The organism is Vibrio scophthalmi LMG 19158 (genome assembly GCF_000222585.1).
Lineage (GTDB): Bacteria > Pseudomonadota > Gammaproteobacteria > Enterobacterales > Vibrionaceae > Vibrio > Vibrio scophthalmi.
Genome location: NZ_AFWE01000023.1, coordinates 1 through 52077 on the forward strand (window position 1 = coordinate 1; position 52077 = coordinate 52077).

The following is a 52077-nucleotide window of genomic DNA, read 5'->3' on the forward strand; positions in this document are numbered from 1 at the left end:
GCACTCTAATTCCAATATTGAGTGTCTACTTTATTGGGGTCATTCCAAGCGAGAAGCGAGAAGGAATTTTAAGGGTTGGTTTTATGAGTCAACCCTTTTAGGTTCAGCTAGTCAGCATACCTCTCGGTTCTCGCCGAGAGGTGCGTCGCTTACAGCCAACCCGCATATTTACCGACTAAATACAACGCGACACCCGCCATTACGCCAGCAACGATATCATCAATCATAATACCCAAACCGCCGTGCACGCGCTTATCGAGCCAGCCGATTGGCCACGGTTTTACCATGTCAAAAAAGCGGAAGAGAATAAATCCGCTCAATAACCACTTCCAATCGGTTGGTGATAGTTGGAATAACGGCACAATCGCCATGGTGATCCAAAAACCAGCAAACTCATCCCACACTATCGAACCATGATCGTGGACGCCCATGTCATCAGAGGTCACTTGGCAAATTTTCACCCCAACCACACACGCCAACAGCACCGCAATGATATAAGCTGGTAACGGTAATTGAACCAACAACAAATAAAGTGGTATCGATGCCAATGTCCCCATAGTGCCCGGCACAATAGGAGATAAACCACTACCAAACCCAGTCGCTAAAAAATGCCATGGGTTTTTTAAAGAAATCAATGAAAGAGGATTGGCCATAATTACATCTTAATTATTATTGAAATGATCATACCCACTCAATTGCCATTCGAGTGGCTTGCCTTGTAAAGTCAATGACAGCCCTGCCTGTGCGACAATTTGGCCGATACAAGTGACTTTGGTATTGCTCTCTAACAGCATACTCTCTAATGCGTCGCGATGCTGCGGTGAAATAGTAAAACAAAGTTCGTATTCTTCGCCACTGGTGAGTGCGTATTGCAATGCTTGTTCACGATCACGTGTGAATGCCAATAACTCGGCAGAAATCGGCAGCTCATCAACCTGCAATTGCGCCCCAACACCCGAACGTTTAAGAATATGCGGCAGATCAGAAATCACCCCATCTGAGATATCAATCGCGGCACTCGCAACGCCTTGTAGCCTCTGCCCAAGCAAAACCCGCGGCGTAGATAAATAGTGGCGCTTTTCCAGCTCGGCAGCATAGGGAGCGTTGAGCGCGGCATTACCTAACAGAACATCGAGACCTGCTTTAGCATCTCCAAGGTTGCCTGAAACGTACACCCAATCACCCACTTTGGCGCCATCACGTCTGAGCGCTTTATCGGCCGCGACGAAACCTTGCACTGTCAGCGTTAAGCTCAGTGGGCCTTTAGTAGTATCACCACCAATCAACTGAATACCGTATTCATTCGCGAGTGCAAAAAAACTGTCACAGAATGGCTTTAGCCACGCTTCATCGACCTCTGGCATAGTTAAAGCAAAAGAGACCCAAGCAGGACTTGCCCCCATTGCTGCGAGATCACTAATGTTCGACGCTAGGGCTTTATGCGCCACCCATGCAGGATTAGCAGAGGCGAGGAAATGAGTTCCCGCCACTAAGGTATCAGTGCTGATTGCAATCGCTTGATTGACAGGAGCTTGCACTAAAGCGCAATCATCTCCTGCCGCCAAAAGAACGTCTTCACGCTGAGCTTGGCGACCAACAAAATATTTGTCGATCAGATTAAATTCACCGGGCATAGAGAGGTGTCGTTTCTAACAGGCTATTTTTGAGGAATTCAGTATATAAAAAAAGGCCAGCAATTTGCTGACCTTTTTACTAATCTGGCGATTATTTCTTACGTACGTGCGGCGCTGCTTTATCAAGCACACCGTTAACGAATTTGTGGCTATCTTCTGCTGCGAATACTTTTGCAAGTTCAATCGCTTCGTTGATAACAACTTTGTAAGGAACGTCTTCGCGACGAGTCATCTCGTACATAGCAAGACGAAGTAGCGCTAACTCCATCAAATCCAAATCTTGCATTGGACGAGATGTGTATGGGCGAATCTTACAATCTAGCTCTGTGTGACTTAGCACAACACCTGCTAACAGGTCACGGAAGTAGGCAACGTCTGTGTCTGGTGCAGTTAGCGCTGGTTCTGCGGCATGATGTTCTTCTTCATCATACTTACCACCAGATAAAAACTGCTCTTCAATTGTGGCAACATTTTCTTTAGTAATTTGCCAAGAGTAGATCGCTTGTAGAGCGAATCGACGTGCATTACGACGTGCGGCTGGTTTCACACTGGCCCCCATTAGGAATCGATTTCAGAAAGAACGTTAATCATCTCAAGTGCGCTCAGTGCAGCCTCTGCACCTTTATTACCAGCCTTGGTTCCTGCGCGCTCAATTGCTTGATCAATAGTATCAACAGTTAGAACACCGAATGCGACTGGAAGTGAAAACTCCAGAGACACTTGTGCCAAACCTTTGTTGCATTCACTACAAACATAGTCAAAGTGTGGCGTTCCGCCACGAATAACGGTACCTAAAGATACGATGGCATCGTACTTACCCGTTTTCGCTACACGTTGAGCAACTAGCGGTAATTCCACTGCACCAGGGCAACGAACTACAGTAATGTTGTCTTCGCTAACTTGTCCATGACGCTTTAAAGTATCGATGGCACCAGACAATAGACTTTCGTTAATAAAACTGTTGAAACGAGAAATAACGATAGCAATTTTTGCGTTTGGCGCTGGGAAGCCACCCTCGATCACTTTCATAAGCTTTCCTTTAACTATGTTCATCAAGTGAGAATCGCCGGATTCTAGCACAAAACTGTGAGCAATATCTAATAGGTTTTTACATTCCTAAAACGAAAAAGCGAGACATACAATACATCTCGCTTAATCCGTTGGTTTACTGTTGTGAGTTACTCACAAATATACTCAACAACATTCAATCCAAAACCGCCAAGAGCATGGTAGCGCTTATTGCTTGAAGAAAGTAAACGCATGTCATGTATACCAAGGTCAGCAAGGATTTGTGAACCCACCCCCACACGGCGTGAAGTGCCTTGTTTCTTGGCTAACGTCGGTGCGCTACCGTTGTCTTGCGCTTGAAACATTTTGACACGATGAATCAATAAATCACTTGGCTCTTCGTTACCCAAAATCACCAACACCCCACCTTCTTCGCCAATACGCTTCATCGCTTTATCAAGCGTCCAGCTGCGTTCCGCATTGCGGTCACTGCGCAGCAAGTCGGTAAAAGTATCTTGCAGGTGAACACGAACCAGTGGTGAAGTATCCGCCGCACCTTGTTTGCACATTGCATAGTGTACTTGGTTGTCAATCGTGTCACGGTAAGTGACCAGATTGAACTCGCCGAACTCGGTCGGGAGCTTACATTCTGCCACGCGTTCGATGGTCGTTTCGGTGTTGTTACGGTACTCAATCAAATCGGCAATCGTGCCTAGTTTGATGTCGTGTTTTTCCGCAAAGATTTCCAAATCAGGGCGACGCGCCATGGTGCCATCGTCATTTAAGATCTCAACGATAACCGAAGCCGGTTCTAGCCCTGCTAAACGCGCCAAATCACAACCCGCTTCCGTGTGACCTGCACGTGTTAATACACCACCTTCTTGCGCAGCTAGAGGGAAGATATGGCCAGGTTGTACCAAGTCTGCCGCTTTAGCATCTGTCGCGACTGCCGCTTGCACTGTGCGTGAGCGATCCGCTGCTGAAATCCCTGTGGTTACGCCTTCCGCCGCTTCAATTGAAACGGTGAAGTTAGTGGTGTATTGCGCGTTGTTGTCTTGCACCATTGGTGGTAAGCCAAGACGCTCACAACGGGATTTGGTCATGGTTAAACAAATCAAACCACGGCCGTAAGTTGCCATAAAGTTGATCGCCTCCGGAGTCACATGTTCCGCGGCCATGATCAAATCGCCTTCGTTTTCACGGTCTTCGTCATCCATTAAAATGACCATTTTGCCTAAACGAATGTCTTCAATAATTTCTTGTGGCGTACTAATTGGCATCTTTAGTTCCTATTTTGACTGCGCGTTATATTACCGCTTTGTGTTCGTTAACAAGAGTGCTTCTCGCTCACGATTTAAGCAAATCCATTTTGCTGAAGAAATTCCATCGTGATACGTGATTCTGGTTGTGCTGCTTGCTGACTGGTCAGTAATCGTTCCATATAACGAGCCAACACGTCAACTTCAAGGTTAACCTTACGACCAACATGAAAATCAGCGATAGTCGTTTCTTCTCCAGTATGCGGAACGATCGTCAACTTAAAAGCATTCTTACGCAATGCATTAACGGTCAGGCTAATGCCATCAACGGTGATTGAGCCTTTTTCTGCGACGTACTTGTTGAGCTCTTCCGGCATGGCGACCCAAAACTCAATCGAACGACCAACTTGGTTACGCTCAACAATTTCACCGACACCATCCACATGACCAGAGACAATATGACCGCCAAAACGCGTGGTCGGTAACATCGCTTTTTCTAGGTTTACTTTGTCGCCGGCTTGGTAATGGGTAAAACCGGTTTTATTCAATGTTTCGAGCGACAAGTCAGCGGTGTAACTGTGGTCATTAAACGCCACAACGGTTAAGCAAACGCCATTCGTGGCAATGCTATCACCTAGTTTAACATCCGACATATCAAGCTTGTTACTGCTCACGGTAACACTGATATCTTCGCCTTTTGGCGTAATGGCAGTCAGAGTACCAACTGCTTCTACAATACCTGTAAACATAATTACTGTTCTTTATAGATTGGCTTAGCAAGGATGCGAATATCGCGTCCTACTTGCTTCAGCTCGGTAATATCAAGTTCGATCACTTGCGACATTTCTTGGAAACCCAATGCGCCGAATAAACCGCGACCATCGCTGCCCATGAGTTTAGGAGCCTGGTAAAGTACGACTTCGTCCACCAGTTGCTGCTGCATCAGTGAACGAGCAAGCGTCGCCCCCGCTTCAACCCAGATATGATTAATATTGTGCTGTTTAGCTAACATTTCAAATGTTGCGCGTAAATCTATTTGCTGCTCGTCATTCAGCAAGCACTCAACATCGCCACCCGGAGCCACAATTAATCGATCTCCTGCGGTTTGAAATAACTTCAAATCCGCTGACAATTGATTTTGACGGTCAAGAATTACACGTACTGGTTGGCGCAACTCTTCTGCTGGGTAATGGGCTTGAATCGATAGGGGAAGATCATCCCAACGAACATTGAGCGAAGCGTTATCTTCAATCACGGTTTGGCTGGTTGAGAGAATTGCGCCAGATTGAGCTCGAAAGGCTTGTACATCTTGCCTCGCTTGCGCCGATGTAATCCATTGGCTCTGACCATTAGCCAATGCGGTTTGGCCATCGAGGCTGGCGGCCATTTTTAATTGAACAAACGGCATACCTGTTTGCATGCGTTTAATAAAGGCCGGGTTAAGCGCTTGAGCATCAGCTTCAAGTAAACCGACTTGCACCTCAATTCCCGCTTCGCGCAGCATGTTAATGCCACGGCCTGACACTTGCGGATTCGGATCTTGCATCGCGCAGATCACTTTAGCAACTTTGGCTTTAATCAAGCCTTCAGCGCACGGAGGCGTTCGTCCATAATGAGAACAAGGCTCTAATGTGACATAAGCGGTTGCACCTTCAGCCAATTTACCAGCCATGCGCAAAGCATGTACCTCGGCATGGGGTTCGCCAGCACGATAGTGAAAGCCTTCACCAACGATTTGATCATCACGAGTGATCACACAACCGACATTCGGATTGGGCGCAGTCGTATAGATGCCACCTTGCGCCAATTTAATCGCTCGTGACATCATCAGGTAATCTTGCGGAGTAAATGTCGCCATTAGCCGATCCGTTTAATCTTCTAGCTTGGCAATTTCTTCGCCAAATTCACGAATATCTTCAAAACTACGGTAAACCGAAGCAAAACGAATATACGCTACTTTATCGAGTTCTTTGAGTTGTTCCATCACTAAGTTCCCAACCATATCGCTAGGGACTTCTCGCTCGCCAGTCGCGCGCAATTTGGATTTAATCATGCTGATAGCCAGCTCAACCGCGTCAGCACTCACCGGACGTTTTTCTAACGCACGCTGCAAACCACCGATCATTTTATCTTCATTAAACGGCTCACGGTTACCATTCGACTTGATCACTCGTGGCATAACTAACTCAGCGGTTTCAAACGTGGTAAAGCGTTCGCTACAAGCTAAGCATTGTCGACGACGACGTACTTGATGGCCATCAGCCACTAACCGAGAATCGATGACTTTTGTATCAGTCTCAGTGCAAAAAGGACAATGCATATCACCTCCATATCAATGCTCGTAGTGTAACGGAATTGATAACTTGAAGAAAAGAAAAAGGGGCGACAACGCCCCTTTTCACTATCTATATCGCATCGTACTCAAAATAATGACAGCGAGAGCTGCAATTTAGTGAGTACTCATTTATGACGCTAGCTTAGCTACGTACCAAGTAGTTGGCTTTACCCACCCACTTATAGCTGGTCAACTCTTCTAAGCCCATTGGACCACGCGCATGCAACTTCTGAGTCGATACCGCAACTTCAGCACCCAAGCCAAATTGCGCACCATCAGTAAAGCGTGTTGATGCGTTGACATAGACGGCGGCAGAACCAACAGAGTTGATGAAGCGCTCTGCGTTTTCCAGACTATTGGTCATAATTGCGTCTGAGTGACTCGCATTATGGACGCGCATGTGATCAACCGCTTCAGCAACATCAGCAACCACTTTTACGCCAAGCGTGTAGCTTAGCCATTCAGTATCAAAGTCTCCGTCAACCGCATCACGCATCTCTTGCGCATTGCCAAGCAGTGCTTTCGCTTTTGGTTCAACGACCAAGGTCACCTTGCCATTTAAACGCTCAGCCAACATTGGTAGAAACTCTCCCGCTACGTTCTCATGAACCAACAAGGTATCAAGCGAATTACATGCAGAAGGACGTTGTACTTTTGAGTTTTCAACCACATTAAGTGATTTTGCCAAGTCAGCACTGTCATCAACAAAGATATGGCTGATGCCAAAGCCACCGATGATCACTGGAATGGTGCTGTTCTCTTTACACATCTTATGTAAACCCGCGCCACCACGAGGAATAATCATATCCACGTAGTCATCCAACTTAAGCAGTTGTGACACCAACTCACGATCGGGTTTTTCAATGTACTGTACTGACGCTGCTGGTAGGCCAACTTTGTCCAATGCAGATTGAATCACCTTCACTAACTCCATATTAGAGAAGAAGGTTTCTTTGCCGCCGCGTAAAATACTGGCGTTACCGGTTTTCAAGCACAATGCTGCAATATCTATCGTGACATTAGGGCGCGCTTCGTAAATCACACCGACCACACCGAGTGGTACACGACGACGTGCCAATGACATGCCGTTTTCCAACACTTTGCTATCGATTTCGCTACCAACAGGGTCATTTAGGCTAATGACATTACGTACGTCATTAGCAATGCCCGTCAAACGCTCAGCATTGAGCAACAGGCGGTCAAGCAGAGCTTCAGTCAGGCCTGCTTGGCGGCCTAATTCGATATCTTTTTCATTTGCCGCAAGAATGTCAGCGGCACTCGCTTCAAGTTCATCAGCAATCAGAGCCAATGCTTGGTTTTTTTGCGCAGTCGATGCTGTCGCGAGTACAAAAGCCGCCTCCTTGGCCGCTTTACCCATATTGGTTAAATCCACGTTTGTTCCTTTCTAATGCTTTATTCTTGAATGACGACCATGTCGTCACGGTGTACGACTTCTGAACCATAGTCGTAACCCAATACAGAATGAATGTCTTTACTGTGCGCGCCGCGAATCTTCGCCATGTCTGCACTTGAGTAAGCTGAAATACCGCGAGCAATCAGTTTACCGGCTTGGTCGGTCACACGAACAACATCACCACGAGCAAATTCACCGCTCAACGACACGACACCTTTCGCCAATAAGCTACTGCCTTTGGCTAAAACGGCATTAACAGCGCCATCGTCAATCACCAGATCACCGGCTGCTGCTGGGCCAGCCAAAATCCAACGCTTACGGTTTTCCAACGCTTCTTCACATGGAAGGAATCGCGTACCTTGCGGATCGTCACCCAAAGAATCAAAAATGACATCTGGCGCACTACCAGCAGCGATGATCACTTCAATGCCTGCTCGACGAGCGATATCAGCAGCTTGCAGCTTGGTCGCCATACCACCAGTACCAAGATTTGTACCACTACCTCCGGCAATTTTACGCAAGGTATCATCGATAGTTTTAACTTCTTTGATCAACTCAGCGTTCGGATCTTTACGCGGATCAGCAGTAAAAAGACCTTTTTGGTCGGTTAGTAGCAATAACTTATCTGCACCACATAAAATACCGACGAGCGCCGAAAGGTTGTCGTTGTCGCCCACTTTTATTTCCGTGGTCGCTACAGCATCATTTTCATTAACGACAGGAATGATGTCATGCTCAACCAAGGCATTAATCGTATTACGCGCATTAAGAAAACGCTCACGGTCATCAAGGTCAGCGCGAGTTAACAGCATTTGACCGATTTTCATGCCATAAATGGCAAATAGCGCTTCCCAAGTTTGAATCAACTGGCTTTGACCAACAGCAGCAAGCAACTGTTTGCTTGCCATCGAGTTGGGCAGTGCGGGGTAACCAAGGTGCTCACGGCCAGCGGCAATTGCGCCAGACGATACAATAACCACTGAGTGGCCAATTTTTTTGAGCTCTGCACATTGACGTACCAACTCCACCATATGAGCACGGTTAAGTTGTAGCGTTCCGCCAGTCAATACACTGGTACCAAGTTTAACAACCACAGTTTGTGGTTGAGTCACTGTTCCGCATTGTTGATTCGTTGTCATGATCGATTGAATTATTAAAAAACAAGAGCTGTTGTTTTATCAATCAACGCCGCATTTAACAAGCAGAAAAGGCGCTAAAAGCGCCTTTTTATTGGTTACGTTTTGTTAAGCGCCCTTTTTAGACAAATTCCACTGATTTGTCGTGCAGGGAGATTGACATGCCAAACTCTTTTTCTAACAGTTCAGTCAGTTTTTGATGAAAGCTATTTTGAATGCGATTTACTTCCGCAATCGCATCTTTGGGGATTTTATGATCAATCCACTCGCCTTTTTTATCGTATTTCCCCACACGATAACGCGCAGCAAACTCTTGACCTTGCATCTCAAGCTCAAGCCACCATCCCCAAAATTCTCGCTCTTCCGGAGACTTCTTGTCATCTACGCAAACCGCTAAGCAATCAAATAAGTAAAACCCTTCCCTACTTTGCGATTCCCTGAGGTAAGGCCCAATGGCTCTTAGACTCGTTAGCAAGCGAAAATGAGTCGGGATTTTTGTCACTTTTGACATATAGACTCTCCATTTTTCTATTTTAATTATCAGCAGGTTATTAACTTAACCTAACATTACTGTTAACTAAATTAGTAAAAAAGTCATCTCAACAACTCATCTTCTAACCATTTGATCGCTAAATCGAGGGATTGCTCATATCCTTGTGTAATAGTTTTGGAACTGATTTTCTTTGCTTTACCATAATCACTAAAAAGAGCAACCAACTGATTATCACTAAAAGGTGACACCGGATCCCCTTCCAGACTCATGGCTAAAATAGGCACTTTGGTTTTACGACTTGATAAGAAACCTTGCGTTTTTAATGACCACGCCATCATTTGCCCGGCAAGACTGTGAATATCGACCACTTCTTTACCTAAACGAGTGGCGAGGAGATCCAAATACATTTTTGGCATTTTTTTCAACTTAGCGGGGGAAGAAAACACATCGTGGATTGGAGCTCCTAGAGAGACACAAGCCTTAATCTTAAACTGCTCCATAAATGACAGCCTAATCAGTGCATTGCCCCCAAAGCGAAAACCAATCAGACCAACGCGGAAATGATCAACCCATGGAATATTTGGCAATTCGTTGAGTACCGCTTGATGTAAGCAAGAAGAGTCTTCTGATAACGACCAATGGCTAGAGTGACCAAGTGAAGGCATATCCACGGTCAGCATCGCAATATCTTTCGGTGCGAGATGATCACGGAATAAACGCCACATATCAGTTTGCAAACTATCCAATCCCGCACTCACAATCACCACGGGTTTTGGTTTATCTGTCGAGGCAAGATGCAAGTGCGCTATGATTTTTTTACCCTTATACGGCACTTCAATACGCTTAATGATGTACTTGGTTTTGTCTGCCGCATCTTGATACGCTTTTGCCGATAAGGCCTGCGCTTGAATAGCGAGATTATCATTTTTTAAATGAGGGTAGCCGGCAATGCTGTAGCAAAGAGAAGCGTTAAACAACTCATCAGCGGCTTCTTCGCCTTGTTTTTCCCCGGCACGCTTTTGATGCAACATGCCCAGTTTCGTCCACTCAAAGGTCCAGTTACCCCCGTGATAGCCCATCACGGTATCGAGCCATTCTTCATGAGTACGCGAATGAGATGAGCCTGCTATTTTTGCCAGCACACTTTCCATTTCAATCGGGTCAACACCTTGCCATACCCACTGCAGACGGCGAAGATTGCGATACCAACGTTGACCTGAATTTTCACGCATTTCATCGAGCAACGCACGATTGGTTGGCATATAACGAGTGAGCTCTGATGTCTCTTTCGCTTGCTTGTGATTAACAAATAACGTTTCGGAAAGGTTTTGATTATCCAGTTCAGACATGACGATACCTAACTAATGACTACCCCAACATACTATACTCAAGTTAACTCAAGATGCCATGTTGAATAGCACAACTCACATTTAACGACACCATAAACAAAAAATGACCCTAGACGGGTCATTTTAAAATAATTTTAAACGCTTACTTTTGCTTGCGATTAATTGGTTCCACAAATTGCACTGTGGTATCCCATGGCTGCTCAATCCATGTATCTTGAGCAATATCAACCACGTAATCATCAAGAAGAGTTGCACCTGATGGCTTAGCGCAAACCGCAATCAGTTTCGCTTTCGGGTACATTTCACGTAGTTTACGCGCTGTATCACCGCTATCCACTAGGTCTTCGACGATTAGGTAACCTTCGCCATCACCTTCTGGCGCTTTTAGCACGGTCATATCACGCTGGTGATCATGATCGTAGCTAGAGATACAAATGGTATCAACGTGACGAATACCAAGTTCACGCGCAAGAATAGCACCCGGTACTAGACCGCCACGGCTCACCGCCCAAATACCTTTCCACTGTTCAGCTGGCATCTGTTTTTCAGCAAGCTGACGACAGTAATTTTGCATGGCGTCCCAAGTGATAATGAATTTTTTGCTCATTGTAATAACCTAATAATTTTGAAGTTTGCATCCCCGTATTAGGCAAAATTAAACCGATGATGGTTTACAGTGCAAGTAGCAACAGGCAAATAGGGGAAAAGCGACGCAAACGATTATTCTACCGAAAGCGCTGGGCAATACCAATGGAGAATTCACCATTTCAAAAAAATAAACGCCATAGCAGCGCAAACCACTATGGCGATGTGAATTCCGTCACTGTTAGGCGGGGGATGCGGGTTTCTTAGCCCTATTCCCCTTCGCCACTGACAATTTAATTCAACGATGAATTAGGCGACAAGATACTTAATCGCAAACAATGCAGCCAATGCCCAAACACTGACAGAAACTTCACGGCCTTTACCACTCAGTAGCTTAATTGCCGCGTAAGAGATAAAGCCCAATGCGATACCTTCTGCAATAGAGTAAGTCAAAGGCATCAGTAAACACGTCACAACCACAGGTGCAGCTTCGGTCAGATCTCGCCAATCAACGCTCACTAAGCCAGACATCATCAGAATCGCAACATAGAACAATGCGCCCGTTGTTGCGTAAGCTGGGATCATGCCCGCTAAAGGCGAGAAGAAAATCGCCAGTAGGAATAGCACACCAACCACAACCGCCGTTAATCCCGTACGGCCACCAGCAGCAACACCAGCGGTTGATTCAACAAATGACGTCGTACTTGAAGTACCCAATACCGCACCTACAGAGGTCGCAGTAGAGTCAGCCAATAATGCTTTATCTAAACGAGGTAGCTTGCCATCTTCTTTAATTAGGTTCGCTTTCGTTGCCACACCGACTAACGTACCCGCAGTATCGAATAGGTCTACGAATAGGAAAGCGAACACAACCGAAATCATACCCACTTCGAATACACCGGCGATATCCATTTGCATGAACGTTGGCGCAATACTTGGCGGGGTAGACATCACACCGCCCCATTGCACATCACCAAGCACAATACCGATTGCCGTGGTAATCAGAATCGCAATCATCACACCACCACGCACACCACGGTAAACCAAACCGATCGTTAAGAAGAAACCGAGTGCTGCTAGAGCCGGTTTCAAGCTGGCTAGATTGCCACCACTGACTAATGTTGCTGGGTTATCAACCACGATACCGGCATTTTGCAAACCGATGAAAGCCAGGAAAAGACCGATACCGGCTGAAATGCCCGTGCGAAGAGAAAGTGGGATTGAGTTGATGATCCATTCACGAACTTTAAAAATACTTAAAGCCATAAACAGCAAGCCAGACACAAATACCGCACCTAAAGCCACTTGCCATGTATGGCCCATACCTAGGACAACACCGTAGGTGAAGAAGGCGTTCAACCCCATACCCGGAGCAAGTGCGATTGGGTAGTTCGCCACAAAGCCCATAATAAAACAACCAATTGCCGCAGCCAGACAAGTCGCGACAAATACAGCGCCTTTATCCATTCCAGCATCAGCAAGCATCGCAGGGTTTACAAAAATGATGTAAGCCATAGTTAAAAAGGTAGTAATACCTGCAATGATTTCAGTTTTGACGCTCGTGTTATTTTCACTGAGCTTAAAAAGTTTCTCGAACATGGTTAAATCCCATCAAGATAAAAGGTAAGCGTTTGCGTAATCGATTGGCTATGATTATAAAGTTATCAAATAGCAAATTCCAGATAGATTTAATGCTCTAATCAATATTTTTATTCTGCCGATCCCCAACACAACAGTTAAACCCACTAACAATAAAGATAAAATCCTTATTATTCATAGATTAAGCCACCATTTCAGCATATTAATCAATCGGCTAAATTTCGAGCCATGTTGTAAACTTTCAACTGGTTTATTGTGTCATTCTGCATTTTAGAGCGGGTTTATATGCCAGTCATTGCGCTTTAATTGGCCAGCTTAGGAAAAGAGTGAGATGGTGTTTAAGAAATGTACGTATCGAGCAGATAAAAAAACGCCACTCAAATTGAGTGGCGGTTGAATCATGTCAGCTAAAAAAGAAAGCTGTAAATAAATTCCAATAATAGGGGTGAACAAAACTGTTCGATAACAAGCTAAAAACTAATAGCCAAAGCTTGTTGGGTATACAAAGTTACTCGTATAAACAGAGCTGTTTATCCAGAACATTGCACTTGGTAAACCTTTCATACTATCACCTTTTAAATCAATTAATTAAACAACAAATATTGATTTCTCGGTTCCTTGGAGGCGATAAATCGGACTCATCCTTTGAGCATTTTCTCTTCGCTTTCGAAGTTGGTTATAAATATACCCCAAAGAAAATAAATTACAAGCAAATTGGTGATAAAAGTCACAAAAACTTCATTTATTGATCTATGTCACGCTAATTCTGTAAGTTAATTACAGAATTAGCGATAGAGGGCGCTCAAATATCAAGCAACAATGAAAACGATTGCTCATCATGGACGCCCTGTGTTTGCTGCGATCTTGTACAGCAAGAAAATCACTTTTTTACCCCTACTCTCTACTTGAGGAGAGTGCTATGCTAGCTCGCACTAGTTAATGGGCAATTTGTAGTTTTTCATTCTACATTGGTCTACTTATTAACCAATTTGATATTGCCCTGTACCAAATAAGGAGTCATCCGTGTCTGAATTCCATTCTGAGATTAGCCACTTATCCCCTGCGCCACTTTGGCAGTTCTTCGATAAGATCTGTTCTATTGCGCATCCATCAAAACATGAAGAAGCTCTCGCTCAGTACATTGTGACTTGGGCACAAGAGCAAGGCTTCGATGTTCGCCGCGATCCAACTGGTAACGTTTTCATCAAAAAACCAGCAACTGCGGGGATGGAAAATAAGAAAGGCGTCGTTCTACAAGCGCATATCGATATGGTACCGCAGAAGAATGAAGACACTCAGCATGACTTCACTACTGATGCTATTCAGCCATACATCGATGGCGAATGGGTCACGGCGAAAGGCACGACCCTAGGCGCTGATAATGGTATTGGTATGGCATCTTGTCTCGCTGTCTTAGCGTCAACAGATATCAAACATGGTCCGATCGAAGTTCTATTAACCATTGATGAAGAAGCAGGCATGACGGGCGCATTCGGCCTAGAAGCCGGTTGGTTAGAAGGCGATATTCTACTCAATACCGACTCAGAGCAAGAAGGCGAAGTTTACATGGGCTGTGCTGGTGGTATTGATGGCGAGGTCACTTTGCCACTTACTCGTGAAGCTATTCCAGCAGGTTACATTACTCGTCAACTGGTCTTGAAAGGCTTAAAAGGCGGTCACTCAGGTTGTGATATCCACACTGGTCGTGGCAACGCGAACAAACTGCTTGGTCGCTTCCTTGCTGGCCACGCTCAAGAACTTGACCTACGTCTGATCGAATTCCGTGGTGGCAGCCTACGTAATGCCATCCCTCGCGAAGCATTTGTGACAGTCGCCCTACCAGCAGAGAACGAAGCAAAACTAGCGGAAACATTTGAGTTTTACACCAACCTACTTCGTACTGAACTGGGCCGTGTAGAAACAGATATTGCAAGTTTTAACCAAGCAGTGAACAGCGAAGCACAAGCATTTACACTAAGCGATCAACAACGCTTTATTGCTACTCTGAACGCACTACCAAATGGTGTTATTCGTATGAGTGACGACATTGCAGGTGTGGTAGAAACGTCACTTAACGTGGGTGTGATCGTGACAGAAGAGGACAAAATCACCGTACTTTGTCTTATCCGTTCTTTGATCGACTCAGGTCGCCAACAAGTAGAGAGCACGCTAAAATCAGTCGCCGAGCTAGCTGGTGCGAACGTGGCATTTAGCGGCGCATACCCTGGTTGGAAACCGGATTCAGACTCAGAGATCATGGCGGTATTCCGTGATCTTTATGACAGTATCTATGGCCATAAGCCAAATATTATGGTGATTCACGCCGGACTTGAATGTGGTCTATTTAAAGAACCATACCCAGAAATGGATATGCTTTCTTTCGGTCCAACCATCAAGTTCCCGCACTCTCCAGATGAAAAAGTGGAGATCAGCACAGTGGCGCTGTTCTGGGAACAAATGGTCGCTCTACTCGAAAATATTCCTGACAAAGCATAAGCAACTCGGTGAAGCATTAGTAGAAGTTATCCGAAAAGCCAGCTTGGATTAGCTGGCTTTTTTAGTGATGACGATAAAAAAGATTTATCGTCATCACTAATTATTTTCGTTAGTCACGGATATATCAGGTTGTTACAGTCCCCGTCCTTGAAGCGTCTTTGGGCAAACCATCTTGCCTTCTTCAAGCACCATAACACCGTGTTGTTATGTTGGGAGCGCTCCTTCCTGGGGTGTCTTATTTCTCTCATATACTAATCTGTATTAGGTAGTCGTGTATTTCGTTGTGCACTGAAATATTCATTTGCAGTCATAACCTTTTACTGCCTATTTTTATTGGCACTGCTAATAGGAATTTCCCCCTATTGGTTGATGATGAACCAACACATTTTTGTATATCAACGAACTGAATAATTGTGATGAAGAAAGAAAAACTGCTCGTAGGCTGGTGTGAAACACTATCCCTACCATGTCTTGGTATTGATAAAATTAACGCTAAAATTGATACCGGCGCCAGAACCTCTTGCTTACACGCGTTCAAAGTAGAGAGCTTTTACAAGGAAGAGACACAATGGGTACGCTTTTGGCTGCACCCTATTCAACACAACACGGAAGTAGAAGTCGTTTGCGAAGCGAAAGTTATCGATGAACGCGTTGTTCGTGACTCTGGTGGTCATGAAGAAAAACGCTATGTGATTCAAGTCGAAATGAGCCTCGGCGGTCAAACTTGGCCAATTGAAATCACATTAAACAACCGCGAAAACATGGCTTTTCGTATGTTATTAGGTCGTACTGCAATGCATCACCGCATTCAAGTTGACCCAGTAGAGTCATTTTTAATCCCGTTTGAGGAAAACAAATAATGAAAATTGGTATTCTGTCACGCAACGCGAATCTTTACTCGACTCGTCGCCTAATCGAAGCGTGTGAAGTTCGAGGCCATGAAGTGAAAGTAGTTGATGCTCTTCGCTGTTACATGAATATCAATTCAGATAAACCAGAAATTCACTTTAAAGGTGAAGAGCTTTCTGGTGTCGATGCTATTATTCCTCGCATCGGTGCATCTGTGACTTTTTACGGTACTGCAGTTCTACGCCAATTTGAAATGATGGGTGTTTACCCAATCAACGAATCGGTAGCGATTACGCGTTCTCGTGACAAATTGCGTTCAATGCAACTGCTGTCTCGTAAAGGTATCGGTATGCCTATCACTGGTTTTGCAAGCAAGCCAGATGATGTAAAAGATTTGCTGGAAATGGTTGGCGGTGCGCCAGTTGTTATCAAGCTTCTTGAGGGCACTCAAGGTATTGGTGTTGTGCTAGCAGAAACGCGTAAAGCGGCAGAAAGCGTTGTTGAAGCTTTCATGGGCTTAAAAGCCAACATCATGGTACAAGAATTCATTAAAGAAGCTGGCGGTGCTGACATCCGCTGTTTCGTTCTGGGTGATAAAGTGATTGCCGCGATGAAACGTCAAGGTGCAGAAGGTGAGTTCCGCTCTAACCTACACCGTGGTGGCAGCGCTTCGCTTATCAAAATCACGCCAGAAGAGCGCCGCACTGCGGTTGCTGCTGCGAAAATAATGGGTCTAAATGTGGCTGGGGTTGATCTACTTCGTTCTGACCGCGGTCCATTAGTCATGGAAGTAAACTCATCTCCAGGTCTTGAGGGTATTGAGGCCGCTACCGGTAAGGACATCGCTGGAATGATTGTCGAATTTATTGAGAAAAACGCGGCAAGCAAAAGGACTAAAACTCGTGGCAAAGGCTAAAAAGAATCGTGCTTTTGAATTTCTCGGTGAAACAGTTGCACCGGGAGAACGTAAGGTAATCGAGTTAGAAGCTGCCAAGCTTTACACTCACTCACCTTTATCGATTCCAGTCGAAATTATCAATGGTAAATTGGCAGGTCCAACATTGATGGTTAACGCTGCTATCCATGGCGATGAACTGAATGGCGTAGAAATCGTTCGTCAGTTAATCAACACCATTGATGTGAACAAACTGAAAGGTACCCTCATTGCGGTGCCTATCGTGAACGTATTTGGTTTTATCCATAAGTCTCGCTACTTGCCTGACCGTCGTGATTTAAACCGATGCTTCCCGGGTAGTGAAAAAGGCTCGCTTGCTTCACGTATGGCGCATACCTTTTTCTCACAAGTGGCAAAACGCTGTGACTACATCTTAGATTTGCATACTGGTGCGATTCATCGTACAAACTTGCCTCAAATCCGTGCGGATTTGAGCAACCCAGAAACACTAAGAATTGCTCAAGCGTTTGCAACACCTGTAACGGTGGATGCCCCTCTGCGTGATGGTTCACTTCGCAGTGAAGCAGAGCGTCTGGGTATTCCTGTACTGACTTACGAAGCGGGCGAAGCATTGCGCTTTGAACCTATTTGTATCAGTGCTGGTTTTATTGGCGTACAGCGTGTGATGCAAGCTATTGGTATGCTGCGTGCAAGCCGTAAAAAGCTGCCAAATACCGTGATTGCAAAATCAACCAGTTGGTTGCGCGCAGAAAGCGATGGCATTCTACGTACCCTAGTAACACTAGGCGAAAAAGTAGATAAAGGTCAGGTTTTGGCGTACATCAGCGCACCGCTTGGACACAGTGAAATTGAGCTAACGGCGCGCAAAGGCGGTATCGTTATTGGCCAACAAACACTGCCACTCGTGAATGAAGGCGACGCTATTTTCCACCTAGCTTACTTCGAAGAAGATGACGATGAAGTGGAGCAAGTGGTTGAAGACTTTATTGAAGAGATCATCGATGCGGATCTAGAACCGCTCACGACTGGTCAAATCAATACACATAATTAATCTGATATCGCCAAATAAAAAAGCCCGCAATGCGGGCTTTTTTGTATCGTTTATTTATGGCTAATTAGCCGAATGAAGCCCAAATAACCGTAGCCACTAACAGCGGGCAAACAAACTTCACGTACGCAGGCCATAACTTACCAAATAGCCCTTGGCTGAACTCAGGACAACCTTGTTCTAGTTCTTTGATCTTAGCGTTGCGATTCCAAACCCAACCACCAAATACACAGAATAGTAGTGCAGCCGTTGGTTGTAAGTACTGAGTCGCCACCGTAGCGACTAAGCCAAACATCGCACCAAAGTTATAGACGATCACCACGCTAAATAGTGCAATGATGCCACCAAGAACCCAACTGGTTGGCCCACGTTTGGTGTTAAAACGCTCTCCCACCAACGAAACCGGACACTCCAGCATCGAGATTGATGAGGTCAATGCTGCAATCGTTAGTAGTAAAAAGAACGCAATCGAGAAGATTTGTCCCAGTAACCCTAAGCTATCGAACATCAAAGGTAAGACAGTAAAGACCAAGGTATCCGAACTCAGCAGAGAACCATCCTCAGCATAGATTTGAACACCTTTTTGCATCGCAACAAACATCGCCGGCATCACGACTAGGCCAGCAATAAAGGCCACGGCAGTATCGACTAAGGTCACGTTCATTGCCATCTTAGGCAAGTTCTCTTTCTTACTTAAATAAGAACCGTAGATCAACATTGAACAGCCACCGATAGTCAGCGAGAAGAAGCCTTGTCCCATCGCCGCTAGAATCAATTTCCGGTCAAATACTTTCTCAAAATCAGGGACTAAATAGTGCTTCAAACCTTCCATTGCGCCGTTTTGCGTCATGATGTAGACAAACAGAAGACCAAATAGGACAAACAATGCCGGCATCAGGCGTGTTGACCACTTCTCAATACCTTGTTTTACGCCACCTTGCACAATCAGGATCGTCAGAACATAAAAAACGAGAGTACCAAAAAGGTTACGTTCTACACTGAATCCTTTAAACCAAGCCGTTGCCGCTTGCAGGCCGAAAATGTCGGTAATCGCCCCCAGCATGAAACAGATCAACCAACCACCAACAATGCTATAAAAGGCTAAAACAGCACTTGGCACGCTCAAACCTATCCAACCGACTAAACCACCGAAAGTCTTACCTAGCGGCTTATCGGTTAGTGAACGCATGCTATCTACAGGGTTCGCTTGCCCATAGCGACCAATCGCCATTTCCACCACCAGCATAGGGAAAGCAACCACAAGGATCATCACCAGATAAACCAGCAGAAATGCGCCACCGCCATTACTGGCAGCCTGTGTTGGGAAGCCCCAAATATTACCAAGCCCCACTGCTGCGCCAGCGGCAGCAAGGACAAAGCCAAGACGAGAGCCAAAATGCTCACGATTAGAAGAATGTTGTTGTGTCATACCACCCACACAATATCAATGAACTAGTAAACTAGTACATTATAGTTAAAACCAACAATGCACAAGCGTTATTAGGCAATTATTTCGATATACCCGACAGTTTTCCGATGATCTCACTACCTCATTTTTACTCGAAGTAATAAAAAAGGAGCCGCATTGGCTCCTTCAATAAAATAGAGGTTATTGTTAAATACTAAAGACTTGGTAGTCTTTAAGCTGTGGAATCTTTTTCAGAACGTCTTGTTCTTGCTCTGCCATTTGGTCAAGAGACTCACAGAACTCTTGTGCTTTCTGTTGTGATTCTTCAGCATGTTCTGCCATACGCTTTTCAACTTTTGCTTTCAGCGCATACATACTTTCCGACAATTCAGTTAAGTTTAAACCGCCATCTTGCTGCATCTTCTCTGATAACACTCCCATCGCGTCAGATAAAAACTCACTGGTGAAGATCTCTTTTGCTTTAGCAAAGTCATCCGCCCAAGATTGCGTCATCTCATCAAAGCTTTGCGCAGGGAGAATTAAATCACCATCCTTGTAATAACGGGCTTCGACGTCGGCATAAAATTCTTTGACTGCCGTTTTTACATCATCAAAAGCACCCGGAGCTTCAAGGCTAGTTGCTACATCATCAATTAAATCATTCGCCAAGGCGATACCATCATCAGCCAACTGTTTTGCGCGTGGCAGATAATCATTCATTTGTTGGCGGTACTTATCGATCGCCGCTTGCTGCTCAGCATCAAGTTGGATCTTCTCACCATGAATAAAGAGGTTGTTGTCACCATCGACGACTGCTTTTTCACCATCACTATGGGCAATTTCGAGTTTTTCGCCATCCAATGTCACCTGATTTTGTATATCAATGCGGCACTGCGCAGCTTGGCTGCTCGCACTAAAGCTAGCAACGCTAAGAAATATAAGTGAAAGGCTGATGATGTGTGTTTTCATGATGTCGCTCAATCGTTATCCAAATCTATTATTACTATAACATTAATGCACGGAAGGCATGTTAGCTGACTGTCACGACTTGATAGGTCTTCGCTTTGTCGCCAATCTTAACCACCACCTCATCGCCTTCTAACTTGCCTTTCAGCGCTTTACCGAGTGGTGATAGCACCGTGAGCAAATACACAGGCCGCTGCTGGGATTTAACCTCTAGTCCACCAGCACAGGGAGCGATAAAGAAGTGCTTACTCACTTCCTGTTCATCTTCAACTTCTACATACGCGCCAACGGCAATGGCGCTATCGACGAAACTGCGCAGCGTAAGATTGCGCATTAAACTCAGCTCACGTTCACACTCTTGAACTCGCATTGCTTGCCCATGGGCAAGATAAGCGGCCTCAAGCGCTAAAGTATCATATTTATGTTCTGATACCGTTTGGTCATCTGTCGCAGCATCAATCGCAGTTTGAGTTGATGAGTGAGCGATAACTAACTTTTCTTGGAGCGCGGCGACGATATCGGCGACTAATTGCTGTTTATGCATGATGGTGTAAGTGGAAACGACAAGGAGATGATAACAAGGCAATAGAGTAGCACATTCGATGCCATTCCAAGAGTGCATAGGTAGACAAACACGGAAAGTACGCCGACTAAAAGAAGCTTAATTGTTTGCTTTGATCTTCCGGTTTAAGCATCACGCTTAACCCCAGTAAACGTATTTCCCGACCATTTTGCCGCTTCAACACGTCGGTTAATAATTGACGAAAATCGTCTAATTCTAATTGTGGATGAATGTGCTCGATGGTAGTTTGCTGAAAATCGGCAAACTTCACCTTAATTCCTTGTTTGATAATCGATTTATCTGGACTGGCTTTAAGCAGACGAACTTCCAGTTCAGGATACAGCTTCTGCTCGATCACTTGCCAGCACTGTTCATAACTCACAATGTTGTGAGTAAATGTACGCTCAACACCGACCGACTTTCGCTCACGCTCAGTCACCACTTCCCGTTCATCAATGCCGTGGCTACGTTTCCACAAAGATTCACCTTGTCGGCCAAAGCGACGCAATAACTCACGATAATCGCTATTTTTAATATCCTCGCACAGAAAAAAACCTGCTTGATGTAACTTCTCGAGACTCACCTTCCCCACTCCGGGAATTTTCTCCAATGGCAATTTATCAACCACAGCTTGCACTTGCTCCGGTGGAATAACACATTGTCCATTGGGTTTATTAATATCAGACGCCACTTTAGCGAGAAACTTGATCGGTGCGACACCAGCTGAGGCGGTGAGATGTAATTCGTTTTCTATATCACGACGAATCGCTTGCGCAATCAAGGTCGCAGAGCCTCGACATAACGTCGAATCTGTCACATCGAGATACGCTTCATCGAGGGAAAGAGGCTCAATTAAGGCGGTGTAGCGCTCGAATATAGCGCGTATTTGGGTTGAGACCTGCTTGTAAACGTCCATACGGCCACGAACCACTAGCAGATCAGGACAAAGCTGCAACGCTCTTGCCGTTGGCATTGCGCTACGAACACCAAATTTACGAGCTTGGTAATTACAGGTGCTGATCACACCACGTTGCTTTTCGCTCCCCCCAACAGCTAGGGGACGATCACGATAACTCGGATTATCACGCATTTCGACAGCGGCAAAAAAACAATCCATATCCACATGAATGATTTTTCTTACTCGTTCCGCAGCCATATCCACCACACCACACTGTTTAAAGATACAGTATAAATAATAAATAGACGGAAGAAAAATCTAATTGGCAGCGCATTCTGTGCACTTACTTATAGAGCTATGCTTGCTAACACTTTATGATATCTATTAACAAATTAGATAGTATGGATACTGTGTGAACAACCAAGTCTTAGTCGTTGAAGACAGCCTCACCTTTCGCAATTACCTGGAACAACTCCTCAGCCAGGCTGGTTATCGAGTTTTGACAGCGGAAAACATTAGCCAAGCGCGGGCGATCCTTGATACCAACCCCGATCTTCTTTGCGCAGTGCTCGATTATTGCCTACCGGATGGGGAAGATGGTGAAGTTATCGAGTTAGCACTCACTCACCAACATAAGGTTATTGTGCTAACTGCGCTATTTAACCCTGAGCTTCGCGAGCACATGTTGGCAAAAGGGGTGGTCGATTATCTGCTTAAAGACAGTACCGCTTCAGTCTCATATATTTTGCCCTTGATCCAACGTTTAGAGCGTAATCAACAGCATAAGTGTTTGGTCGTTGACGATTCAGCCACCGTGCGTAATCACGTGGTACAGCTGCTTGAGCATCAATATATTGCCACCCGCCAAGCAGAAAATGGCGTTGAAGCAATCAAAGCACTGCAAAACGATGCCGAGATTACGTTTGTCATTAGCGATCATGATATGCCGGAAAAAGATGGCATCACCATGATCCGTGAAATTCGTCAACAGAGTGACCGTACCCGACTACCAATTCTCGGCTTATCAGGCAGCGAAGATCCCACCTTAACGGCCCAATTTCTAAAAGCGGGCGCCAACGACTTCCTCAACAAGCCTTTTAACCCCGAAGAGTTTTATTGCCGCGTGCATCAAATACTCAATATGCAAGAGGCCACCCAAGAGCTCTATCGCATGGCGAATCAAGATGCTTTGACTGGGCTTTGGAATCGACGCTACCTCTTTAATCAAGCGTGCAATGGTTGCGAGGCTCGTAATATCGCGATGCTTGATATCGATTTCTTTAAAGCAGTCAATGATACCTACGGCCACGATGGTGGCGACGCCGTATTGGTGACCGTGGCCAAAATTTTGCAGCTTTACTTCCCCGACGATGTCATCGCTCGATTTGGTGGTGAAGAATTTTGTATTCAAGCTTGTGGCTCTTTCGACCACTTTACTTCGCGATTGGAAAAACTGCGCCAGCGAATTGCCAACACCAGCATTCCCTATCAAGACACCTCGATAACTGTCACCATCAGCATTGGTGTTGCGACCATGCAAGAGAGCCTCGATGCGCAAATTAAATTGGCAGACGATCGCCTCTATGCCGCCAAAGATCAGGGCCGTAACCTAGTCATTACCCAGTAAAGTCATTACGCATTAAGGTTATTGTGCAGTGAGCTTTACCTTAGAAAACAAAAACAGAAAACAAAAAACCGGCATCAAGGCCGGTTTTTTGATTTTAGGTCAGATTACGCAATGCGATCTTTTTCCCATGCTGCGAGCTTTTCAGCACGAGCAGCAGCGCGAGCCTCACGCTTCTTACGCGCATCACAAGGCTCTGGGCAATTACACACTTTCTCAATGCCGACGGCACCAAGGCCACCACAACTGCCTTTTACCACTTTCTTTTGGAATATATAGCCCACTGCCATCGCAGCGATGACCGCCATAAACACACCAAAAGTAATTAGAAATGTACTCATAATCAGATGCTCACTTAGCTAATTATTGATTAATGAATGGCTTATACGCTTCTGAAGCCAATTCTTTGAAACCATCATCGGTCTTCACAATCATGAACACCGGAATATTATTTTCGTTAGCGATTTGCATACCACGCTCTTCACCGAGCACCATTAGACCGGTTGCAAGGCCATCAGCCGTCATTGATGACGCATCAAGTACGGTCACTGATACCACTTTATGGCGGATTGGGTAGCCCGTTTTTGGATCGATAATATGAGAATATCGAATGCCATTACTCTCGAAATAATTACGGTAGTCACCACTGGTCGCTATCGCCATATCGCCCGGCTCAATAATCTCTTGGATTGAGCGCTCACCCACACTTGGTTTTTCAATTGCAATACGCCAGCCAATGCCTTCACGGTTGACACCTTTTAAACGCATCTCACCGCCAACTTCCACCATGTAGTTAGCGATGCCTTGTGACTGTAAGTAATTCGCTACCACATCGACACCCCATCCTTTAGCGATTGTTGAAAGGTCGACATACAGGTTAGGGATATCCTTCGATAACTTATTGCCGTCCATCGATAGATGTTCAATTCCAGTATAGGCTTTGCGAGCAGCCAATTCTTCATCGCTTGGAACAACATCAGGACGCGCTTCAGGACCAAAACCCCATAGATTCACTAGTGGCCCAACCGTGACATCCAATGCCCCTAACGTTAGACCGTTCAAGCGCATCGCTTCTTTCACAACTGTCGCGGTTTGCGGCGAGACTTCGAAAGGTTGATTAGTTTGATGCTGATTAAAGCGACTTAGTTCAGAGTCTTTACGGTAAGTCGACATCTGGTCATTGACTTCTTCAAGTAAGCGATCAATTTCAGTCTGTAGAACGTCTGGTGTCGGTAAACCTTCTTGTTCAATGTACTTAATATTATAAGTTGTCCCCATAGTAGGACCGCTTAAATGAACTTGTTCTACCGATTTTTCACAGCCGGCTAGAACCAATAGAGAAGCAAAGACAACAAGCCACTTTTTCACTCGTTTACTCCTGGTGTTGTTTAGAAAACATAGGGTAGCTGTTGATATTCATCAGCTATCTTATATTCACTAATTTTGAAAAAAGAATGGCTAGCTCAAGAGCCAGCCATGTATCTATTTATCGTGAAACTAAAATCAAGTAATTGATTTGATAGCAAAAAGCTAATCCCCCTTCCCTAGTTCTCTATGTGACTAGGGAGGGTTTATTAAGCTAATGGTGCTAGCGCTTCAATTACGTAGAAATTAACCACCGAAGTCATCTAGAAGGATGTTTTCATCTTCTACACCTAGATCTTTCAGCATGCCGATAACAGCCGCGTTCATCATAGGTGGACCACACATGTAGTATTCACAATCTTCCGGCGCTTCGTGATCACGTAGGTAGTTCTCGTAAAGAACGTTGTGAATGAAGCCTGTGTAACCATCCCAGTTATCTTCTGGCATAGGATCAGACAGTGCACAGTGCCATACGAAGTTTTCATTCTCAGCCGCTAGGCCATCGAAATCTTCCACGTAGAACATTTCACGCTTAGAACGTGCACCATACCAGTAAGACATCTTACGCTTCGATTTAAGACGAAGAAGTTGGTCAAAGATATGAGAACGCATTGGCGCCATACCTGCACCACCACCGATGAAGACCATTTCATTGTCGGTATCTTTAGCGAAGAACTCACCAAATGGACCTGAAATAGTACACTTATCACCCGCTTTTAGAGACCAAATGTAAGACGACATCACACCTGGTGGCACGTCTGGGTTATTTGGCGGCGGAGTTGCGATACGCACGTTAAGCTTAATGATGCCTTTCTCTTCTGGGTATGAAGCCATAGAGTAAGCACGGATTGAATGCTCTTTAACGATTGATTCGTAACGGAACAAGTTAAACTTATCCCAGTCACCACGATACTCTTCTGGAATATCGTAATCTGCGTATTTCACGTGGTGTGGTTCAGCTTCGATCTGAATGTAGCCACCTGCACGGAATGGAACTTCTTCCCCTTCAGGGATTGCCAGTGCCAATTCTTTGATGAAAGTCGCTTCGTTGTTATTCGAGATAACAGTACATTCCCACTTCTTAACACCAAAAATTTCTTCTGGAAGTTCAATTTCCATATCAGATTTAACCGCTACCTGACAAGCTAGACGCTCACCTTCACGTGCTTCACCTTTAGAAATATGATCCAGTTCAGTTGGTAGAATATCACCACCACCTGCTTTCACTTTTACGCGACACTGACCACAAGAGCCACCGCCACCACACGCTGATGATACGAATATGCCTTTAGCAGCCATCGCACCAAGCAACTTGTCACCTGGAGAAGTCACAAAACTCTTCTCTGGGTCACCATTAACTGAAATAGTAACGTCACCTGTAGGCACTAGCTTAGATTTAGCGAATAGGATCACTAAAACCAAAGCAAGTAGAATAATGGTAAACATCGCTACGCCAAGAATAATGCTTTGCATTTTTTATTCCTTACTTATGGGTGCTTACCCTACAGTTGAACACCGGAGAAAGACATAAAGCCTAACGCCATCAAACCAACAGTGATAAAGGTAATACCAAGACCACGTAAACCTGGAGGCACGTCTGAGTATTTCATCTTCTCACGGATACCAGCAAGAGCAACAATCGCTAACATCCAACCCACACCTGAGCCGAAACCGTATACTACTGATTCCGCAAAGTTATAGTCACGTTGCACCATGAACGATACACCACCGAAGATCGCACAGTTAACTGTGATCAACGGAAGGAAGATACCAAGTGCGTTGTACAAAGGTGGGAAGAATCGATCGAGGATCATTTCTAGAATTTGTACTAGTGCCGCAATAACACCGATAAAGGTAATGAAGTTAAGGAAGCTTAAGTCCACACCTGAAACCAGCGCGTTCTCTTTCAATACATAGGTGTATACCAAGTTATTCATTGGTACCGCGATGGTCAAAACGACCACAACAGCAACACCTAGGCCAAAAGAGGTCTTAACCTTCTTCGATACGGCAAGGAAAGTACACATACCCAAGAAGAAAGACAAAGCCATGTTTTCGAGGAAAATCGATTTAACTAACAGGCTAATGTAATGTTCGATCATGCCCTTACTCCTTCGCTTCTACTTGTGCTGGTTTCAGAATACGGATAGCCCAAATCATGAAACCAATTAGGAAGAATGCAGATGGTGCTAGTAGCATTAGACCGTTAGGCTGATACCAACCACCATTACTCACTAGTGGTAGCACTTCCAAACCAAATAGCTTGCCTGAACCTAGTAGCTCACGGAAAAACGCAACCGTGATAAGCACGAAACCGTAACCAAGACCATTACCGATACCATCAATGAAAGATGGTAGTGGCGCTGATTTCATTGCAAACGCTTCAGCACGACCCATAACGATACAGTTAGTGATGATTAAGCTTACAAATACTGATAGCTGTTTAGAAATATCGTAAAGGTACGCTTTCAAAACTTGGTCTACCACGATTACCAAAGATGCGATGATCGCCATCTGAACGATGATACGAACACTGTTTGGCATGTGGTTACGAATAAGCGAAACGAATAAGTTTGAGAAAGCAGTTACAAAAATAACCGCTACTGTCATTACAAATGCCGTTTCTAATTTGGTGGTTACTGCAAGAGCCGAACAAACACCAAGAACTTGTAACGCGATTGGGTTGTTGTCCAATACTGGCGCTAAAAGGCTCTTTTTCATTTCTTTTGCATTAGCCATTAGTTCAGACCTCCATTAGCAACTTTGGTAAGGAACGGACCGAAGCCATCTTGACCCAACCAGAAGTCGAACGTATGTTGAACACCATTTGCTGTTAGCGTCGCACCAGAAAGACCGTCAATCGCATGCTCTGAACCTTCAGGAGCTTGGCCTTTAACAATCTTAATTGCTGGGTTGTGGTCTGCATCAAACAGTTTCTTACCAACAAACAGTGCACGCCATGCTGGGTTTTCAACTTCACCACCAAGTCCCGGAGTTTCCGCTTGGTCGTAGTAAGTAACACCTGCAATCGTATTGCCATCAGTTTCAACGGCAACAAACGCGTACATCATTGACCATAGACCGGTACCATGAACTGGAATGATAACTTTAGAGATACCATTCTCGCCTTTCACTAGATAAACAATACCTACGTCAGCACGACGAAGGATCTTTGCTTTATCTTGCTCAGCCGTTAGCTTCACAGATTCCGTTGGGTTTTTAGCCGCTTTACGTTGATCGTAATTCGCTGCTGTAGAGCCATCTTTTGCTGTCTCTACGAAATCACCCGTTTTAAAGTCTACAAGGCGTGGTTCGATATTATTTTGGAATTCAGTTTTAATATCTGCGTTTGCAGTATTAATACCCGCTACTTCCAAAATTTTTGTCTGCTTATCAAGAACCGCATTTTCTTGCTGTTTTGAACGCAGGCCAACCGCCGCTGTTGATACGATGATTGAGCACACTAAGCTCAATGCGATAACAACAAACAGCGTCTTTTTAATGCTATCGTTATTACTTGCCATAGCGTGCTAGTCTCCGCTTAATGTTCTTCTCAATAACCATGTGGTCGAATAGAGGTGCAAACAAGTTCGCGAATAGAATCGCCAGCATCATACCTTCTGGATACGCTGGGTTTGCTACACGAATCATTACACACATCGCACCGATCAAGATGCCGTACCACCATTTACCACGGTTGGTAAATGAAGCCGATACAGGATCTGTTGCCATGAAGAACATACCAAACGCAAAACCACCTAGAACTAGGTGCCAATGTGCTGGCATTGCAAACATAGGGTTAGTGTCAGAACCGATGATGTTAAATAGCGTCGCTACAACGATCATACCCACCATCGTACCTGCGATAATGCGCCAAGAGGCGATTCGCATGTAAACGATCATGGCCGCACCGATCATAAGCGCTAGCGTTGATACTTCACCAATTGAACCAGGGATATTACCGATGAACGCGTCCATCCAAGTAATCGGGTTACCTGTTACTGTATTGATTAGAGCGCCAGAGCCACCGTGAGCCCATTGGCTCAGAGCCGTTGCACCAGAGAAACCGTCAGCCGCTGTCCAAACTGCATCACCAGAAATTTGCGCTGGGTATGCAAAGAACAAGAATGCACGGCCTGCTAATGCAGGGTTCAAGAAGTTACGACCTGTACCACCAAAGATTTCTTTCGCAACCACAACACCGAAGGTAATACCTAGTGCTGCTTGCCATAGAGGTAGAGTTGGTGGAACGATAAGTGCAAACAAGATAGAAGTAACAAAGAAACCTTCGTTAACTTCGTGCTTACGCACCATACAGAAAAGCACTTCCCAGAAACCACCGACAAGGAACACTGTCGCGTAGATTGGTAGGAAGTAGGTCGCGCCAAGTAGCATCTTACTGCCAACACCCGCTTCTGCACTCATGGTGCCGCCAAGCATTTCGGTTAGCCAGTAGTGCCAGTTACCTGCGATGATGTCAGCAAGTTCTTGGCCAGCATATTGGAAGTTAAGTGCTGCGATAGCTTGGCCACCCGCGTTGTACATACCCCAGAACATTGCTGGGAATACCGCGAACCAAACCATGATCATGATACGTTTTAAATCAACGCTATCACGAACGTGCGAGCTACGTTTTGTTACTGTACCAGGTGTGTAGAAAAGCGTTGCTGTTGCTTCGTAAAGCGCAAACCACTTCTCATGTTTACCACCCGGCTCAAAATGATGCTCGATATCCTCAAGGAATTTTTTAAGCATGGATTACCCTTCCTTTACAATGGTATCTAGGCATTCACGAAGCAGTTGACCGTATTCGTATTTACCTGGACATACAAAGGTACACAATGCTAAATCTTCTTCGTCCAGCTCAAGTGCACCCAACGCTTGCGCGCTGTCCGTATCACCTGCACATAGATCGCGAAGTAGCAATGTTGGTTCCATATCAAGCGGCATTACGCGTTCGTAGTTGCCAATTGGAACCATTGCACGGTCACTACCGTTCGTCGTCGTTGTCATGTTAAACAACTGACCTTTGAAGATATGACCAAGGAAAGATTTGGTTACTGAGAATTTGTTTTTGCCTGGGACAGCCCAACCAAACAACTCTTTCTCACGACCTTCACGCAAAACAGACACTTGCTGATGGTAACGACCAAGGTAAGCATGAGGGCCAGCTGCTTGAGTACCGTTAAGTACTGAGCCAGAAATCACGCGAACTTCGCCAGGCATTAGCTCGTTGTCAGTTAACTCGTCAAGGCTTGCACCTACAACGGTACGAATAAGACGTGGTTTGTTCACGACAGGGCCTGCCAATGAAACAACACGTTCTACATTCAATTCACCGGTTAGGAACAATTGACCAAAAGCAATAACGTCTTGATAGTTGATGCTCCACGCCACGTTCTCTGCATTTACCGGATATAGGAAATGCATGTGAGTGCCGGCAAGACCAGCAGGGTGAGGGCCATCAAAAACGTGCTCTTCGACATTTGACTGTGAACAACGAGGTAAACTTGAGCCAGATTTACAAACGTAAACCTTACCTTCAGTTAGGGCTGAGAGAATTTCAAGACCAGCGATAAATGCTTCTTGTTGTTCATTAATGATCAACTCAGGCTGTGCTGCGAGTGGATTAGTATCCATTGCAGTAACAAAGATAGCCTTAGTAGAAGATTCGATTGCTGGAACCTTGCTAAACGGACGAGTACGTAAAGCTGTCCAAAGACCTGATTCAACTAGTTGAGATTTGATCACTTGACGATCTAAACCTTTTAGTTGAGCAGCTTCAAACTTATCGAAAGTAACTTGCTCTTCACCTGCCACTTCAATCACTACAGATTGAAGGACACGTTTAGCGCCACGGTTAACTTCGATCACTTTACCGCTTGCTGGTGAAGTAAACTTCACGCCAGGGTTCTTCTTGTCTTCAAAAAGAACTTGCGCTTTTTTCACTTCATCGCCTACGCGGACATGCATGGTAGGACGCATGCCAACGTACTCTTCGCCAAGCAAGGCGACTTTTTTGATGGCTTTGCCATCACTAATCACCTGGGCAGGAGTTCCCGCGATAGGAAGATCCAGACCCTTCTTTATTGTAATCATACGCACTTGCACTACTTTTATCGGGAAAAAGATTCTTTAAATTGCGTAACTTTTAGACACGACATCAGTGTCCGGTTTCGGCGTATATTTTCGCCAAAATCGCAACATCCTAGTAATAATTTCTTCACATATAATACGTGAGATTTATCAGGTGCGATAGTCTATCATCATTTCCGAATCTGATGCCATGACCAATCAGAGGTATAGCAGTAATAAATGCTAGGAATTGAGTTTAAAAGGCCAAAGAATAATCATAATTTTGACCCATCGCACATCGATATATTGTTGTCAGCATAAATATTATTATTGATAGTTAACATAATGAAACGATTATTTTTATTTTGTTTCATTCTGACTTATGTTTCCACAATGTTAATAAGGATAATGATTAATCTAAAAAAGCAGCCCACGGCTGCCTCATAAATTACTTGTCGCCACCTAAGCACATTGGGCTATCTGGTGCACGCTGCAAATCAAGCCATTCGCTCGGCGTATAAGTATGAATCGCTAAGGCATGAATATGATTCGCCAGCTCATCGGCTAAGGTTTGATTAATGATACGGTGCCTTGCGATCAAGCGCAGCCCTTCAAATTGTTCACTGACGACGATCACCTTAAAGTGGCTTTCAGAGCCGGGCGCAACATTATGCATGTAGCTTTCATTAATGACATCAAGGTGTTTCGGTGAGAGTTGTTGGTGGAGTTTGGTTTGGATGACTTCTTCTAACATAGTGCTTCACCACTTCCTATTAACAGTATGACTAATTATTATCACTGCATCATAGTCATATGATACGTAAATCAAAAGGTTTTAGTTTTCACTTTGCTCGTCATCTGCGACAATTTCTTTTAATCAAAAAACACAAAGCGTTCCATTTATGAAAACTGATCTTTCTCTTTATGATCGTACATTAACTCTCTTTCGTTATCCAAAACGTAATAACGAAACATTACAGGCATGGGACGCTGGTGATGAATACCTAATTCAACATATCGAAGAGATGGCGCTCTCTGCCGGGCAAAAAATTGTCGTGCTCAATGACAGTTTTGGCGCGCTCAGTTGTTGGTTAGCAGATAAACATCATGTCACCATGCTAAGTGACTCTTTTATAGCACAGCAAGCCACACGTAATAATCTAACCGACAATCACTGCAATCCAGTCGTGCTAGCGTCTAGCCTTGAAAGCATCCCTACGGATGTCGATTTGGTGATCATGCAAATCCCACGCAACAATCGCTACTTAACTTGGCAACTAGCACAATTGCGTAAAACCTTACCAAGTCATATCCCCGTGATTGCCGTCAATAAAGCCAAAGAGATCCACTCTTCGACCTTAAAATTGTTTGAAAAATATCTTGGTGAGACAAAAACGTCACTTGCGTGGAAAAAACACCGCTTAGTGTTCAGTTTTGCTAATAGTCCTCAACCTATCGACGTTGAGCCGTTTACGACTTGGGCGGTTGATGAACACAATATTACGCTGAAAAATCTCGCCAATGTGTATTCCGGCGAGAGCTTGGATCAAGGCGCGCGTTTCATGCTGCAAAATTTACCCGCAGATGACACCTATAAGCATGCGATTGATTTAGGCTGTGGCAACGGTATTTTGTCAATTAAATTGGCACAACTGAACCCAAGCCTTGAGATTACCTGTATCGATGAGAGCTTTATGGCGGTCGCATCTGCTGAGCAAAATCTACTCGATAACGTTGGCCAATCTGAGCGTTTCCACTGCATGGCGAACAACTGCTTAGATGGTATCAAAGCCGCTGGTTATGACCTTGTAGTCTGTAACCCACCGTTCCACCAGCAACAAGCCGTGACCGACCATATCGCTTGGCAGATGTTCTGTGATGCACAGCATGTTCTCAGCACTGGTGGGCAATTATTAGTTATCGGTAACCGTCACCTCGGATACGATGTGAAGTTAAAACGACTGTTTGGTAAGTCCAACGTCTCTGTCGTTGCAGTAAATAAGAAATTTGTGATTTTACAAGCGACTAAGTAGTCCACTATTATCGCTCAAGATTTTAGCTTCTGTGCAAAAAAATAGAAAAGGAAATGACAATGAGAAAACTGGTTCTCGCCGCGTCTATGGCATTACTACTCACCGCTTGTTCTGCCCCTCAACAAGAGCAACTTAACTTTGCCCCTCGTGCAGAATTGAGTAATAGCAACATTGTTAATGGCAGTACATTCTCACTAACCAGTAAAGATGTACGCTCAGCACAGTATGTCGCGCTTGTTGACAGTGGCCGTTCAAATATTGAACCACTTCATTCAAAACAGAATGTACGTATCACCTTAGAAAATGCCCTATTAGAACAGTTTCAATCTCAAGGTTTCCGCACTTCAGTCAACAGTGACAACTCTATCGTACTGCAAGTACAAGAGATGCTGGTGTCTGTGAAGCATTCTGTGATGGAAAATGAGATGGACGCGAAACTCGTTATCGAACTGACCGCTGAAACACCAAAAGGAAAACTGGTTAAACTCTACACCGCAACGGCAAACCGTAATGGTGCATTGAGCGCTTCTAACGAAGAAATTGAACTGGTATTAAACGATGTTGCTAACCTAGCACTACGTGAAATTGCAAATGACCGTGAACTGCAAAGCTACATGCAGGAGCGTTTCTAATGTGGAAATACGCCCTGGCGTGTTTTGCGCTGGTTTCAAACCTTGCTTTTGCAGGGCCTAAAGTTGAAATGGAAACCAATCTAGGTTCAATCGTTATCGAGCTTAATAGCCAGCAGGCACCAGTTTCTGTTGCGAATTTCCTTAAGTATGTAAAAGATGGCAGCTATGTTGGTACACAATTTCACCGTGTCATTCCAGGCTTTATGGCTCAGGGCGGTGGCTTTGATACTGATATGAATCGTGCTGACACTTATGCACCAATTAAGAATGAAGCAAACAATGGTTTACCAAACAATGTAGCAACGATTGCCATGGCTCGTACTAACGATCCTAATTCTGCTACTCGTCAATTCTTCATCAACTTAGCGGATAATGATTTCCTTAATGCCAGCTCTCGCCCACCCGGCTACGCTGTTTTTGGTGAAGTCGTCCAAGGCTTTGATGTTGTACAAGAAATGGCAAGAAAACCAACACACTCTGTTGGTCGTTACCGCGATGTTCCTGTAGAAGCGATCGTGATAAAAAAAGTCACGCTTCTCGACTAATACAGTTAGGCTCTCACTCTCAATGAGAGCCTTTTCTTTTCTCTCTTCGTTTCTAATATGAATCACGCTTTTTCAAGGATTCGTTATGGCTAACGCTTCAATGTCATGGTCAGACACCGTTCGTAGTTACCTAGATAAACGCCTACTTTGGGTATTTATGCTCGGCTGTTCGAGCGGTTTTCCATGGGTACTGATCGGCTCTAATATGTCAGGCTGGTTAAAAGACGCGGGCCTAACGCGTACCGCTATCGGCTATTTTGGTAGTGTATTTGCGGTTTATGCAATTAACTTCCTTTGGGCTCCCTTAGTGGATCGCGTCAAACTGCCATTGCTGCGATCTCTAGGGCAACGACGCAGTTGGATATTCTTATGCCAAAGTGTCGTGCTCATCTGTACGCTGATGATTGCTGGTGTTGACCCTGCAAAAAACTTAATGCTGACTTCAATGTTGGCACTCTGCATTGCTATCGCATCCTCAACCCAAGATATCGCCATTGATGCTTATCGCATTGATACCTTCCCTAAATCCCAATCAGAGAAGTTACCTCAAGCCTCCGCGATGGCGGTTATTGGTTGGTGGACAGGTTATTCACTACCGGGCTATTTAGCCTTTATTAACGCAGATAGCATCGGCTGGAATGGTGTTTTTTACGGCATGGCGGTGATCGTCGGCTTATTGATGTTATTTACCTTGTTGGTTGGAGAGCCTGTAACCAAACGCGATGCGCTACAGGCCAAGGCCGAAGCTCGTCATAACAAGGTCGTTGGCAATCCAGTAGTGGCTTGGCTTACAGTGACGGTTCTAGAGCCGTTTATCGATTTCTTTAAACGTAATGGCTTTCGTGTTGCTCTGACACTGCTGTTATTTGTTTTTCTATTTAAGATTGGTGAGGCGTTTCTTGGCCGCATGTCGATAGCCTTTTACAAGGACATCGGGTTCAGCAATGAGCAAATTGGCTACTATTCCAAACTAATTGGTTGGGGCTTAACCATGCTATTCACCTTGATTGGCAGTATGGTCAATGTGAAGTTTGGTATTGTACGAGGCTTAATGATTGGTGGTATTGCGATGGCAGCCAGTAATCTAATGTTTGCATGGATTGCAAAAGTAGGCCCAAGTGAGTCACTCTTTCTTGCCACCTTGGTGGTCGATAACTTTACCTCGGCGTTCTCTACCGTTGCCTTTGTCTCCTTCTTAACCGTGGTGACAGGACAAGCCTTTTCAGCAACTCAATATGCGCTATTAGCCTCGTTAGGCAACTTTGGCCGCACCACTTTAGCCTCTTTTAGTGGTGAACTCGTCGATTATCTCAATGATTGGTCGATGTTCTTTATCATTACCGCGTTAATGGTGATCCCTAGCCTTATCATGCTGTATACCATGCGTGACTACTTTAATGACATGTTAGATAAAGCGCGCTTACGTGACCAAGAAGATATTGATTCAACACAGCAGAAATAGAAAAAGGGTCGCATCAGCGACCCTTTTATTTCACAGACAACATCGAGATACGCTTATTCACTATGGATACAAACCTTTGCCAAAGCGATTAAAAATACGCGCAACACCTTGAGTAAACAGCATCGGTTCAGTTAAGAAGGTTAAGCACAGACAGTCTTCACCTTCCTTGGTAAAAGGACTGTGTTTAATACTTGAATCTTTAAGTAAGTAGTCACCCGCGTAATACTCGCCTTCTTCATCGCTGAAAGAGCCATGCAATACCAGTGTTGATTCAAAACCTTTGTGCGTGTGTTGCGGTATATTCACGCCAGCGGTGATGTAGAGTAAATTAACTCTAGCGCCTTCCATTAAATTGATTGGCGCGCTAAACACTTTGCCACCGTAACTCTTCCACTCACCAATATCATCACTAAAACGACTGAGCGTAAGCGGCAGGGAGAATTGGCGTCCATTAACCTCAACGATCCTTGGTTTACGAGCAATACGTATTGGTTCATCGCAAGGCTCAAGGGCGACAATGCGGTCAAATATCACGCTCATATCAAAGGATTCCTCAACCTCCATCGTCTCGAGTTCAAGGCCCGCTTGTTCTTCAATCTTAGCGACATGTTGCTGACATTGTGGGCAAGATTCAATATGGGTGGCTAAAGCGAAGCCATCGACCGGTGTTAACTCGCTATACACATAAGCTTGCAACATCTCATATTTGGGGTGATAACTCATAACTGCTCCGCCTCTATGGTGTTTCTTAATTTCTCGACTGCCAATCTCAAGCGGGATTTCACCGTCCCCAAAGGTATATCAAACATCTCTGCCACTTGCTGGTGAGGTCGATCTTCGAGATACACGGCTTGCACGACTTTTCTTTGTGCTTCGGGCAATAAATCTAAGAATTTGAGAACCTGTTTTTTCAACATCTCATGTTCCGGAGAATAATGTTCTATCAGATCTGGCGGGATAAAATCGGTTGGCCAAATGTCATCAGCGAGAACGTGAGCATCACGGCCTTTTTGCTTGCGTAATAAATCGAAGCATAAATTCCTTGCGATGGTATAGACCCATGTCGACAAAGAGCTTTTACTACCATCGAACAATGCCGCTTTCTGCCATACCGTTGCGAGCGCCTCCTGCACTAACTCGATGGCCACTTGTTCGTTTCCCATGTGTTTGAAGGCGAACTGCTTGAGGCGAGGTGAAAAATGATAAAACACCAAAGCATAGGCGTGCTTGTCCCGTTGCTTTATCTTGTCCATGCACGCGGTCCAATCAGCCCGCGTGTAGGTGTTGGTGTCAGGTAAACTCATTCCAACTTCCTTGAGGTGTTTAATTTTAACTGTATACGTCGCCATTTAAAAAGCGATCACTCTTTATCAATCGTCACCGATAAATAATCCATCGCCTGCTGACAATCATTTTGATCGGTTAAAAAATCAAAATGGTGCAGTTCAACCGGTATTAACTCGAGCCAACGCTGAGTCACCCAAGATGCGTCGTCAAAGTAACACTGCGGATACAAAGCACTTATTTGAGGAAAGCGTGTGTAAACTCGCTTCAATTGTTGAGCAAGATACTGCTTATCATCACTGAGATGTTGAATTTCCCAGCTGGGTAACCACTCCACCTGAGCAAACCGCAAGCCATCAAAATCAACACGAATCCGCCCTAATGCGAATCGCTTCAGACCAACTACTGTAATTCCGAGCAACCCGTCATCAAGCGTTTCAAAATCCACTATCTTTACAAGGCAGCCCGTGTGGGAGAGCGTACCACGAGGGTTTTCTTCACTGCGTTCGAACAGACAGATCCCAAAGGTACCATCATGCTTACTGGCTTCAGCGACCAATCGCTTGTACCTCGGTTCAAATATTCTTAAACGCATTTTACCTTCGGGTAGAACCACAGTTCCGAGAGGAAAAAGCATAACTTCGGTCATCAATAAATCCTAAAAGAACCCTTTGGAGGAGTTATACGCAAAGGAAACTCAATTCGATCATTTACCTTTACTGTTGGTTAATCGATGCACAACAAACTTTACGCAAGCGCTTGCGTAAACGATACCTCATACAATTTAGTTGCAACTTAATGAAACTAAGTTTGTTTGTAATTACTTTGTCAATAAACGTGATCAAGATCGCCTGTTTTATAAGTTTTTACATCAAATAGCACTTTTTTTTAAGATGTAGATCGCTATTATTCCCACCAACAAGTGAAAGCAGATTAGATTGTGCAACCACTTACACATGTAAAATTAACAATCACAACCTCCTGAGAGACTTCTTTATGCGTAAAACACTTTTAGCTCTTGGCGTTGTTGCTGCGACAACAGCGGCAATCCCTGCTCAAGCAGAATATCTATACGGTTTTGGTGGTATGTATCTTGACTATCAAGTTTGGAATCAAGGTATCGGTAACGATGTTGATAACTTCGGTGGCGATATTTCTGAGCGTAACCAAGCTGTCATTGGTATTGAAGGTGGCGCAGGTTTCACTTGGGGTCAAATCTACGGCTTCTACGATTATGAAGGAGTCGATCGTGCAGGTGATGATCGTGGTGCATCGGCAAAAGGTACTATTCACTATAATCTGACTGATTCAGGCATCAGCCTTTACGCCCAAGTGTATAATACTGACGCAGATAAAAGCGCTCTTCATGAGCAAAATCGCGTTCTTGGCCTTGGCTACACAGGCCTGAAAGGCGATGGCTGGGCATTTACACCATTCATTGGTGCTCATCAGATCAACAGTGGTGATATCACTGGTAACAACGGCGGTATGGCTGGCTGGGTTGGTTTCTACAACACAGATATAGCGGGCCAAAACTTCACCTTCTCTACTTGGGGTGAGTACGAGTTTGCACGTAATGATGCATACTCTCGCTTACAAAGCACAACGGCAGGTTCAGATGAAAATCCAGAAAGCTGGGGTCTAAACGGCTCGATCAACGCACTTTGGAACATCAACCAAAACTGGTCAACCGGTGTTCTTTACCGCTACACAGTCAACAAGCTTGCGCGTAAAGACTATCAAGACCTAATTATCTACCGTCTGCAGTACAACTTCTAATTCTGCTCAAACAGACACGAAAGGCACCCTCAGGTGCCTTTTTTATTTGCTTTCCTTGAGGAGGCCATTATCCTTTTGCCATTAATCTAAATCGGTCCTTCTCATGAATTTTGCCATTGTTGGCCCAGGGGCAATTGGCTCTCTTTGGGCGAGCTACCTAACCCAAGCAGGGCATCACGTTTGCCTATGGAGTCGCAGTGACTCTTCACATATTTCAATCCAACGTGATGAATATGAAGCCATTCAATTGATCAATAACGATCCCGCGCAGCTTGCGCAGGCCGATGTCGTTCTTATCACGCTAAAAGCGCCACAAGTTAACGATGTACTAGCGTCTATTGCCGCTCACATTCATCCCGATGCAATCCTATTATTGATGCACAATGGCATGGGTACAGCGCAAGTAACTCAGCAACGTTTTCCGCATAACCCTCTATTGCTTGCCACTACAACACACGGTGCGTACCGCCCTTCCAACCATCAAGTGCACCATACCGGCCAAGGTCAAACCTTGCTGGGTGCTGCCAATGCGCGTGGGACGCAATGTGAGTTTTTGGTTGAAGTACTTAATCACGCCCTTCCACAAGTGCTCTGGCATCGTAAGATTGAACAAGCACTATGGAATAAGTTAGCGATTAATTGCGCCATAAACCCATTAACCGCTTTACATCAAGTTCGTAATGGCGAATTGGCACAAGCTAAATACCGTCAGCAATTGGATCAAATTTCCACTGAAGTCGCTCAAGTGATGTTGGCTGAAGGTTTAGACGTCGATAGTGACGCATTACGCCAAAGCATCAATCATGTCATCAATGCAACGGCGAATAACTACTCCTCAATGCAGCAAGACATTGCTCATCGGAGACAAAGCGAGATAGACTTTATCACCGGTCACCTGATTCAAACCGCGCAAATCCATGCGATTGATGTTTCTCTCAATGAACAGTTGTACCATGCCATCAAACAGATAGAGCAGAATTGGTAATCCTATGAGTAAAAAAGTACTAGTCCCAATCGCCACTGGCAGTGAAGAAATGGAAGCCATCACCATTATCGATATTATGGTGCGCGCAGGTTACGAAGTCGTGGTGGCAAGTGCAGATTTTTGTGGTCAATTGACGATGAAAGCCTCGCGCGGCGTCACGCTAACCGCTGATTGTCGCTTGGTTGATATTGCGGATGACGAATTTGACGCGGTGATCCTGCCTGGTGGCGTGGGCGGTAGCGAAGTGTTTCGTGATAGTACCGTGCTGGTTGAAATCATCCGTCAACAAATGTACGAAGGCAAGCTGGTCGCAGCCATCTGTGCCGCTCCAGCCTTAGTATTGGCCCATCACCAGCTCTATCCGCAAGCCTTAATGACTTGTCATCCAAGTTTTCAAAGCCATATCGCTGCAAAAAATTGGCGCGTAAAACGTGTCACCTATGACGTCACACATAATCTGTTAACCAGCCAAGGCCCTGGTAGTGCTTTGGAATTTGCGATGGAAATCGTCATTCAACTTTCCGGTAAAGCGCACGCCTGGTCAATCGCAGAACCGATGGTGACCATGCCTGTACTGCATTACCATGAACTGGGTGAAAACTAATGTTGGATATCAAGGCAATTCGAGTGCAGTTTCCCGCGCTTGCTCAGAGGGTGAACCAACAACCATTGGTTTATCTAGACAGTGCTGCAACGACACAAAAACCACAAGTGGTGATCGATGCAATCAGTCGCTACTACAGTCATCAAAATGCCAATGTTCATCGTGGGAGCCACAGTTTAACGGCTCAAGCCACCAGCCAATTTGAAGCGGCCCGCCATTGCGTCGCCAACTTCATTCATGCGGCAAGCGAAAAAGAGATCATCTGGACTCGCGGAGCCACGGAAGCTCTCAATCTAATCGCTCAAACTTACGCGCGTAATACTCTCCAAGCGGGAGATGAAATTCTAATTGGTGAAATGGAGCATCACGCCAATATCGTGCCATGGCAGATTGTGGCTGAGCAAACTGGCGCAACCGTAGTGAAAATAGCGATGAACTCAAGGTGTCAACTGGATGTTGATACTTTTGAGCGCGCATTGAGCAGTAAAACAAAGATTGTGGCACTCGCGCATACCACGAATGTTACCGGCAGTCGCCAACCTATCGAGTCGATGATTGAGCTTGCTCATCAACATGGTGCCGTTGTGGTTATTGATGCCGCTCAGGGCATTGTCCATGAAGAGATCAATGTACAATCTTTAGATGCTGACTTCGTGGTTTTCTCCGGTCACAAAATTTTTGCTCCTGCTGGCATTGGCGTGTTGTATGGTAAATTAGCACTACTCGAAGCGATGCCTCCTTGGCATGGCGGCGGCAAGATGGTTGAGAAGGTCTCATTTTCCGGTACGACCTACAGTCAACTTCCAGGTAAATTTGAAGCCGGCACCCCAAACGTCGCAGGAGCCATCGCGCTTGCAACCGCGATAGAATGGTATGGCCAATTTAGTCGAGAAGAGGTGGAGCAGCACATTCATGCATTAGTCGATAAGGTCTACCAGCGACTTTGCCAACATGCCGATGTTCGCGTGATTGGCTACCAAAGCAATGCGTCGGTGTTGTCTTTTGTTGTTGATGGCGTGCATCATCAAGACGTTGCAACACTGCTCGATCAACAAGGCATTGCAGTTCGTGCAGGCCATCACTGTGCGCACCCATTAATGGATGCTCTGGGCATTGCGGGGACGGTGCGAATCTCTTTTGCCATCTACAATGACCAAGATGATGCAGAGCGACTTATCACCGCGATAGAGAAAGCACTCGACATGCTCTAGCACTCATTTTTAAATGATTCTGACTAATTTTCAGATAAAAAAAGAGCCTCTGTTGAGGCTCTTTTTTTTAACTCTTGCTGATTGAGATTAGCGTGGGCAAATCTCTGACTCAGGAAAGAAGAACGCAATTTCACGCGCAGCAGATTCAGGGCTATCTGAACCATGTACTGAGTTATGACGCATGCTCAATGCGTAATCAGCACGAATGGTGCCACATGCCGCTTCTTCAGGGTTGGTTTTACCCATCAAGTCGCGGTAACGAGTGATCGCTTCTTCACCTTCCAGCACTTGAACCATTACCGGGCCCGAGGTCATGAATGCTTTCAAATCATTGAAAAATTCTTTGCCTTCATGCTCTGCATAAAAGCCACTCGCTTGTTCGTCATTAAGATGAACCATCTTTGCTGCAACAATGCTTAAACCTGCTTTTTCAAAGCGACTGTAAATTTCACCAATCAAGTTACGCTTTACCGCGTCAGGCTTTACTATGGAAAACGTTCTTTCTAGAGCCATATGATTTCCTTCTACTTCTCTTCTAATTTTCATTACGCAGTCTAAACGCTGCTCATATTGATCGTGTGTTTATTGAACCAAAATGCGAGCCAAAGAGCGCACACCCACACCGGTTGCACCCGCGCCCCATTTGTCTGACGGAGCTTTACGGTAAGTCGCCGCACAATCAAAATGCAACCAACCTTTTTTGTAATCCTCAACAAAGTAAGAGAGGAATGCTGCTGCCGTGCTCGCACCTGGAGAGTAATCACCACTACAGATGTTGGATAGGTCAGCAAAGTTTGAAGGCAACATTGAACGGTGGAACTCAGCAAGAGGTAAAGGCCACAATCCTTCTTGCTCTTCGCGTGCACAAGTCAGCGCTTGATGAGAAAGTGCTTCATCAAAACTCATTAGCGCATGATAGTCGTTACCTAGTGCATTTTTCGCTGCGCCAGTTAAGGTTGCACAGTCGATAATCAGCTCAGGGTTTTGCTCACTGGCATAAATCAAACCATCAGCCAGCACCAAACGGCCTTCGGCATCAGTATTCATGATTTCAACGGTTTTACCATTCTTATAAGTGATGATATCGCCGAGTTTAAGTGCGCGACCTGAAATCATATTTTCCGCGCAGCATAGGATCAGTTTTACACGCTTGTTAAGACCACGCATGATTGCAAGACCTAGACCACCCGTAATCGTACCTGCACCACCCATGTCCGATTTCATTGCCGTCATAAAGTTTGACGGCTTTAGGCTGTAACCACCAGAGTCAAAAGTGATGCCTTTACCGACGAGACACGCATAAACGGGCGCGTTTTCATCTCCAGTCGGGTTGTAATCAAGTTGCAGCATTGCAGATGTGCGCTCAGAACCGCGTCCAACCGCATAAATGCCTTCCCATCCTTCAGTAAGTAAATCCTTATCTTTAACGATACGAACCGTTACTGTGCCTTCTGGCGCAACAGATTTAATAAACTCAGCAGCCATGGTAGCGAGTTGACGAGGCGCGACTTCTTCAGCGGATTTATTGATTATATCGCAAGTAAAAGCGGTCGCTTGAATGCGAGCTTCTAACTCTACTTGGTGCGCCTCTTCCAGAGGCTGCCAAGTGACATTGGTGTTTTTCTTTGGTTCACGAAAACCTTGGAAAAAGGCCCAAATGGTTTCTACATCCCAACCTTGACCATCGAGCGCAGTATCAGTGATACCTTGTGAGACGATTTTACGTGCCGCTCTTTGAATTGCATCAAGATCATAGCCTTCAGCAAGATGAACCGTTGCGCCTTGCTCAGTGAAAGAAACAAGTGCTTTGTTACCCCAATGTGCCGCAGCTTCAGTTTGGCTTAAATATACCGACATCTGTGTAGACATGGTTTCTCCTTGTCTTAATTATGGCGTTGACTACGCCTTTTGCTCTATACCGAAGTCCCCTCGCCTTTGCATAATAAGGCAGACTTTGGTATCGAGTTCGATGTTAGCATTATGTCACGCAAAAATGTCATTTGGATAAAAAAACGGGCCATAAGGCCCGTTTTTTTTAATACTTTTTGACGGTGCGTAACATCACGCTTTAATCCGCTTCATCCATCCAGCATAAAATGACCGCTTCAAGAATTTTTTCATTCGAATGATTTGGCTCATCATCAAAATCATCCAACTCTAAAATCCACTGATGCAAGTCGGTAAAACGCACTGTTTTAGGATCAGTCTCTGGAAACTTATCACAAAGCTCAATCGCGATATCACGTGAATCGGTCCATTTCATTCGTCATCTTCCTTAAAGTCAGTATAGTTAACACTCACCTGAGCCTTGTTTATCACAATGTTGTTCAACAACATCGATACATGGGCTCAGCGAATTGATTAATGATCTTCTGATGCGTGGTTCAAAGTATAACGTGGAATTTCTACCACAAGATCTTCTTGTGCAACACGCGCTTGGCAACCAAGACGAGATTCAGGCTCTAAACCCCATGCTTTATCCAGCATGTCATCTTCGAGCTCATCACTTTCTTCTAGTGAATCAAAACCTTCGCGAACAATAACGTGGCAAGTAGTACACGCACATGATTTTTCACACGCGTGCTCGATACCAATACCATTTTTCAGTGCCACATCCAAAACTGTCTCGCCCGCTTGAGCTTCTAATACAGCGCCTTCAGGACACAAGTCTTCATGAGGTAATACGATAATTTTAGGCATAACTTCTACTCTTAAATATCATCGACAGACTGACCAGATAACGCAGCTCGAATCGATTTATCCATACGACGAGATGCAAACTCTTGGCTTGCTTTATCTGTCGCCTTAATTCCTAACTCAATCGCATCGGCATCATCGCCGTTGCGCAGTTCAATAAGGGTTTCAATCACTTTTAGCAGCGCTTGTTCTTCTTCACTTGAAAGTAACTCAGCACCGTCCGCTTGCATCGCTGCAATCAAACCTTCAATAACACGATCCGCTTCAACACGTTGCTCAGCAAGCGCGCGAGCTTGCATGTCTTCTTTGGCATAGGTCATTGAATCACGAAGCATATCAGCAACTTCATTATCACTTAGGCCGTAAGAAGGCTTCACTTGAATCTCAGATTGTACGCCGGTGCTCTTTTCCATCGCGGTAACAGACAATAAACCATCCGCATCGACTTGGTAAGTGACACGAATATGCGCAGCACCCGCCGCCATTGGTGGAATGCCTTTTAACGAGAAACGCGCTAATGAACGACAGTCATCGACCATTTCACGCTCACCCTGCACGGTATGTACCGTCATCGCAGTTTGACCATCTTTGAAGGTGGTGAATTCTTGTGCACGAGCAACTGGAATGGTGGTGTTACGCGGAATGATTTTTTCCACTAGTCCGCCCATGGTTTCGATACCGAGCGAAAGTGGAATAACATCAAGTAACAACATTTCAGAGTCAGGTTTATTACCAACTAGGATATCCGCTTGAATGCCCGCACCGATCGCAACCACTTCGTCTGGGTTGATACTGGTTAACGGGGTACGGCCAAAGAACTCACCGACCATTTCACGAACTAACAAAGTGCGTGTAGAACCGCCAACCATAACCACTTGGTTCACGTCTTCTAGATCCACTTCTGCATCTTTCAATGCACGTCGGCACGACATTAAGGTCTTCTTCACTAAAGGACGAATAAGATCTTCAAACTCTTCACGAGTCACGGTGCCTTGCCAGCCGAGAACATCTACATCAGCGACATCTTGGGTAGAAAACGACTGTTTCACTTTCTGCGCAGCGTTAAGCAATGTGCGGTTTTGTTCAGCAGATAACGAAATTTCTAAACCCATCTTGGCCAATAAACACTCAGCCAAAAGATGGTCAAAGTCATCACCGCCCAGAGCAGAGTCACCGCCCGTCGCTAATACTTCAAATACACCTTTCGATAAACGTAAAATCGAGATATCGAAAGTACCACCACCAAGGTCATAAACTGCAATCACACCTTCTTGGCCAGAATCGAGACCGTATGCAATTGCGGCAGCCGTTGGCTCATTAAGCAGACGCAGTACATGTAAACCGGCCAATTTAGCCGCATCTTTGGTACCTGCGCGCTGTGCATCATCGAAATAGGCTGGAACGGTAATCACGACACCCGCTAACTCTCCACCCAATGTGGTTTCCGCTCGCACTTTCAAAGCGCTTAAAATATCCGCTGAAACCTCAATCGGGTTCTTGTTACCACCCGCGGTTTGTAAAATAGGCAAGCCATTATCACTGGCAGTCAGCTGATAAGGTAAAGAAGGGTAACGCTGATTGATATCTGTCAGTGAACGACCAATCAGGCGTTTGACTGAAATAACAGTGTTGGCAGCATCTTGTTCAGAATGTGCAAGCGCCTCGTGGCCAACCAAAACCGCATCATTAGTGTAATGAACGACAGAAGGCAGAATACGACGACCTTGATCATCTTCTAATGTCGCAGCATCACCGCTACGAACCGTCGAAACCAATGAATTGGTAGTGCCAAGATCAATACCGGCCGCCAATTTATGTTCATGGGGTGCCGAGCTCTGACCCGGTTCTGCAATTTGAAGTAACGCCATTGTTAGTCCTTGCTCTGAGATTAACCGAGTAGTCTTTCTTCCACTAACTCGATTTCATGTTTTAATTTGGCAATAAATTTAAGCTTACGTACGCGATCAGCAGCGAGAGTCCATTGAGCCTCGTTGAGCTCTTTTTCTATCTCGATCAGCTGCTGTTTATACGTTTTAGTCACCTTTTCATCAAACTCAAACAATGCAGCTTCAGGATCCGCTCCACTTGGGATCTCTTCCAACTCTTCACGCAATTCCATTTGTTCCATTAAAAACATTGGATCTTGTAAAGTTTGTTGTTCTCCCTGAAGTTCAATACCGTTTTGGGCAATGAGATATTCAGCACGCGAGAGCGGCTTTTTCAGGATTTGATAAGCATCGTTGATTTGTGCTGCTTTCTGTACCGCCATTAAGCGATCGCGTTCAGAAGCAGTTGCAAAATTGTCAGGATGAAAACGTTTTTGCAGTTCACGGAACTGAGAAGAAAGAAGGCCACCATCCAGACTGAACTGAGTTGGTAGCCCAAATAATTCGAAGTGATTCATTTAAATCTAGCCCTTGGCAATCTCTCCTACTTTCACAAGTAGGAGATCAATCATTAAACGTTGAAGCTTTCACCGCAGCCACATTCACTTTTCGCATTCGGGTTATTGAACTCGAAACCTTCGTTCAATCCCTGCTTTACGTAATCAAGCTCTGTGCCATCAAGATAAGCAAGGCTCTTTTGATCAATGATTACCTTAACGCCTTTGTGCTCAAAGACTTCATCTTCTTCATTTAACTCGTCGACAAACTCAAGTACATAAGCCATACCCGAACAACCTGTCGTTTTTACACCGAGACGCAAACCCACGCCTTTCCCACGATTTTCTAGGAAAGCGCCTACACGGCTAGCGGCTGCATCTGTTAATGTAATGGCCATACTGCACCTTGATTGTTTCTATTACCAATAAAATGGGAGGCTTGCTCCCATCATGACAAAGTCGAGTTTACTGATGTTTTTTCTTATAGTCAGCAACTGCTGCTTTAATTGCGTCTTCCGCTAGGATTGAACAGTGAACTTTCACTGGTGGAAGTTCTAGCTCTTCTGCAATTTCAGAGTTTTTGATTGCTGCCGCTTCGTCGATTGATTTGCCTTTAACCCACTCAGTCACCAGTGAGCTTGACGCAATCGCGCTACCACAACCATAAGTTTTGAACTTCGCGTCTTCAATAATACCTTCCGGCGTTACTTTGATTTGAAGCTTCATAACATCACCACACGCAGGAGCACCAACCATGCCGCTACCTACCGATGGATCTTCTTTATCAAAAGAACCAACGTTACGTGGGTTCTCATAATGATCAATTACTTTTTCGCTGTACGCCATAATATCTACCTCGAATCCTCTACATCTATATCAATTGGGATGCTAACTGATTAGTGGTGCGCCCACTCAACCGTGTTTAAGTCGATCCCTTCCTTGTACATATCCCATAGAGGAGACATGTCGCGTAGCTTATTCACCGCTACACGGATTTGTTCAATTGCATAGTCCACTTCTTCTTCCGTCGTAAAACGACCAAATGAGAATCGAACTGAACTGTGTGCCAACTCATCGTTTAAACCTAGAGCACGCAGAACATATGATGGTTCAAGACTGGCTGATGTACATGCACTGCCTGAAGAAACGGCTAGATCTTTCAGTGACATCAGTAGCGACTCACCTTCAACAAAAGCAAAGCTGATGTTTAAGTTGTGCGGTACACGTTGATCAAAGTCACCATTAACCGTTACGGCTTCAAGATCCTTCACACCATTAAATAAACGATTACGAAGGGCCAATGCATGATCGTAATCTTTTTGTAGCTCTTCTTTCGCAATACGGAAAGCTTCACCCATGCCAACGATTTGGTGTGTTGCTAGCGTGCCTGAACGGAATCCACGTTCATGGCCACCACCGTGCATTTGAGCTTCAAGGCGAATACGTGGCTTACGACGTACATACAGTGCGCCGATGCCTTTCGGGCCATAAACTTTGTGTGCAGATAAGGAGATAAGATCTACTTTCATCTCTTGCACATCAATCGCAACTTTACCTGCAGACTGTGCAGCATCAACATGGAAGATAATTTTACGTTCACGACATAGTTCGCCAATCGCTGCAATATCTTGGATTACGCCGATTTCGTTGTTTACGTGCATGATAGAAACCAAGACGGTATCTTCGCGCATCGCCGCTTGAAGTTTGTTTAGGTCGACAAGACCATTAGCTTCCGGCGCCAGGTATGTCACTTCAAAGCCTTCACGCTCAAGTTGGCGACAAGGATCCAGTACCGCTTTGTGTTCGGTTTTGCAGGTAATGACGTGCTTACCTTTCTTCTCGTAAAAATGCGCAGCACCTTTGATAGCTAAGTTATCAGACTCAGTTGCGCCAGAAGTAAATACGATTTCACGAGGGTCTGCGTTTAGCAGCTCAGCGATTTGTTCGCGAGCGTTATCGACTGCCTCTTCGGCTTGCCAACCGTAACGGTGTGAACGTGACGCAGGATTACCAAACGTACCATCCATCGTCATGCACTGAACCATCTTTTCAGCAACTCGTGGGTCAACTGGACAAGTTGCTGAATAATCGAGATAAATCGGCAGTTTCATTCTTTACTCCAATGTAAACTTACTGACCGCCTATGAGCGGACATTGATTCCCATAGCCGCACTCAAAGAGTCGCGATTGGTTAAGCTATGGTTTACCGCAAGATCTAAGTCTTGTCGGTCAGAAATTTCGAGGACTTCGTTGTCTCTCATCAACTCACCTAGGGTGATGTTGTTAAGAAAGTCACTAATGCGGGAACTCAGGTCGCGCCACAATGTGTGTGTAAGGCAACGAGTACCACCTTGGCAGTCACCTTTGCCGTTGCACTTAGTTGCGTCTACTGACTCATCTACAGCCGCAATTACCGTACCTATTGCAATATTCTGTGCATCTTCACCAAGGCGGTAACCACCACCAGGGCCGCGTACACTAGCAACCAAACCTGCTTTACGTAGCTTAGAAAACAATTGCTCTAAGTAAGATAGAGAAATGCCTTGTCGTTCGGAAATATCAGCAAGCGGTACAGGGTTTTGCTGAGAGTGTAGTGCCACATCTAGCATAGCCGTAACTGCATATCTTCCTTTAGATGTAAGTCTCATATAACACCATATCCACATTGTTCATGTGGTAACAATTTTTCCATACCTGACTAAAATGGTCAAGTATTTATTTGACCATTTTAGTCAGGTATTACCGAAAGATAGGTGTTAGGCCGAGATCAACGTTGGGTTGATTTTTCAACCGCCGTTAATATTCCGCGTAAGATATTAATCTCTTGCTGCTCTGGACGAGCTCGACTAAACAAACGACGCAGTTTATTCATCACTTTGTTCGGCTGGTCTTCAGATATAAATTGGGTATCAATCATCACTTTTTCAAGATGCTGATAAAGCATTTCTAGTTCTTTATGACGAGGATATTCTGGAACCTCGGCTTCAGGGTAGCCAAGCTTCTCTTGTTCTAGATGCGCAATACGAATTTCATAGCTAATGGTTTGAACCGCCATCGCCAAGTTTAATGAACTGTATTCAGGGTTGGCAGGGATGCAGACATGATAATGACAGGTCTGTAGTTCATCGTTAGTTAAACCGGTACGCTCACGGCCAAAAACAATTGCAACATTTGCCTCGCGGCCTTCTTGGACGCATTTTTCACCGCACTCACGCGGCTCAAGCATTGGCCAATCAAGCGTACGTGAACGAGCACTCGATCCTACCACCAAGGCACAATCAGAGACAGCCTCTTCCAATGTTGCAAAAACTTGAGCATTAAGAGCAATATCACTTGCGCCAGCAGCCAGTGCTACAGCTTGATCATCGACCTCACATTGTGGATCAACCAAAACCATATTCGTTAAGCCCATCACTTTCATTGCTCGCGCTGCAGAGCCAATGTTTCCGGAGTGAGAAGTGCCAACTAAGACCACTTTGACGTTGTTAAGCATGACCGATTACCTATCGCATTATAAAGCTGCGAGATATTATCACATTGAAGAGGAAAAGGGGTGTCGTGATTCAATTGGGCCGATCAATAGTGCGAAAATTAACCACTTCCCTTTCCGGTTTATTCTGTTATACTTCCGGCCGTTTTTCTGTTCTTTAACATCCGTTGGGAAATTTAGTATGCATCCAATGCTTAATATCGCTATTCGTGCTGCACGAAAAGCTGGCAACCACATTGCCAAATCACTTGAAAATGCTGAGAAGATTGAATCTACTCTAAAAGGCACGAACGACTTTGTTACTAACGTAGACAAAGAAGCAGAAGCACTGATCATCGATACCATTAAAGCGTCTTACCCAGACCACTGTATCGTTGCTGAAGAAAATGGCCTTATTGACGGTCGCGATAAAGAAGTACAATGGATCATCGACCCACTGGATGGCACGTCTAACTTCGTTAAAGGTCTACCACACTTCTCTGTTTCTATCGCTGTACGCATTAAAGGCCGTACAGAAGTAGCTTGTGTGTACGATCCAATGCTTAACGAACTATTTACCGCTCAACGTGGTTCTGGCGCTCAGCTGAACAATGCACGTATCCGCGTTAAACAAGTAAAAGATCTACAAGGTACTATCCTTGCTACTGGTTTCCCATTCAAACAAAAACAGCACTCTGAGTCTTACTTCAAGATCATGTCTGCTCTATTTGTTGATTGTGCAGATTTCCGTCGCACTGGTTCTGCAGCTCTAGACCTATGTTACCTAGCGGCAAACCGTGTTGATGGTTACTTTGAACTAGGCCTAAAACCTTGGGATATGGCAGCAGGTGAGCTTATCGCTCGTGAAGCAGGCGCAATCGTAACTGACTTTGCTGGCGGTACTGACTACATGACATCTGGCAACATCGTTGCTTCAAGTGCTCGTGGCGTTAAAGGCATTCTTAAGCACATCCGTGAAAACGGTAATGCTGCAATGCTAAAATAATCGCTATCGTCACAGCTGATTATAAAAAGGCCCCGCTCTCTGAGCGGGGCTTTTTTGTTTGTCCTGTCCCGTCCTGAAATGTGTTTACACATTGAGGACGGATTATGATAGCCAAGCAGTGATGATGGCTGGCTAGAGCATGCGAATAAGTATGTTGATTGCGATTAACTGATTCGAGTAAAACGAAATGTCTGCAGCTTTTGTTCACTGCCTTCAATATAAGCATAGCTATCAATTAACCACACCTGATTACCGACAAAACTCAATTCAAGACGCACATCCGAACTAGGAATATCATTGTAAATTACATCATCTATATTGGTTGGATAAAAAGAAATTCGATTACGATCCGAGAGCGCTTCGCCAACAAAATTAACCGAGACGTTTTTTATTCGGTTATCAATCTGCAGCTGATGCCCGGTCGTTGGTTGATAGCTAAACGAAGCATTAAGATTAACCCCTTCTTCATTGGTAATACTTACATCCGCATTTGACAGTGATGCCAATTTCCCTTCAGCACTAATTTTTTGATGTTCAATCGTCACAATATGATTTTGAATATTGACGTTCCACTCACCGACAAAGTTTTCTAATTGCTGCCAATTTTGCGGACTAGCGGCAGTTTTATCCCCCCCTAACGCAGTGATAGCATCATTACGACTATCATGACGAATATTATCTCGATTACTCTGCAAATCTTGGCTTGAACCTGCCACACCGCCAGCGACCCCTCCAGCAATCGCACCTTTAACCGCGAGATCGGGTTCGCCAGTTAATGCTCCCATAGTTAAGCCTAATAATGCCCCACCAACTGCTCCTTGCTTAGTCGCTGCGTTGGCATCATCTTCGCCGGGTGTGACACAGCCAGCTAGTAAAGGGACTGAGATAAGGGATGTTAAAACTAGCTTAGTGTTGAATTTCATAAGACACCTCATTTCTTAAACTAGCTGTATGGTAAATAATACCAA

The 52077-nt window shown here is 44.9% G+C and carries 56 protein-coding genes; 14 read left to right on the top strand and 42 right to left on the bottom strand.

Annotated elements, in window-relative coordinates; genetic code table 11:
• Nucleotides 1–149: 149 nt before the first annotated feature.
• The 14 genes from pgpA to RH88_RS00800 form a co-directional block, all read right to left on the bottom strand.
• Nucleotides 150–653 carry a phosphatidylglycerophosphatase A gene (gene pgpA, locus RH88_RS00735; RefSeq protein ID WP_005592764.1) on the bottom strand — a complete coding sequence of 168 codons (504 nt, stop codon included), beginning with the start codon at nucleotides 651–653 and terminating at the stop codon, nucleotides 150–152.
• A gap of 9 nt (nucleotides 654–662) precedes the next feature.
• A complete protein-coding gene (gene thiL / locus RH88_RS00740; RefSeq protein WP_005592766.1) occupies nucleotides 663–1634 on the bottom strand; it encodes a thiamine-phosphate kinase in 972 nt (323 codons plus the stop codon).
• 91 nt (nucleotides 1635–1725) lie between these two features.
• Entirely contained in the window at nucleotides 1726–2193 is a 468-nt protein-coding gene (nusB, locus tag RH88_RS00745) for a transcription antitermination factor NusB (protein WP_005592767.1), read from the bottom strand.
• Complete coding sequence (gene ribH / locus RH88_RS00750; RefSeq protein ID WP_005592769.1) at nucleotides 2193–2663, bottom strand: 6,7-dimethyl-8-ribityllumazine synthase; 471 nt, start codon at nucleotides 2661–2663, stop codon at nucleotides 2193–2195. The genes nusB and ribH overlap by 1 nt, the downstream gene beginning before the upstream one ends.
• Nucleotides 2664–2812: 149 nt before the next feature.
• Entirely contained in the window at nucleotides 2813–3922 is a 1110-nt protein-coding gene (gene ribBA, locus RH88_RS00755) for a bifunctional 3,4-dihydroxy-2-butanone-4-phosphate synthase/GTP cyclohydrolase II (RefSeq protein ID WP_005592770.1), read from the bottom strand.
• 74 nt (nucleotides 3923–3996) lie between these two features.
• Complete coding sequence (locus tag RH88_RS00760; protein WP_005592771.1) at nucleotides 3997–4650, bottom strand: riboflavin synthase; 654 nt, start codon at nucleotides 4648–4650, stop codon at nucleotides 3997–3999.
• 2 nt (nucleotides 4651–4652) lie between these two features.
• On the bottom strand, nucleotides 4653–5759 hold the full coding sequence (ribD, locus tag RH88_RS00765) for a bifunctional diaminohydroxyphosphoribosylaminopyrimidine deaminase/5-amino-6-(5-phosphoribosylamino)uracil reductase RibD (protein WP_005592772.1): 1107 nt from the start codon (nucleotides 5757–5759) through the stop codon (nucleotides 4653–4655).
• Between the two features lie 12 nt (nucleotides 5760–5771).
• Nucleotides 5772–6221: a transcriptional regulator NrdR gene (nrdR, locus tag RH88_RS00770; protein WP_005592773.1), complete on the bottom strand. Its 450-nt coding sequence runs from the start codon at nucleotides 6219–6221 to the stop codon at nucleotides 5772–5774.
• 157 nt (nucleotides 6222–6378) lie between these two features.
• The gene (locus tag RH88_RS00775; RefSeq protein ID WP_005592775.1) at nucleotides 6379–7629 is read right to left on the bottom strand and encodes a glutamate-5-semialdehyde dehydrogenase; all 1251 of its coding nucleotides are present in this window, start codon (nucleotides 7627–7629) and stop codon (nucleotides 6379–6381) included.
• 20 nt (nucleotides 7630–7649) lie between these two features.
• On the bottom strand, nucleotides 7650–8789 hold the full coding sequence (proB, locus tag RH88_RS00780; protein WP_040757784.1) for a glutamate 5-kinase: 1140 nt from the start codon (nucleotides 8787–8789) through the stop codon (nucleotides 7650–7652).
• A 118-nt stretch (nucleotides 8790–8907) separates the two neighbouring features.
• Nucleotides 8908–9297, bottom strand: coding sequence for a sigma factor-binding protein Crl (gene crl, locus RH88_RS00785; protein ID WP_005592779.1), 390 nt, complete (start codon nucleotides 9295–9297; stop codon nucleotides 8908–8910).
• An 83-nt stretch (nucleotides 9298–9380) separates the two neighbouring features.
• Nucleotides 9381–10628 (bottom strand): esterase FrsA, encoded by a 1248-nt coding sequence (gene frsA, locus RH88_RS00790; RefSeq protein WP_005592780.1) that lies wholly within the window; start codon nucleotides 10626–10628, stop codon nucleotides 9381–9383.
• Between the two features lie 142 nt (nucleotides 10629–10770).
• A complete protein-coding gene (gene gpt / locus RH88_RS00795) occupies nucleotides 10771–11235 on the bottom strand; it encodes a xanthine phosphoribosyltransferase Tet(34) (protein WP_005592781.1) in 465 nt (154 codons plus the stop codon).
• A 287-nt stretch (nucleotides 11236–11522) separates the two neighbouring features.
• Nucleotides 11523–12812 (bottom strand): NCS2 family permease, encoded by a 1290-nt coding sequence (locus RH88_RS00800; protein WP_005592782.1) that lies wholly within the window; start codon nucleotides 12810–12812, stop codon nucleotides 11523–11525.
• A gap of 1023 nt (nucleotides 12813–13835) precedes the next feature.
• Between RH88_RS00800 and RH88_RS00805 the strand changes: the two genes are divergently transcribed.
• The 4 genes from RH88_RS00805 to RH88_RS00820 all read left to right on the top strand — a co-directional run bounded on the left by RH88_RS00805 (nucleotide 13836) and on the right by RH88_RS00820 (nucleotide 18124).
• The gene (locus RH88_RS00805) at nucleotides 13836–15308 is read left to right on the top strand and encodes an aminoacyl-histidine dipeptidase (protein ID WP_005592783.1); all 1473 of its coding nucleotides are present in this window, start codon (nucleotides 13836–13838) and stop codon (nucleotides 15306–15308) included.
• A gap of 416 nt (nucleotides 15309–15724) precedes the next feature.
• Nucleotides 15725–16168 (top strand): ATP-dependent zinc protease family protein, encoded by a 444-nt coding sequence (locus RH88_RS00810; RefSeq protein WP_005592784.1) that lies wholly within the window; start codon nucleotides 15725–15727, stop codon nucleotides 16166–16168.
• Complete coding sequence (gene rimK / locus RH88_RS00815; RefSeq protein WP_005592785.1) at nucleotides 16168–17073, top strand: 30S ribosomal protein S6--L-glutamate ligase; 906 nt, start codon at nucleotides 16168–16170, stop codon at nucleotides 17071–17073. Before RH88_RS00810 ends, rimK begins: the two co-directional genes overlap by 1 nt.
• Nucleotides 17060–18124 (top strand): succinylglutamate desuccinylase/aspartoacylase family protein, encoded by a 1065-nt coding sequence (locus RH88_RS00820; protein WP_005592786.1) that lies wholly within the window; start codon nucleotides 17060–17062, stop codon nucleotides 18122–18124. The genes rimK and RH88_RS00820 overlap by 14 nt, the downstream gene beginning before the upstream one ends.
• 64 nt (nucleotides 18125–18188) lie before the next feature.
• Here RH88_RS00820 and RH88_RS00825 read toward each other — a convergent pair whose 3' ends face one another.
• The 4 genes from RH88_RS00825 to dinB all read right to left on the bottom strand — a co-directional run bounded on the left by RH88_RS00825 (nucleotide 18189) and on the right by dinB (nucleotide 22213).
• Nucleotides 18189–19550, bottom strand: a complete 1362-nt coding sequence (locus RH88_RS00825; RefSeq protein ID WP_005592787.1) for a sodium-dependent transporter — start codon at nucleotides 19548–19550, stop codon at nucleotides 18189–18191.
• A gap of 186 nt (nucleotides 19551–19736) precedes the next feature.
• Nucleotides 19737–20498, bottom strand: coding sequence for a YggN family protein (locus RH88_RS00830; protein WP_005592789.1), 762 nt, complete (start codon nucleotides 20496–20498; stop codon nucleotides 19737–19739).
• A gap of 61 nt (nucleotides 20499–20559) precedes the next feature.
• Nucleotides 20560–21039, bottom strand: a complete 480-nt coding sequence (locus tag RH88_RS00835; RefSeq protein WP_040757786.1) for a GreA/GreB family elongation factor — start codon at nucleotides 21037–21039, stop codon at nucleotides 20560–20562.
• 106 nt (nucleotides 21040–21145) lie between these two features.
• Nucleotides 21146–22213 carry a DNA polymerase IV gene (gene dinB, locus RH88_RS00840; RefSeq protein WP_005592793.1) on the bottom strand — a complete coding sequence of 356 codons (1068 nt, stop codon included), beginning with the start codon at nucleotides 22211–22213 and terminating at the stop codon, nucleotides 21146–21148.
• 154 nt (nucleotides 22214–22367) lie between these two features.
• Here dinB and RH88_RS00845 point away from each other — a divergent pair, with 154 nt between their 5' ends.
• Nucleotides 22368–23582, top strand: coding sequence for a response regulator (locus RH88_RS00845; protein WP_005592794.1), 1215 nt, complete (start codon nucleotides 22368–22370; stop codon nucleotides 23580–23582).
• A gap of 104 nt (nucleotides 23583–23686) precedes the next feature.
• On the opposite strand, the gene nqrM is transcribed toward RH88_RS00845, so the two are convergent.
• From nqrM to RH88_RS00890, 9 genes are all read right to left on the bottom strand, one after another.
• Nucleotides 23687–23920, bottom strand: a complete 234-nt coding sequence (nqrM, locus tag RH88_RS00850; protein ID WP_005592795.1) for a (Na+)-NQR maturation NqrM — start codon at nucleotides 23918–23920, stop codon at nucleotides 23687–23689.
• Between the two features lie 22 nt (nucleotides 23921–23942).
• Nucleotides 23943–24947, bottom strand: a complete 1005-nt coding sequence (locus RH88_RS00855; RefSeq protein ID WP_005592796.1) for an FAD:protein FMN transferase — start codon at nucleotides 24945–24947, stop codon at nucleotides 23943–23945.
• 243 nt (nucleotides 24948–25190) lie between these two features.
• Entirely contained in the window at nucleotides 25191–26417 is a 1227-nt protein-coding gene (nqrF, locus tag RH88_RS00860) for an NADH:ubiquinone reductase (Na(+)-transporting) subunit F (RefSeq protein WP_005592797.1), read from the bottom strand.
• A 29-nt stretch (nucleotides 26418–26446) separates the two neighbouring features.
• Entirely contained in the window at nucleotides 26447–27043 is a 597-nt protein-coding gene (nqrE, locus tag RH88_RS00865) for an NADH:ubiquinone reductase (Na(+)-transporting) subunit E (protein WP_038219715.1), read from the bottom strand.
• A gap of 7 nt (nucleotides 27044–27050) precedes the next feature.
• The gene (locus RH88_RS00870; protein WP_005592801.1) at nucleotides 27051–27683 is read right to left on the bottom strand and encodes an NADH:ubiquinone reductase (Na(+)-transporting) subunit D; all 633 of its coding nucleotides are present in this window, start codon (nucleotides 27681–27683) and stop codon (nucleotides 27051–27053) included.
• Nucleotides 27683–28468: a Na(+)-translocating NADH-quinone reductase subunit C gene (locus RH88_RS00875; RefSeq protein WP_005592802.1), complete on the bottom strand. Its 786-nt coding sequence runs from the start codon at nucleotides 28466–28468 to the stop codon at nucleotides 27683–27685. Before RH88_RS00875 ends, RH88_RS00870 begins: the two co-directional genes overlap by 1 nt.
• Complete coding sequence (locus tag RH88_RS23155) at nucleotides 28458–29699, bottom strand: NADH:ubiquinone reductase (Na(+)-transporting) subunit B (RefSeq protein ID WP_005592805.1); 1242 nt, start codon at nucleotides 29697–29699, stop codon at nucleotides 28458–28460. Before RH88_RS23155 ends, RH88_RS00875 begins: the two co-directional genes overlap by 11 nt.
• 3 nt (nucleotides 29700–29702) lie before the next feature.
• Nucleotides 29703–31043: a Na(+)-translocating NADH-quinone reductase subunit A gene (locus tag RH88_RS23160; protein WP_005592807.1), complete on the bottom strand. Its 1341-nt coding sequence runs from the start codon at nucleotides 31041–31043 to the stop codon at nucleotides 29703–29705.
• Nucleotides 31044–31467: 424 nt separating this feature from the next.
• Nucleotides 31468–31773: a BolA family protein gene (locus RH88_RS00890; protein ID WP_005592808.1), complete on the bottom strand. Its 306-nt coding sequence runs from the start codon at nucleotides 31771–31773 to the stop codon at nucleotides 31468–31470.
• 148 nt (nucleotides 31774–31921) lie between these two features.
• Here RH88_RS00890 and RH88_RS00895 point away from each other — a divergent pair, with 148 nt between their 5' ends.
• The 4 genes from RH88_RS00895 to RH88_RS00910 all read left to right on the top strand — a co-directional run bounded on the left by RH88_RS00895 (nucleotide 31922) and on the right by RH88_RS00910 (nucleotide 35691).
• Nucleotides 31922–33052 (top strand): methyltransferase, encoded by a 1131-nt coding sequence (locus tag RH88_RS00895; protein ID WP_005592810.1) that lies wholly within the window; start codon nucleotides 31922–31924, stop codon nucleotides 33050–33052.
• 59 nt (nucleotides 33053–33111) lie between these two features.
• Nucleotides 33112–33684 (top strand): YajG family lipoprotein, encoded by a 573-nt coding sequence (locus RH88_RS00900; protein WP_005592811.1) that lies wholly within the window; start codon nucleotides 33112–33114, stop codon nucleotides 33682–33684.
• On the top strand, nucleotides 33684–34229 hold the full coding sequence (locus RH88_RS00905) for a peptidylprolyl isomerase (protein ID WP_005592812.1): 546 nt from the start codon (nucleotides 33684–33686) through the stop codon (nucleotides 34227–34229). The genes RH88_RS00900 and RH88_RS00905 overlap by 1 nt, the downstream gene beginning before the upstream one ends.
• 85 nt (nucleotides 34230–34314) lie before the next feature.
• Nucleotides 34315–35691, top strand: a complete 1377-nt coding sequence (locus tag RH88_RS00910) for an AmpG family muropeptide MFS transporter (RefSeq protein WP_005592813.1) — start codon at nucleotides 34315–34317, stop codon at nucleotides 35689–35691.
• 60 nt (nucleotides 35692–35751) lie between these two features.
• Here the strand turns inward: RH88_RS00910 and RH88_RS00915 are convergent, their stop codons facing one another.
• The 3 genes from RH88_RS00915 to RH88_RS00925 are packed head-to-tail and all read right to left on the bottom strand — an operon-like array spanning nucleotide 35752 to nucleotide 37624.
• Nucleotides 35752–36414 (bottom strand): ChrR family anti-sigma-E factor, encoded by a 663-nt coding sequence (locus RH88_RS00915; RefSeq protein ID WP_005592814.1) that lies wholly within the window; start codon nucleotides 36412–36414, stop codon nucleotides 35752–35754.
• Complete coding sequence (locus tag RH88_RS00920; RefSeq protein ID WP_040757787.1) at nucleotides 36411–36995, bottom strand: sigma-70 family RNA polymerase sigma factor; 585 nt, start codon at nucleotides 36993–36995, stop codon at nucleotides 36411–36413. Before RH88_RS00920 ends, RH88_RS00915 begins: the two co-directional genes overlap by 4 nt.
• A 56-nt stretch (nucleotides 36996–37051) precedes the next feature.
• The gene (locus tag RH88_RS00925; protein ID WP_005592816.1) at nucleotides 37052–37624 is read right to left on the bottom strand and encodes an LON peptidase substrate-binding domain-containing protein; all 573 of its coding nucleotides are present in this window, start codon (nucleotides 37622–37624) and stop codon (nucleotides 37052–37054) included.
• Nucleotides 37625–37971: 347 nt separating this feature from the next.
• Between RH88_RS00925 and RH88_RS00930 the strand changes: the two genes are divergently transcribed.
• The 4 genes from RH88_RS00930 (at nucleotide 37972) to csdA (ending at nucleotide 41554) form a co-directional block, all read left to right on the top strand.
• Nucleotides 37972–38754 carry an outer membrane protein OmpK gene (locus RH88_RS00930; protein WP_005592817.1) on the top strand — a complete coding sequence of 261 codons (783 nt, stop codon included), beginning with the start codon at nucleotides 37972–37974 and terminating at the stop codon, nucleotides 38752–38754.
• A gap of 103 nt (nucleotides 38755–38857) precedes the next feature.
• Complete coding sequence (panE, locus tag RH88_RS00935; protein ID WP_005592818.1) at nucleotides 38858–39739, top strand: 2-dehydropantoate 2-reductase; 882 nt, start codon at nucleotides 38858–38860, stop codon at nucleotides 39737–39739.
• 4 nt (nucleotides 39740–39743) lie between these two features.
• A complete protein-coding gene (locus tag RH88_RS00940; protein WP_005592820.1) occupies nucleotides 39744–40343 on the top strand; it encodes a DJ-1 family glyoxalase III in 600 nt (199 codons plus the stop codon).
• Entirely contained in the window at nucleotides 40343–41554 is a 1212-nt protein-coding gene (gene csdA, locus RH88_RS00945; protein ID WP_005592821.1) for a cysteine desulfurase CsdA, read from the top strand. Before RH88_RS00940 ends, csdA begins: the two co-directional genes overlap by 1 nt.
• An 87-nt stretch (nucleotides 41555–41641) precedes the next feature.
• Here the strand turns inward: csdA and ndk are convergent, their stop codons facing one another.
• From ndk to trmJ, 11 genes are all read right to left on the bottom strand, one after another.
• Nucleotides 41642–42067: a nucleoside-diphosphate kinase gene (gene ndk / locus RH88_RS00950; protein WP_005592822.1), complete on the bottom strand. Its 426-nt coding sequence runs from the start codon at nucleotides 42065–42067 to the stop codon at nucleotides 41642–41644.
• Nucleotides 42068–42136: 69 nt separating this feature from the next.
• Nucleotides 42137–43423: an aminopeptidase PepB gene (gene pepB / locus RH88_RS00955; RefSeq protein WP_005592823.1), complete on the bottom strand. Its 1287-nt coding sequence runs from the start codon at nucleotides 43421–43423 to the stop codon at nucleotides 42137–42139.
• Between the two features lie 199 nt (nucleotides 43424–43622).
• Nucleotides 43623–43817: a Fe-S cluster assembly protein IscX gene (gene iscX, locus RH88_RS00960; RefSeq protein WP_005592824.1), complete on the bottom strand. Its 195-nt coding sequence runs from the start codon at nucleotides 43815–43817 to the stop codon at nucleotides 43623–43625.
• Between the two features lie 98 nt (nucleotides 43818–43915).
• Nucleotides 43916–44254 (bottom strand): ISC system 2Fe-2S type ferredoxin, encoded by a 339-nt coding sequence (gene fdx, locus RH88_RS00965; RefSeq protein WP_005592825.1) that lies wholly within the window; start codon nucleotides 44252–44254, stop codon nucleotides 43916–43918.
• 11 nt (nucleotides 44255–44265) lie between these two features.
• Complete coding sequence (hscA, locus tag RH88_RS00970) at nucleotides 44266–46119, bottom strand: Fe-S protein assembly chaperone HscA (protein WP_005592826.1); 1854 nt, start codon at nucleotides 46117–46119, stop codon at nucleotides 44266–44268.
• A gap of 20 nt (nucleotides 46120–46139) precedes the next feature.
• Nucleotides 46140–46655, bottom strand: a complete 516-nt coding sequence (gene hscB, locus RH88_RS00975) for a co-chaperone HscB (RefSeq protein ID WP_005592827.1) — start codon at nucleotides 46653–46655, stop codon at nucleotides 46140–46142.
• A 53-nt stretch (nucleotides 46656–46708) separates the two neighbouring features.
• Nucleotides 46709–47032 (bottom strand): iron-sulfur cluster assembly protein IscA, encoded by a 324-nt coding sequence (gene iscA, locus RH88_RS00980; protein ID WP_005592828.1) that lies wholly within the window; start codon nucleotides 47030–47032, stop codon nucleotides 46709–46711.
• Nucleotides 47033–47099: 67 nt separating this feature from the next.
• Entirely contained in the window at nucleotides 47100–47480 is a 381-nt protein-coding gene (gene iscU, locus RH88_RS00985) for a Fe-S cluster assembly scaffold IscU (RefSeq protein ID WP_005592829.1), read from the bottom strand.
• 50 nt (nucleotides 47481–47530) lie between these two features.
• Nucleotides 47531–48745 carry an IscS subfamily cysteine desulfurase gene (locus tag RH88_RS00990; protein ID WP_005592830.1) on the bottom strand — a complete coding sequence of 405 codons (1215 nt, stop codon included), beginning with the start codon at nucleotides 48743–48745 and terminating at the stop codon, nucleotides 47531–47533.
• Nucleotides 48746–48775: 30 nt separating this feature from the next.
• Nucleotides 48776–49282, bottom strand: coding sequence for a Fe-S cluster assembly transcriptional regulator IscR (gene iscR / locus RH88_RS00995; protein ID WP_040757785.1), 507 nt, complete (start codon nucleotides 49280–49282; stop codon nucleotides 48776–48778).
• Nucleotides 49283–49401: 119 nt separating this feature from the next.
• On the bottom strand, nucleotides 49402–50127 hold the full coding sequence (trmJ, locus tag RH88_RS01000) for a tRNA (cytosine(32)/uridine(32)-2'-O)-methyltransferase TrmJ (RefSeq protein ID WP_005592833.1): 726 nt from the start codon (nucleotides 50125–50127) through the stop codon (nucleotides 49402–49404).
• 178 nt (nucleotides 50128–50305) lie between these two features.
• On the opposite strand from trmJ, the gene suhB reads away from it, so the two are divergent.
• Nucleotides 50306–51109 carry an inositol-1-monophosphatase gene (suhB, locus tag RH88_RS01005; RefSeq protein ID WP_005592835.1) on the top strand — a complete coding sequence of 268 codons (804 nt, stop codon included), beginning with the start codon at nucleotides 50306–50308 and terminating at the stop codon, nucleotides 51107–51109.
• 164 nt (nucleotides 51110–51273) lie between these two features.
• Here the strand turns inward: suhB and RH88_RS01010 are convergent, their stop codons facing one another.
• Nucleotides 51274–52032 (bottom strand): hypothetical protein, encoded by a 759-nt coding sequence (locus RH88_RS01010; RefSeq protein WP_005592836.1) that lies wholly within the window; start codon nucleotides 52030–52032, stop codon nucleotides 51274–51276.
• Nucleotides 52033–52077 lie beyond the last annotated feature (45 nt).

Coding starts and splice junctions, on each gene's coding strand:
- iscU (WP_005592829.1), bottom strand. CDS start 47,480: ATGGCGTACAGCGAAAAAGTAATTGATCATTATGAGAACCCACGTAAC.
- ribH (WP_005592769.1), bottom strand. CDS start 2,663: ATGAAAGTGATCGAGGGTGGCTTCCCAGCGCCAAACGCAAAAATTGCT.
- RH88_RS01010 (WP_005592836.1), bottom strand. CDS start 52,032: ATGAAATTCAACACTAAGCTAGTTTTAACATCCCTTATCTCAGTCCCT.
- csdA (WP_005592821.1), top strand. CDS start 40,343: ATGTTGGATATCAAGGCAATTCGAGTGCAGTTTCCCGCGCTTGCTCAG.
- iscR (WP_040757785.1), bottom strand. CDS start 49,282: ATGAGACTTACATCTAAAGGAAGATATGCAGTTACGGCTATGCTAGAT.
- RH88_RS00870 (WP_005592801.1), bottom strand. CDS start 27,683: ATGGCTAATGCAAAAGAAATGAAAAAGAGCCTTTTAGCGCCAGTATTG.
- RH88_RS23155 (WP_005592805.1), bottom strand. CDS start 29,699: ATGCTTAAAAAATTCCTTGAGGATATCGAGCATCATTTTGAGCCGGGT.
- RH88_RS00810 (WP_005592784.1), top strand. CDS start 15,725: ATGAAGAAAGAAAAACTGCTCGTAGGCTGGTGTGAAACACTATCCCTA.
- suhB (WP_005592835.1), top strand. CDS start 50,306: ATGCATCCAATGCTTAATATCGCTATTCGTGCTGCACGAAAAGCTGGC.
- ndk (WP_005592822.1), bottom strand. CDS start 42,067: ATGGCTCTAGAAAGAACGTTTTCCATAGTAAAGCCTGACGCGGTAAAG.
- RH88_RS00890 (WP_005592808.1), bottom strand. CDS start 31,773: ATGTTAGAAGAAGTCATCCAAACCAAACTCCACCAACAACTCTCACCG.
- RH88_RS00910 (WP_005592813.1), top strand. CDS start 34,315: ATGGCTAACGCTTCAATGTCATGGTCAGACACCGTTCGTAGTTACCTA.
- hscB (WP_005592827.1), bottom strand. CDS start 46,655: ATGAATCACTTCGAATTATTTGGGCTACCAACTCAGTTCAGTCTGGAT.
- RH88_RS00825 (WP_005592787.1), bottom strand. CDS start 19,550: ATGACACAACAACATTCTTCTAATCGTGAGCATTTTGGCTCTCGTCTT.
- RH88_RS00875 (WP_005592802.1), bottom strand. CDS start 28,468: ATGGCAAGTAATAACGATAGCATTAAAAAGACGCTGTTTGTTGTTATC.
- RH88_RS00895 (WP_005592810.1), top strand. CDS start 31,922: ATGAAAACTGATCTTTCTCTTTATGATCGTACATTAACTCTCTTTCGT.
- nqrF (WP_005592797.1), bottom strand. CDS start 26,417: ATGCAAAGCATTATTCTTGGCGTAGCGATGTTTACCATTATTCTACTT.
- pepB (WP_005592823.1), bottom strand. CDS start 43,423: ATGTCTACACAGATGTCGGTATATTTAAGCCAAACTGAAGCTGCGGCA.
- gpt (WP_005592781.1), bottom strand. CDS start 11,235: ATGAGCAAAAAATTCATTATCACTTGGGACGCCATGCAAAATTACTGT.
- iscX (WP_005592824.1), bottom strand. CDS start 43,817: ATGAAATGGACCGATTCACGTGATATCGCGATTGAGCTTTGTGATAAG.
- RH88_RS00925 (WP_005592816.1), bottom strand. CDS start 37,624: ATGACCGAAGTTATGCTTTTTCCTCTCGGAACTGTGGTTCTACCCGAA.
- RH88_RS23160 (WP_005592807.1), bottom strand. CDS start 31,043: ATGATTACAATAAAGAAGGGTCTGGATCTTCCTATCGCGGGAACTCCT.
- fdx (WP_005592825.1), bottom strand. CDS start 44,254: ATGCCTAAAATTATCGTATTACCTCATGAAGACTTGTGTCCTGAAGGC.
- pgpA (WP_005592764.1), bottom strand. CDS start 653: ATGGCCAATCCTCTTTCATTGATTTCTTTAAAAAACCCATGGCATTTT.
- hscA (WP_005592826.1), bottom strand. CDS start 46,119: ATGGCGTTACTTCAAATTGCAGAACCGGGTCAGAGCTCGGCACCCCAT.
- RH88_RS00920 (WP_040757787.1), bottom strand. CDS start 36,995: ATGAGTTTACCTGACACCAACACCTACACGCGGGCTGATTGGACCGCG.
- nrdR (WP_005592773.1), bottom strand. CDS start 6,221: ATGCATTGTCCTTTTTGCACTGAGACTGATACAAAAGTCATCGATTCT.
- nusB (WP_005592767.1), bottom strand. CDS start 2,193: ATGGGGGCCAGTGTGAAACCAGCCGCACGTCGTAATGCACGTCGATTC.
- RH88_RS00800 (WP_005592782.1), bottom strand. CDS start 12,812: ATGTTCGAGAAACTTTTTAAGCTCAGTGAAAATAACACGAGCGTCAAA.
- iscA (WP_005592828.1), bottom strand. CDS start 47,032: ATGGCCATTACATTAACAGATGCAGCCGCTAGCCGTGTAGGCGCTTTC.
- RH88_RS00835 (WP_040757786.1), bottom strand. CDS start 21,039: ATGCATAAACAGCAATTAGTCGCCGATATCGTCGCCGCGCTCCAAGAA.
- RH88_RS00760 (WP_005592771.1), bottom strand. CDS start 4,650: ATGTTTACAGGTATTGTAGAAGCAGTTGGTACTCTGACTGCCATTACG.
- RH88_RS00990 (WP_005592830.1), bottom strand. CDS start 48,745: ATGAAACTGCCGATTTATCTCGATTATTCAGCAACTTGTCCAGTTGAC.
- RH88_RS00830 (WP_005592789.1), bottom strand. CDS start 20,498: ATGAAAACACACATCATCAGCCTTTCACTTATATTTCTTAGCGTTGCT.
- RH88_RS00905 (WP_005592812.1), top strand. CDS start 33,684: ATGTGGAAATACGCCCTGGCGTGTTTTGCGCTGGTTTCAAACCTTGCT.
- ribD (WP_005592772.1), bottom strand. CDS start 5,759: ATGGCGACATTTACTCCGCAAGATTACCTGATGATGTCACGAGCGATT.
- RH88_RS00940 (WP_005592820.1), top strand. CDS start 39,744: ATGAGTAAAAAAGTACTAGTCCCAATCGCCACTGGCAGTGAAGAAATG.
- RH88_RS00915 (WP_005592814.1), bottom strand. CDS start 36,414: ATGAGTTATCACCCCAAATATGAGATGTTGCAAGCTTATGTGTATAGC.
- ribBA (WP_005592770.1), bottom strand. CDS start 3,922: ATGCCAATTAGTACGCCACAAGAAATTATTGAAGACATTCGTTTAGGC.
- frsA (WP_005592780.1), bottom strand. CDS start 10,628: ATGTCTGAACTGGATAATCAAAACCTTTCCGAAACGTTATTTGTTAAT.
- rimK (WP_005592785.1), top strand. CDS start 16,168: ATGAAAATTGGTATTCTGTCACGCAACGCGAATCTTTACTCGACTCGT.
- RH88_RS00930 (WP_005592817.1), top strand. CDS start 37,972: ATGCGTAAAACACTTTTAGCTCTTGGCGTTGTTGCTGCGACAACAGCG.
- crl (WP_005592779.1), bottom strand. CDS start 9,297: ATGTCAAAAGTGACAAAAATCCCGACTCATTTTCGCTTGCTAACGAGT.
- proB (WP_040757784.1), bottom strand. CDS start 8,789: ATGACAACGAATCAACAATGCGGAACAGTGACTCAACCACAAACTGTG.
- dinB (WP_005592793.1), bottom strand. CDS start 22,213: ATGGCTGCGGAACGAGTAAGAAAAATCATTCATGTGGATATGGATTGT.
- panE (WP_005592818.1), top strand. CDS start 38,858: ATGAATTTTGCCATTGTTGGCCCAGGGGCAATTGGCTCTCTTTGGGCG.
- RH88_RS00900 (WP_005592811.1), top strand. CDS start 33,112: ATGAGAAAACTGGTTCTCGCCGCGTCTATGGCATTACTACTCACCGCT.
- nqrM (WP_005592795.1), bottom strand. CDS start 23,920: ATGAGTACATTTCTAATTACTTTTGGTGTGTTTATGGCGGTCATCGCT.
- trmJ (WP_005592833.1), bottom strand. CDS start 50,127: ATGCTTAACAACGTCAAAGTGGTCTTAGTTGGCACTTCTCACTCCGGA.
- thiL (WP_005592766.1), bottom strand. CDS start 1,634: ATGCCCGGTGAATTTAATCTGATCGACAAATATTTTGTTGGTCGCCAA.